The following is a 57,141-nucleotide window of genomic DNA, read 5'->3' as shown; positions in this document are numbered from 1 at the left end:
GCGCCTGCGGCGAGCGTCGCCGATCGGGGGGGTCGGCTCAACGTGTTGCGCGGGGCCGTCGCCCGGGTGACCACGCCGCTGCTGCCGGACGATTACCTGCACCTGGCCAACCCGCTGTGGTCGGCGCGCGAACTGCGCGGGCGGATCGTCGACGTGCGCAAGGAGACCGCGGATTCGGCGACCCTGGTGATCAAGCCGGGCTGGGGCTTCGACTTCAAGTTCCAGCCGGGCCAGTACATCGGCATCGGCCTGCTGGTGGACGGCCGCTGGCACTGGCGTTCGTACTCACTGACCTGCCCTCCGGATTGGAGCGCCCCCGAGCACGGCGGCAAGCGCGTCATCTCGATCGCCGTGAAGGCGATGCCCGAGGGATTCCTGTCCAGCCACATCGTCGGCGGCGTCAAGCCGGGCACGGTCGTCCGGTTGCAGGCGCCGCAGGGCGGTTTCGTGCTCCCCTACCCGCCGCCTGCCAAGGTGCTGTTCCTCACCGCCGGCAGCGGCATCACCCCGGTGATGTCGATGCTGCGGGCGATGGACCGGCGCGGCCTGGTGTCCGACGTGGTGCACCTGCATTCGGCGCGCACCGCCGAGGACGTGATGTTCGGCGAGGAACTGCGCGCGCTGCACGACCGGCACCCGAGCTTCGAGTCGCATCTGCACCTGACCGGGGAGCAGGGCAAGTTCGCGCTCACCGATCTGGACGTGAAGTTCCCGGACTGGCGCGAACGCGACACCTGGGCCTGCGGGCCCGCCGCCATGCTCGACGAGATCGAACAGCACTGGCGCGGGGCGGGCATCGCCGACCGGCTGCACGTGGAGCGGTTCGAGATCGAGCGCTCGGCGATCGGCGAAGGCGGCATTGTCAACTTCGGCAAGTCCGGCCGCAGCGTCGAGGTCGACGGCGCGACCAGCCTGCTGGAGGCGGGTGAGTCGGCCGGGGTTCAGATGCCGTTCGGCTGCCGGATGGGCATCTGCCAGACCTGTGTGGTGACATTGAGTTCCGGACACGCCCGGGATCTGCGCAACGGCGAGGAGCGCCGCGAGGGCGACAAGGTGCAGACCTGTATCTCGGCCGCCGCGGGCGATTGCACGCTCGACGTCTGAGGCGGTCAGGCCCGGAGGAGGCAGCGCAGCGTGACCACGCGGGGCCCCGCCTCGGACACCTCCGACACCACTGAGGCGATCAGGCCCGTTGCAGACAGAATCCATACCTCCTGAGACGCAGGTACCCTCGACCGCATAAGTCGAGCAGAGAAGGGACTCCGGTGGCCATCACCGATATCCAGACGTTCTCCCACCTCACGGCCGCCGATATCGAGACCCTGGGGCAGGAACTCGACAGCATTCGCCGGTCCGTGGAACTCTCCCGTGGCGAACGCGACGCGAAATACATCCGCCGCACCATCGCGGCCCAGCGCGGCCTCGAGGTCGCCGGGCGCGCGGTGCTGTTCGGCAGCCGCAACCGCTGGGCCTGGCTCGCGGGCACCGCGTTGCTCTCGGTCGCCAAGATCATCGAGAACATGGAGCTCGGGCACAACGTCAGCCACGGGCAGTGGGACTGGATGAACGATCCGGAAATCCACTCGGGCACCTGGGAGTGGGACCAGGTCGGGCCGTCGTCGCAGTGGCGGCGGGCGCACAACTACTCCCACCACACCTACACCAATGTCCTCGGCAAGGACGAGGACCTCGGCTTCGGCATCCTGCGGATGACCCGCGACGAAGAGTGGCGCCCGATCCACTTGGTGCAGCCGCTGGCCAACCTGCTGCTGGCCGCCACCTTCGAGTGGGGCATCGCGCTGCACGACTGGAGCATCGAGAAGCAGCTGTCCGGCGTCCCGCGCCAGGAACTGCTGTCGGCGCCGAATCGGGAGTTCGCCCGCAAGATCGCGCGCCAGGCGGCCAAGGATTTCGTGCTGTACCCCGCCTTGACCGGGCCCGCGTGGAAGTCGACGCTGAAGGCCAACGCCACCGCCAACCTGGTGCGCAACCTGTGGGCCTACGCGGTGATCTTCTGCGGCCACTTCCCCGACGGCGCGGAGAAGTTCACCATCGAGCAGCTCGAGGACGAGACCGGCGCCGAGTGGTACCTGCGCCAGATGCTGGGCAGCGCCAACTTCAAGGCCGGGCCCGCGATGGCCTTCATGAGCGGCAACCTCTGCTACCAGATCGAGCACCACCTGTTCCCGGACCTGCCGAGCAACCGGTACCCGGAGATCGCCGCACGGGTGCGCGAGCTCTGCGACAAGTACGACCTGCCCTACACCACGGGCTCGCTGGCCAAGCAGTACCTGCTCGCCTTCCGCACCATTCACAAGCTGGCGCTGCCGGACCGGTTCCTCAAGCGCACCGCCGATGACGCCCCCGAGACCTCCTCGGAACGCAAGTTCGCGGGCATCACGCTGCCGAGCACCGAGCGCTGGGCCGACAACAACTGGCTGCTGACCGATCCCGAGACCGGGCAGCGGCGCGGGCTGCGCTCGGCGCTGCACGAGGCGAAGGTGGTGCTCGAGGAGAAGGCGCGGCACGAGAAAGAAGTGTTGCGCGAGGCCAAGCGGGCGCTGAAGGAGAAGGCCGAGCACGAGAAGGAGCTGCTGCGCGAGGCCAAAATCGCCCTGCAGGAGAAGGCGCGCACCGAGCGGTCGGCGCTGCGGAGGAAGGCCGTGCGAGAGAAGCGCTTCCGCGCGCGCTGGCGACGCGCCTGATATAACATTCGGCGGTCACGAACGCAATGCGGGATTTGCCACAGTTCCAGAAACTTACGGTGTCGTAACTTACGGTACTGTAACCGCCATGGCGATCTCGGATGTCAAGGAGTACGCGCACCTCACCGCCGCGGATGTGGAGGCGCTGGGCGCGGAATTCGACGCGATCCGGCGGGAAATCGAATCCTCGCGCGGTGAATCGGATGCGCGGTACATCCGCAATGTCATCAGGCTGCAGCGCGCGCTGGAGATCAGCGGACGCGCAGTGCTCTACGCCGGTTTCCTACCGCCCGCCTGGCTCGCGGGCGTCGCCCTGCTCAGCACCGCCAAGATCATCGAGAACATGGAGATCGGGCACAACGTCATGCACGGGCAGTGGGACTGGATGAACGATCCAGAGGTCCACTCCAGCTCATGGGAGTGGGACAACACCGGCCCGTCCAAGCACTGGAAGCACACCCACAACTACCTGCACCACAAGTACACCAACGTCCTCGGCATGGACGACGACATCGGCTACGGCCTGCTGCGGGTCACCCGCGACCAGCGCTGGAAGCCGTTCAATCTGGGCAACCCGGTCTACAACCTGCTCCTGCAGCTGTTCTTCGAGTACGGCGTCGCGATCCAGCACCTCGAGCTCGGCAAGCTGGCCGCGGGCCGGTACAAGGAGGGCACCCCCGAGCGCGCGGAGTTCGAGCGCAAGCGGGGCGAGGTGCTGACCAAGGTCGGCAAGCAGGTGCTCAAGGACTACGTGATCTTCCCGGCGCTCACCGGTCCGCTGTTCTTCTCCACGCTCACCGCGAACCTGGCCGCCAACATGATCCGCAACGTGTGGACGAACGCCGTGATCTTCTGCGGCCACTTCCCCGACGGTGCGGAGAAGTTCACCAAGGCCGACATCGACAGCGAGACCCACTCCGAGTGGTACTTGCGCCAGATGCTGGGCAGCGCCAACATTTCCGGCGGTCCGATCATGCACTTCATGACCGGCAACCTGAGCCACCAGATCGAACACCACCTGTTCCCAGATCTGCCGAGCAACCGCTACGCCGACATCGCGGGGCGGGTGCGCGCGCTGTGCGACAAGTACGACCTGCCCTACACCACGGGCTCGCTGCCGGTGCAGTACTTCAAGTCGTGGCGCACGATTCTCAAACTCGCGCTGCCGAACAAGTACCTGCGCCACACGGCCGACGACGCCCCGGAGACCTCCTCCGAGCGCAGGTTCGGCGGCAACACCCTCGCCACCATCGACCCGGCCACCGGCAAGCGGCGCGGCCTGCGCACCGCACTGGCCGAGGGCAAGCGGCGCATCACGCGCCGCGCCGCACGGCGGGAGCCCGCGCTCCCGCTGGCGCAGTGAGTGCACGAACCGGCAACGCGGTGAGCGCGCGAACGATCGACGCGGCGAATCAGCGAACCTTCGACAAAGCGGACCGGCGGGTGTGGACCCGCCGGTCCGCTTTGGTTGACTGGCCCGGTGAGTGCTGATCGCCTGAGCGTCTACGAGGCCATCCGGTTACGCCGCGACGTGCGCGCCGAATTCACCGGGGCGCCCGTCGACGAGGCCACGCTGTGGCGGATTCTCGATGCCGCGCACCGGGCGCCCAGCGTGGGCAATTCGCAGCCATGGGATTTCGTCGTGGTGCGCGATCCGGCGACGCTGCGCCGCTTCGCCGAACACGTGGCGGACAAGCGCGTCGAGTTCCGCGACGCGCTGCCGCCCGAGCGGGCCGCGACCTTCGAGCCGATCAAGATCGAGGGCATCGTCGAGAGCGGCACCGGCGTCGTCGTCAGCTACGACCACGACCGCGGCGGGCCGCAGGTGCTCGGCCGCGCCACCGTCCCCGAAACCGGTATCTACTCGGCGGTTCTCGCAATCCAGAACCTGTGGCTCGCCGCCACCGCCGAGAGCATCGGCGTGGGCTGGGTGTCCTTCTACGATGCGGCGTTCCTCGCCGAACTGGTCGGCCTGCCGCCGAACATCCGTCCCGTCGCGTGGCTTTGCGTCGGCCCGGTGCGCGAATTCCAAACGGTCCCAGACCTGGAACGCTTCGGCTGGCGCACCGGACGCCCGTTGTCGGAAGCCGTGCACCGAGAGACCTTCGGCGGGCGCCTCTCCGCCGAACCCCCGGCAGCGGGCCCGGCGATGGATTCCGCCACAACCTGACGAACCCCCACGCGACACGATGTGCGCGGGCACCCCAGCCACTTCCAGGGCAACCGCGCCAATCTCAGACCCGTTCGAGCACCGCCGACGCGCCGATGCCGCCCGCCGCGCAGATGCCGAGCAGGGCGGCGTTCTTTCCGGTGCGGGCGAGTTCGTTGGCCATGGTGGTGACCATGCGGGCGCCGGTCGCGCCGAAGGGGTGGCCGAGGGAGACCGACCCGCCGTGCACGTTGAGTTGGTCGATGTCGACCTCGCCGACCGCGGTGTCCCTGTCCAGTTTCTTCTTGGCCCATTCGTCGCTGGCGAGTGCGCTGAGCACCGAGAGGGTCTGGGCGGCGAAGGCCTCGTGGATGTCGACGAAGTCGATGTCCGACAGCGCCATTCCGGCCTTGTCGAGCGCGCGCGGCATCGAGATCGCGGGGCCGATGAGCACCTGGTCGGTGGGATCGACGCTGACGTAGCTCCAGGAGCGGAACGCGGCGAGCGGCCGGTAGCCGAGCTCGCGCGCCTTCTGCTCGCTCATCAGCAGGACCGCGGCGGCGCCGTCGGTGAGCGGGCTGGCGTTGCCCGCGGTGACGGTGCCGTCCTCGGCGAACACCGGCTTCAGCTTGGCCAGTTTCGCCACGCTGGTGTCGGCGCGGACCAGCCCGTCGCGCTCGATGTCGGCGCCGTCGGGCGTGCGCACCCGCAGCACCTCGTCGTCGAAGCGCCGGGACGCGATGGCCGCCGCGGCGCGCTGGTGCGAGCGGGCCGCGAACTCGTCCTGCTCGGCCCGGCCGATGCCGTGGATGCGGGCCATCTTCTCCGCCGACTCGCCCATCACCTCGCCGGTGGTGCGCTCGGCGATCTTCGGCCTGCTGGGCAGGATGTCGGTGAACGGCGCCAATTGCGCTGCCGCCGAAAGGTAGTCCTTCAGCTTCGGCTTGCCGAGCGCGAGCGGGGCGCCGGCGTGCACCAGTTTCTGCGGCAGCTTCACCTCGGCGTTGCTGGTGGAATCGCTGCCGCCCGCGATCATGATGTCGTATTCGCCGCGCTCGATCGCGGCCGCGGCGGCGGTCACCGCCTGCAGACCCGACGCGCACGCCCTGGTGACGGTGTAGCCCTCACAGCCCGGGTCGAGGCGCAGGTCGAGGGCGATCTCCCTGGCGATGTTGGGCGCGGCGCTCGGCAGGATCACCCCGCCCCAGACGATGGCCTGCACCTGCGCGCCGGGCAGCCCGGTGCGCTCGAGCAGACCGTGGACGGCGGCGTCGGCCAGCGCGATGGAGTCCATTCGGGTGAAGTCGGTGAACGCCCGCACGAACGGGGTGCGCGCACCGGACACGACTACGGCACGGCGAGCGGCGTCGGAAGCCATGCGAATTCCTTTCCAGAGACGTACACCACAAACTTACTCTGAAGTAAGTTCTCGGTCCACGTCACGGACGGGAAAACGCCTCCCCGCACCCCTCCGGGCGGGCAGGCTTTCCGCCCCCCTCGACCCCGATTCGGTCCCGCACCACGGCGGGCGAAGCCCCAGGCGGCTCAGCGATCCCCTCCAGATGCCGCTGAGCCGGCCTGCGGCGCGCCGTTGCGCCGCAGGCTGGGGCGCCGTCCCGTCGAACGCCCCTGCTCGTCCCGGAACCGCGTCGGTGCCGGCACCGCGCATCCGGCGCAGAAAGAACAGTAGCGTTCTTTCCACTGATTTTTCAAATCTTTTCTATGAAGTTGTCATCCGGTACTAGTTCGGCATACTATGGCGCCCACTATGAGAAGCCCTTCGGAGCTGTCGCGGCAGAAGCGCTTCGGCCGAATCATCAAGGAACGCCGAGACGAGCTCGGCCTCACGCAGCTGCAGATCGGCGATCTGGGTGGGCCCTCCGCGCCGACGATCCGAAAGATCGAGGACGGCGACGCGGCGATCAGCACCCACACGCTGAACAAGCTGGACGCGCCGCTGCGCTGGCTGCCCGGCAGTGCGGCGCGCGCCTACGCGGGCGGCGCGCCCGCGCCGAAGGAAGTAGGGGGCGAGCGCTCCGGCGACGAGTCGATCGTCGCGGGCCCGACCTCGATCCGGTTCGACATCTCCGACCTCACCGGCCTGCTCGCCGCCACCGGCCGCCTCACCGACGCCGTGGAACGCGGCCAGACCACCGAACCCGCCGTGGTGGAGGCGATCTCGGACCTGAACCGCGTGGTGTCCCGGCTCTCGGCCCGGTACGCCACCGTCATGCTGGAGCGCAACGGCGGACCAGGCCGCCAGCTGCACCCGCTGGTGGAGATGGCGTTCGCGCACCTGCTCGAGGTCCCCGCCGACGCCGACGACGCGACCGAACTCGAAGAACGCCGCTATCGACGCTGGCTGGCAGGCCGCAGCGAAAATGTGAGCGCCGGTACCGAAGCTCAGTTCCGGGCCAGATGGCTGGCGGCCAACAGCACAACCGCGCCGAATCGCAACGGCAAGCACTGAGGTGATCGAGATGACCGAGGCCACGCGGCTACCGCTGAGCCACAAGATCAACAGACTCTTCGCGGTGATGCACCCGCGCTCCGCGCCGGAACGCAGCACCGAATCCGTCGCCGAACAGGTCAGCGGCCAGCTGCAGCGAGCGGTGGCCGCCGGTTATCTCGAACAGCTGCGCGACGGCCGCTTCGACGACGAACACGACGGCGCGGCAGTCGAATTCGAGATCCTCGCGGCGATCGCCTCCTGCTTCGGCGTCGCGCCCCGGTATCTGACCACCACGGGGCAGGCCGCCGCGAGCATCGACAGGGAACTCGAACTGCTGGCCACCATGCGCGACGCCAATGTCGCCAGCATCGCGCTGCGCGGCTCCGATGTGGACCGGGCCATGCTCGCCCGGCTGATCCGCGACACCGAGGACGCCGCCGAATCGAGCGATCTGCCGCGCTGACCCGTCATCGGAAGGCAGGCGCCTACCGCGGGGTCGCCCACGGCGCACCATCCTGGGTACCATCTTCAGCTACACGGGGCGGGACCGCGGAACTGCTGTAGGAGATCGCATCGCATGGCCGGTATGGACACCCGGTTCCGGGAGCTTTCCCGCAACGTACCGATACCGCATCCATGGAATTTGAATACCTATCTCGATGCCGTCGCCGAGTTCCGTGACCGCCCGATCACGTTGCAGCCGGTGGACACCGCGGTGCTCGCGGGCGCGGGCTGCGGCACGGGCAGCGGATTGTGGATCGCCAAGCGGGACAGCGATGTCATCGTGTACGGCGCCGACACCACCGAGTGGCACGCCGAGCACATCATCGCTCACGAACTCGGGCACATGCTGCTCGGGCACGGCCCGGAATCGGAGCCGCCGCCGAGCGACCGGACCGCGCACACCCTCGCTGCCGTGGCCGAACTGCTGCCATCGATCTCGCCGGAATCCATTGCGCACGTGCTCGGTCGCACCGACTACGGCACCAGCAGGGAACGCGACGCCGAGACCTTCGCCGACATGGTGATGCTGCAGGCGATGCGCCCGCCGCGCCGCGATTCCCTGTTGCACCGCACGTTCTTCCGCGACCGACGCAGGTGAACTCGCCCATTCCCGGCGTCATCGCGGCTCCGCTGATCGGGTTCGTCGCCGTGGTGGCGCTCGGCCGATGGGCGCTGCTGCACCAGACCGTCACCGATCGGCTGCTCAACCGGGCGCTGGCGTGGGCGGGCGCCGGGATGCTGCTGCTGGAGCGCGGGATCGCGCCGCGGTTCGGCAGCTTGATGCACCAACTCTCCATGGGCTGCATGCTCTTCGCGGTCATGAGCGCCTACGGCGCGGCGACGCTGTGGGCAGGCGCCGACCCCAACGGCGCGTGGCGGCGCCAGCGCCGCTACAACCTGTTCGCCGCCGCCTGCGCCGCCGTCATCCTGATCGTCGGCACGCCGGCCAGGGAGCAGGGCACGCTGCTCGGCGGGACGCCTGACATGTGGTCGGCGGCCTCCGCGCTGGCGTTCTGCCTGCCCGCGATCGCGTGCGGCCGCCGGATGGGCCAGGTTCTGTACCGCGAACTGGTCAGAGCGGACACCACCCGCCGGGAGCGGCTCGTCTTCGGCGCGCTGCTCACGGCGTTGGCCGTCGGCGCGTGCGGACTGCCGTTCGCGGCGCTGTTGTTCGGCGACTGGGTGCCGATCGAGGATCCGGATCTGATCCGCTGGGCGTGGCCGAACAGCACCGTCATCGTGCTCACCGCCGCGTTGCTCGCCGTGCCGCTGTTCGATGTGCTGGCAACACGCGCGGGCTGGGATCGGGCCCGGCGCTGTTGCCGTCGGCTCGGCCCGCTCTGGACGGACGTGACCGGCGCGGTGCCGGAGATCGTGCTCGATCCCGCGTCCACCGGACACGACGAGCCCGAGGTCCGGCTGATCCGGATGACCGTCGAGATCCGTGACGCGCTGCTGCACCTGAACAGGTATGCGCCACACGACCTTCCGATACCCGCGGCGGCCGGACCGGTGCACCGCTACGCGGTGCGGATCGCGTACGCGATCCAAGCCAAGGCCGAGGGCCGTGGTCCCGTGCACGCCGCGCCCCGTACCGGCGTGCCCGAGTCCCGCGACCTCGATTCCGAGCTGCGACAGCTGCTGGAGCTGGCCCGCGCGTGGCCTGCCGCGCGCGCCGCGGTCGACGCGGAGACGAAACGGCCGACGCCCTCCTGGGCGTCGGCCGGACGGTTTCGGCGCTTGGCTATGCGAGCCTGATCAGGCCGTAGTCGAAAGCGTGACGACGATAGACGACCGACGGTCGATCGGTCTCTTTGTCTTGGAACAGGAAGAAGTCGTGACCGACGAGCTCCATCTGGTACAGGGCGTCGTCGACGGTCATCGGAGTCGCGGTATGCACTTTGGTCCGCACGATGTGGCCTGGACCGGCCTCGTACTCGGGTTCCTGTTCGGCGCGCTCACCGGGGTGCTCGTGCACCGCGGAAACGCTGTTCGCCAACGTGAACAGCGAATCGTCGACCAAGTCGGCGGTGGCCTCGGCGACCGAGACAGGGGTCTTCTCCCCGTAGTGGACCCGGCGCCGATCCTTGGTGCGACGCAGTCGGCTCTCCAGCTTGGCGGTCACCGACTCGAAGGCGGCGTAGAAGCTGTCCGCGCAGGCCTCCGCCCGGACGACCGGGCCCTTGCCGCGTGCGGTGATCTCGACGCGCTGGCAGGCCTTGCGCTGACGACGGTTGCGTTCGTGGAACAGCTCGACGTCGAAGAGGAAGATCGACGGATCGAAGCGTTCGAGACGGGAGAGTTTGTCCGCGACATAGATTCGGTAATGATCGGGAACCTCGACGTTGCGGCCTTTCACCACGATGTCGGCGCGATTGGCCCGTGGTTGGTCCGCTGCGGGTTGCTCTGTCGCATCCAAGGCGCCGGTATCCAGCACCGAAGGATCTGCGTCTTTCACTGAAGGACGTGAAGAAGTCGTCACGCGTACCTCCCGGATCTGGCCGCACGGACCGATTTCCCGTGCGGCGGGATTGAGCCGTGCCGTGCGAAATCCGGGTTTCATAGGTGCGCGAGAGCCCGTTCGTTGTCAGACAGTCTGACGCCTTCGGGCTTGGCTCACACCGGGGAATCGCGCGACACGAAGTTGTCCGAGGCGCCACCTCCAAACTCTCGGTTCGGGTGTGTGATCGCGACGGTAGTACGCCAACGGGCGGTCCGCCAGTGTTCACGCAAATTTCCCGGAGTCAAGCCGAACACGTCACCAGGACGGCACTTGTTTCGACTCCCGCCCGCCCTAGCGCACACACCGATTCGCGGGCCGTCGCACCGGTCGTCAGCACGTCGTCGACCACGACGACCTCGGCGTTCCCGGTATCGCCGAGCCTTGCGAGTGGCCCGTGCCGCATCGATATCCGGCCTCGCAGATTGTGTTGGCGCTCACCGGGTGTCAAGCCCACCGAATCGCGCACACCCCACCACACCCGCAACATCGGCACCATCCGGCAATCGGGTAGCCATCCCGCGGCGGCGCGCGCGGTCCGCAGCACCGGGTCCCCGCCGCGCCGCCGCGCGGAGCCGCCGCGACTGGGCGCCGGAACCAGCATCAGGGGTCGATCGGGCGCCCGCAACTGGGCCAGCCCGCGCGCCATCGCCAGCCCGAGCGGCCCGGTCAGATCGCGCCTGCCGCGTTCCTTGACGGCGAGCACCGCTCGGCGCGCGGGCCCGGCGTACGGGGCGAGCGCCCAGCACGGCACACCCGGATCGGCACGCGGACGCACCCGCGTCGGACCGTTGGTCAGCGCCGCCGCGCAGTCGGGGCACCATCCGACGCCCGCCGCGCCGCAGCCCGCGCACGCGGCGGGCAGCACCAAGTCCAGCAGTGTTCGCATCGCCAGAGTGTGCCCGCGTCCACCGACAGATCCGAGCGGCCGGAACGCGACGGCCGGAACCCTACAGCGGTCTGCTAGCAGACATGACCTGTGGCACAAGGGCTTCCGCCATCGGCCACTGCGTAGCCGTCCAGCTACCGCAACGAGTGCGAATGCGAGCGCCAGCGGATTCGCGAGGGCTACCTCGTGGAGTGCGAATTCATTCGGAACCCCGACGGCGGCCGCGGGGGCTGGGTTCGCAAGGACCGATCAGCCTCATCCGGGCAGCACCGGGACCGCGCTGGCGCCCAGGCCGGGCACCTCGCGCCAGTACGGCTCCCCGCCGTCCGGATTGGCCGCGAGCTCGAGCACCGCGCGCGAGTCGGCGACATATTGCGTCTCCGGCGATGCGGTGACCATGCGCAGCGTCGGGGTCAGGTTGCGGCTGGTCTCCGGCAACAGATCCGATCCGTCGATCGACACCGTGCTGACCGGGTCGACGTTCCCCTCACGGGCGAGGATGATCTTGTCGTCGGTGAGCCAGCTCAGCGAGATCACCCGGGTGCTGAGGCCCACGGCAATCGGCAGCGGCGAGGACAGCGCGAAGCGACCGTCGGGCCGCCGCTCGATCACCGCCATGTAGACCCGGCCGTCGGCGATCAGCGCTGCCCGCGTCGCGGTGTGCGAAATCCTGATCTCGGTGATCGGCAGCCGCAGCGAAACGCCGTTCGCACCGTCCAGCAATGCGGAGGTGTCGACCTCCTGAACCGAGACGGTGCCCGTGGCGAGGTCGTTGGCCACACGGATCACCCGCTCGCCGTCGACCACCGCCCAGGCGGCGGCGCCATCGGTCGTCCACGACGGCCTGCTGATGGTCGTTCCTTCGGCCACCGGGAATTGCGTACCGCCGTAGGTGCCGACCATCAGCGTGCGCGGCAGCTGCGGCGCAGGCCGCCCGGCGTCGGCGACCGCGGCGACGAACTGGCCGTCGGGGGTGAGAGCCGCCGACTGCAGATTGTTCACCGCGCCGAAGTACCCGGGCGCCGGGGCGATTCCTCCCGCGGCCACCTCGACGAGCGCGCCCTCGCGCAGGGCGTGCAGCCCCGCCTTGTAGCGCGCCTGCGCCGACGGGGTGAACTGCTGGACGTCGGCCACCGACCAGCCGTTCGCGGCGAACCGGTCGTCCAGCGGTTTGCCATCCGCGAGCAGCACGTACGGTCCGAGGATGTCCGCGGCGGAGAGGGTGAGCACCACCTGAGCGGCGAGCAGTTCCCGATCGCGCGGGCTCAACACCGAGGCGCCGGAGAAGTCGACGCGCACACCGCCGAGACCCAAGCCGACTTCGTCAGGATCGCCGTTGGCCTTGGTGATCGGGCCGCGCAACGTCACCGGCGCCGCGAGCAGGTTGCGCACCACCGGGGCCAGCGCGGGTTGGCTCCCCTCGACGAGCAGAGTCAGCAGCCGCTGGGGAAGCTGATCCTTGGGGATCGAAACCCACCGCAGATCGGGTACCACCGACGTGCCTGCCTGGTTCACGAAGTACAGCACGTTGCGCCGATACGACTTGCCGAAGGCGGACTTGTCGATGACGAGGCCGTCGGGCAGCTCGTCGATGCGCCACTCGCCGTCGATCTTGGTCATCTCGATCTTGTTCTCGAGGCTGTCGTCCACGGCTCGATAGGCCCCGTCCGCGCTGACCTCAGCGATCTTGCGCGCCCGGATGACGTACGTGGCTTGATCGATGGATCGAGATTCCCGCAGCGTGTCCGGCTTCTCGACGATCGCGGCGGCGGCAGCGTCGTCCCACTGTGCCGAAGCAGCCGGGGTCAAGTACTGCCGCGCCGCAAGGTGGCGGTCGGTCGGATCCGCGGTGGCCTGCAGAAAATCCTGCAGCAGCAGATCCGGATCACGGCCCTGGATGGGCGGCGGCGGACCTTCGGAGGTGGGCTCCCTGTTGAGCGTGCCGAGCGCCTGCGGGGCCGACGACTCCGGCAGGCTCGCGCATCCGCTGATCGCCAGCAGTGCCGCGACCAGCGTCGCGACCACCGCGGCGAGTCGAGAGGATCTCACAGCCGGCATTCTCATGACTGTACGTCTCCGCGTTCGGTGAGTACCTTGCCGGAACCGGAGCCGTCCGCATCGCCCGCGTTCGACCCCTTCTCTGCCTCGCTGACGCCGTTGCGCGCCACGGTCGACTCTCCCGTACCGTCCGTCGACCCGGCGCGTTCAGCGGGGCCGTCCGCAGCTTCCGCGCCCTCGGTCACGTTCGCCACCGGATCGTTCGCCACTGCGCCGCTGGCCGTCGTGCTCGACGACACCGTTCCGCTCGCCGCCGCGCCGATCGGCTCGCCGAACGCGCTCGGATCGGCGTGCGAGAAGGGAATCGTCGGCGAATCGTCGGCCTCGGGCGAACGCGGCGGTGTCCTGCGCAACGCGGGTTCCAGCGGCAGCGGGCTCGGGCCCATCTTGCGACCGCGCACCAGCGGCAGGGTCAAGCGGAAGCTGGCGCCGACGCCGACCTCGCCCCACGCGTCCAGCCTGCCCTCGTGCAGATTGGCGTCCTCGACACTGATCGACAGGCCGAGGCCGGTGCCGCCGGAACGGCGCATGCGCGACGGGTCCGACCGCCAGAAGCGATTGAAGACCAGCTTCTCCTCGCCGGGCCGCAGGCCGACGCCCTGGTCGCGCACCACGACGGCGACGGCGTTGGCCTCGGCGTCGCCGCGCATGCGGATCAGCACCGGCTTGCCCTCGCTGTGGTCGATGGCGTTCGCGAGCAGGTTGCGCAGCACCCGCTCCACGCGACGCGGATCGACCTCGGCGACCAGCGGGTCCTCCGGCAGGTCGATGACGACCTCGACGCCGGCGTCCTTGGCCAGATGGCGCACGGTCGAGATGGCGGCCCGCGCGCACATCCGCACGTCGAGGGATTCCACCTGGAGTTCGGCGACACCCGCGTCGTGGCGGCTGATCTCCAGCAGGTCGTTGAGCAGACCCTCGAACCGGTCCAGCTCGGTGACCAGCAGCTCGGCGCTACGCGCCAGCGCGGGATCCAGGTCCTCGCTGCTGCCGTGGATCAGGTCGGCGGCCATGCGCACGGTGGTGAGCGGCGTGCGCAGCTCGTGGCTCACATCCGAGGTGAAGCGCCGCTGCAGATTGCCGAACTCCTCGAGCTGGGTGATCTGGTTGGACAGGCTCTCGGCCATCTCGTTGAACGCCTGCGCCAGCCGCGCCATGTCGTCCTCGCCGCGCACCAGCATGCGCTCCTTGAGGCGACCGTCGGCGAAGCGGCTCGCGATCCGCGCCGCGGACCTGATCGGCAGCACCACCTGCCTGGTGACCAGCGCGGTGATCGCCGCGAGCAGGACCAGCAGCACCAGACCGCCGATCATCATGGTGCCGCGCATCAGCGCCAGGCTGCGCTCCTCGTTGGCCAACGGGAAGATCAGGTAGATCTCCAGGGTCGGCACCTCGGCGCTCGGGCTGCCGATGATCAGCGCCCGCCCCTGGTAGCCGTCCGGGTCCTCGACCGTGGCGAACTGGTAGCTGACCTGGTTGCGTTGCACGAACCGGCGCAGTTCCTCCGGCACCTCGGTGATCGGCCCGGTCGCGATCTGCCGCTGCGGTATGCCGCCGACGATGCTCAGCGCGGAGTCGAAACTGCCTGCGGCGCCGGTGGATTGGCCGGTGCCGCCGCGGTTGGAGAGGGCGTTGCGCGCGTCGGTGAGACGCTGCTCCTGGGTGCCCACGTCCTGCACGCCCACCAACTGGCTCTCCACCGTGTTGCGGGCGCGATCCATCTCCTCGACCGCGGCGTTGATCTTCGCGTCCAGCAGCCGGTCGGTGATCTGACTGGTCAGCACCACACCGAGGATCGTGATCACGATGAGCGAGAGCGTCAGCGTGGAGACGATGACGCGCAGCTGCAGCGACCGCCGCCAGACATGACCGAGCGCGGTGCCCGCCTCCTTGAACCAGGCGACCACCGGGGCGAGCGTGTGTTCCAGACGTGGCAACACTCCGCCCGGCGCGCCCGCGCGGTCACCCGCGGCAGGCGCATCGTCGCGCGGGCGCTGGGCACCCGCGGACTGGGCATCGCCTTCGGTCACGGCGGTCCGGCCTTGTAGCCCACGCCTCGGACGGTGAGCACGATCTCGGGATTCTCCGGATCCTTCTCGACCTTGGCGCGCAGCCGCTGCACGTGCACGTTCACCAGGCGGGTGTCGGCCGCGTGGCGGTAGCCCCATACCTGCTCGAGCAGCACCTCTCGGGTGAACACCTGGCGCGGCTTGCGGGCCAGCGCCACCAGCAGGTCGAACTCGAGCGGGGTCAGCGAGATCTGCTGACCGCCCCTGCTCACCTTGTGCGCGGGCACGTCGATGACGATGTCCGCGATCGACAGCAGCTCCGCGGGTTCTTCTTCGGTGCGACGCAGGCGGGCGCGCACCCGAGCGACCAACTCCTTCGGCTTGAACGGCTTGACGATGTAATCGTCGGCACCGGACTCCAGACCGAGCACGACGTCGACCGTGTCGGTCTTCGCCGTGAGCATGACGATCGGGACTCCGGAATCGGCCCGCAGCACACGGCACACATCGATGCCGTTCATGCCGGGCAGCATCAGGTCCAGCAACACCAAATCGGGACGGATCTCGCGAACCGCCGCCAGTGCCTGCGTACCGTCGCCGACCACATGCGGGTCGAACCCTTCCCCGCGCAGGACGATCGTGAGCATCTCAGCGAGTGCCATATCGTCGTCGACGACCAGAATCTTCGGCTTCATAATTACTATGTTGTCATCTCCCAGGCCAGGATCGGGCCGCCACGCCAACACTGGTGCGAACCCGCCGCACATCCAACCCTATCCGGCAACAATTTCTGCGATGCGCGCGGCCAGCGATGCCGGATCGTCACCGGATCGGTACGTCCACCACCGGCCGTGCCAGTTCCGTTCGGCCAGCTCACGGTACACCTCGAGGGTGCGGCGCTGGAGCTCGCCGTCGCGTTCGTATGCGTCGAGCGCGCGGGACTCGTCGAGTTCGCCGCGCAGGCGCGCACGTTCGGCGGCGACCTCCGTGGAGACGTCCAGCAACACCTGCACGTCCGGCTTCGGCAGACCGAACCGGCCGAACTCCAAATCGGCTGTCCAACGCGCGATCTCGCCCTCCGCCGACTGGTGCAGGCGGGCGGCGTTGTAGGCGGCGTTGGAGGCAACGTAGCGGTCGAGAATGAGGATGTCGTTGTCCGCCAAGAGCTTCGCCAGCTCCGCGCGCGCGTCGGCGCGATCCAGCGCGAACAGCAAGGCCATCGCGTACACGGAGTCGGCGAGGTCCCCGTGCGCGCCGCGCAGCGCCTCGGCGGCGAGATCGGCGTGCACCGATCGCCCGTAGCGCGGGAACGCCAGTGTGACCGCGCGCAGCCCGCGCTCGGCGAGCGCGGCGATCACGGCGTCGGTCAGCGTGCGCTTCCCGGCGCCGTCCAGACCTTCCACCGCGATCAGGGCACCCATGGCAGGTCACAGTACCGATCGCGGGCTGGGCCCCACCCACCGACACCGGTAGCGCGCACGCGCGGCTCACGCGCGCCGAGGACGACGGACTCGATCGCCGGTTCCGCCGCCGATCGCCCGAGCCCGAGGTGCGCGTCGGCGTAGTTGCGCGGCAAGGGCTTACACGGCGAGCGGCCCGGCAACCGCACGGGTTGCCGGGCCGCTCGGGACGAGCGAAGACTCAGTACCGGTAGTGGTCCGGTTTGTAGGGGCCTTCGACGTCGACGCCGATGTACTCGGCCTGGTCCTTGGTGAGCTTGGTCAGCGTGCCGCCGAGCGCCTCGACGTGGATGCGGGCGACCTTCTCGTCCAGGTGCTTGGGCAGGCGGTAGACCTCGTTGTCGTACTCGTCCGGCTTGGTCCACAGCTCGATCTGCGCGATCACCTGGTTGGAGAAGCTGTTCGACATCACGAACGACGGATGTCCGGTCGCGTTACCCAGATTCAGCAGACGACCCTCCGAGAGCACCAGGATCGACTTGCCGGTCGCACCGAAGGTCCACTGATCGACCTGCGGCTTGATGTTCAACTTCGTTGCGCCGGAACGCTCCAGCGCCGCCATGTCGATCTCGTTGTCGAAGTGGCCGATGTTGCCGAGGATGGCCTGGTCCTTCATCGCCTTCATGTGCTCGAGGGTGATGATGTCCTTGTTGCCGGTCGAGGTGATCACGATGTCCGCGTTGCCGATCGCCTGCTCGACGGTCACCACGTCGTAGCCGTCCATCAGCGCCTGCAGCGCGTTGATCGGGTCGATCTCGGTGACCTGCACCCGAGCGCCCTGTCCGGCAAGCGATTCCGCGCAGCCCTTGCCGACATCGCCGTAGCCGCAGATCAACACCTTCTTGCCGCCGATGAGCACATCGGTGCCGCGGTTGATGCCGTCGATGAGCGAGTGCCTGGTGCCGTACTTGTTGTCGAACTTCGACTTGGTCACCGAGTCGTTGACGTTGATCGCCGGGAAGACCAGCTCACCGGCGGCGGCGAACTGGTACAGGCGCAGCACGCCGGTGGTGGTCTCCTCGGTGACACCCTGCACGCTCTCGGCGATCGCGCTCCACTTGCCCTTGTCGGTCTCGAAGCGCTCGCGCAGCAGGTTCAGGAAGACCGTGTACTCCGCGGAGTGGTCCTCGTCGGCGGGCGGCACCACGCCTGCCTTCTCGAACTGCGCGCCGCGCAGCACCAGCATGGTGGCGTCGCCGCCGTCGTCGAGGATCATGTTGGCGGGCTCGCCCGGCCAGGTCAGCATCTGCTCGGCCGCCCACCAGTACTCCTCCAGGGTCTCGCCCTTCCAGGCGAAGACCGGGGTGCCCTTGGGCTCGTCGATCGTGCCGTGCGGGCCGACGACGACCGCGGCCGCGGCGTGGTCCTGGGTGGAGAAGATGTTGCAGGAGGCCCAGCGCACCTGCGCGCCGAGCGCGACCAGGGTCTCGATCAGCACCGCGGTCTGCACCGTCATGTGCAGCGAGCCGGAGATGCGCGCGCCCTTCAGCGGCAGCACGTCGGCGTACTCGCGGCGCAGCGCCATCAGACCCGGCATCTCGTGCTCGGCCAGACGGATCTCCTTGCGGCCGAACTCGGCCAGCGACAGGTCCGCCACCTTGTAGTCGATGCCGTTGCGGACATCGGGAGTCAGGGACGTGCGTGCGGGAAGTTCTGAGGTCGTCATGTGCCTCTCCATGGTCGGCTGTACCGATGCAAGGCTAGTCGCTGAGCGCATGGGAACACACCACGCGCCTGTCCCGGCCTCGCCCCGCCCGTGATCCCGCCCGTCTCAGGCGGTCGCCCGGTAGATCGCGAGGATCCGCGTGCGCTTGCGCGGCTGGATGTTCGCGCGGGTGATGTCGCCGTCGTAGTGGGCGAGCACCCGGTGGTCCATGATCGAGCGCCACAGCGGCGGGATGGCCGCGAAGACGATCATGCTGGCGTAGCCGGCGGGCAGCTGCGGGGCGTCCTCCGAGCTGCGCAGGGTCTGGTACCGGCGTCCCGGATTCGCGTGGTGATCGCTGTGCCGCTGCAGGTGGAAAAGGAAGATGTTGGTGACGAGCCGGTCGCTGTTCCAGCTGTCGCGCGGCGAGCAGCGGGCCCAGCTGCCGTTCGGCCTGCGCTCGCGCAGCAGGCCGTAGTGCTCGACATAGTTGACCGTCTCCAGCAGGCCCGCGCCGATCGCGGCCTGCAACAGCAGCCAGGGCAGCACCGCGAAGCCGAAGGCGGCGATCAGCGCGCCGAACAGCACCAGCGTCATCGCCCATGCCTGCAGCACGTTGTTGCGCACGGTCCACCAGGGCAGGCCCTTGCGCGCCAGCCGTTCCTTCTCCAGCACCAGGGCGGAACGGAAGCCGCCCGCGACGCTGCGCGGCAGGAACTCCCACAGCGACTCACCGAGCCGCGCGCTCGCCGGGTCGTCCGGTGTCGCGACGCGCACGTGGTGGCCGCGGTTGTGTTCGACGAAGAAGTGCCCGTACCCGGACTGTGCGAGCGCGATCTTGGCCAGCCAGCGCTCCATGTGCTCGACGCGGTGGCCGAGTTCGTGCGCGGCGTTGATGCCGATGCCGCTGACCAAGCCGAGAGTGGCGGCCAGGCCGAGCTTGTCGAGCACGCTGAGTTCGTCGCCCGCCCACATGTAGGCGGCGATGATCAAGCCGATCAGCTGGATCGGCAGGAACAGATAGGTGCACCACCGGTAGTAGCGATCGTTGGACAGCCGCTCGTAGTCCTCGTCGCGCGGATTGCTGCCGTCCTCGCCGACCACCCAGTCGAGGACCGGGATGATCACCAGCACGATGATCGGTCCGATCCACCAGAACACCGCGGCGCCCGTGTGCAACACGAGTTGTGAGGGCAGCAACGCGGAGGCCGGCGCGATCAGGCCCAGAACCCACAGATGGCGTTTGGGATCGGTCGATCCCGACGGTTTGCCAACCGATTGCACGTTTGCCCCGCTAATCAAAATTCTCAACTCCGATGCATGAGAATACTTACAGGCATGACCTCCGTTACACCGGAGTTCTCGATCCAAACGTGTCGACCGTTACAAGCGTGGCGGTCGGTTTTTCAGCGACTTCACATGTGATAGCAGTCACCGCACACCTCCCGCAAATCGGGGATGGGCCCCTAAGGATCCCCTAACCAGGACGGCCGGAGCCCCCATTTCCCGGGGTGCGATCCCCTATCGGAGCGAATTCGAGGCAGCCGTTCAGCCCACTTCGCGGGTGGCCAGGATCGCCTCGACGTAGGGACCGAGGAGTTGGGCGAGATCGGCGGGCGCATTGCGGCCCGGCGCGGGCGGTGTCGGGATGTAGCTGAGCGCGATGCGGACCAGCGCGCCCGCCAGCACCACCGACTCCTCCTCCGTGGCGTCCACCCAGCTGTGCTGGAACACCGAGGCGAGCCGCTCGGTGGCGTGTTCGACGAGCGGCGCGGCGTCCAGGGTGATCAGGCGCAGCAGATCCAGCTTCACCTCGCCCGCGAGCAGCGACTGCACCAGCGGATCGGCGGCCGCGTCCAGGAAGAAGCCGGACAGCGCCTCCCGGAACGCGGCGCGGACGTCGCCCTCGTTGCCCGCGATGGCGCTGCGGACGTGGTCGACCAGGTCGTCGGCCAGGCGCAGCGCGTAGGCCTGCGCCAACCCCGCGCGCGATCCGAACTCGTTGTAGAGCGTCTGCCTGCTCACCCCGGCCCTGCCAGCGACGTCGCCGAGCGTGATCTTGGACCAGTCCCGCTCGGTCAGCAGTTCGCGCATGGCGTCGAGGACGGAGGTGCGCAGGAGTTCCCGCGCCGCCTCCTGATACGGAACCCTCGGTCCAGTGCGCGGCATACCCGCGAGGTTGTCACGGGCGTCCGCCGCAGTCAAAATCTCACGACCGCTCGATCTCGACCATGAAGAAGTCGGCCTTGGCCGCGCCGCAGTCCGGACAAGTCCAGTAGTCGGGGATGTCGTCCCACCGGGTGCCAGGCGCGATGCCGTCCTCCGGCCACCCTTTGGCCTCGTCGTACTCGAAGCCACACTGGATGCACTGGTACAGCTTGTATTCGGTCACTTGGTCACCTCTGCAGGTTCGAAGTCGATCTTTTCGCGCACGCCGCAGTCCGGGCAACACCAGTCGTCGGGCACATCGGTCCACGGGGTGCCAGCCGGAAAGCCTTCGTGCGGAGCGCCTTTGGCCTCATCGAAGATGTAATCACAGACCGGGCAGCGATATCTCACGACTCGACCTCCGCCCCGTACCGCGCGAGCACCCGGTCCCGCTTGCCCGGGTGGATGTTGGCGCGCGTGATGTCGCCGCCGTAGTGCGCGAGCACCCGCTTGTCCATCACCTTGCGCCACAGCGGCGGGAAGTAGGCGAGCAGGACCATGCTCGCGTAACCGCTCGGCAAGTTCGGCGCGCCGTCCCAGCTGCGCAGTGTCTGGTAGCGGCGGGTCGGATACGCGTGATGATCGCTGTGCCGCTGCAAGTGGTACAGGAAGATGTTGGTGACGATGTGGTCGCTGTTCCAGCTGTGCACCGGCGCGGGCCGTTCGTAGCGACCGGTGGCGGTGCGCTGCCTGACCAGTCCGTAGTGCTCGAGGTAGTTGACCGCCTCCAGCAGGCTGAAGCCGATCACGGCCTGCAGCGCCAGGTACGGCAGCACGCCAAGACCGAACATCGCGACCAGCGCCGCGTACAGCGCCACCGACATCAGCCAGGCCGAGAGCACCTCGTTGCGCAGCGACCACGGCTTCTTGCCGAGCCGCTCCAGCCGCACCTTCTCCAGCCGCCACGAGGACTTCAGGCTGCCCCACACGGTGCGCGGCCAGAAGCCCCAGAACGTCTCGCCCACACGGGAACTCGCCGGGTCCTCCGGGGTGGCGACGCGGACGTGATGGCCGCGGTTGTGCTCGATGTAGAAGTGACCGTAGAACGACTGGGCCAGCGCGATGCGGGAGAGCCAGCGCTCCAGATCGACCTTCTTGTGACCGAGTTCGTGCGCGGTGTTGATACCGATGCCGCCGATGATGCCGACCGTGATGGCCAAGCCGATCTCGTCGACGACGTGCAATCCGCCGTCGATGCCGAGCCAGCTCAGGTCGTCGGCGCCGATCAGGTAGCAGGCCATGATCAGCGTGGTGTACTGGAACGGCAGGTACAGGTAGGTCAGGTACCGGTAGTACCTGTCGTTCTCCAGGTACTCCATCACCTCGTCGGGCGGGTTCTCACCGTCGGGCCCGAAGAAGACGTCGGCCAGCGGGATCACCAGGTAGATCAGGATCGGGCCGAGCCAGAACGGCACCTGCGCGAGGCGATGCCAGCCGAGCTCGTTGAATGCCCAGATCAGCGGAAGCGCGATCGTGAACAAGCCGGTCGGCGCGAACAGCCCCCAGAGCCAGAGATAACGCTTGCGATCCCGCCAGGCCGGAGCCTCGACCGGACGCTGCGGCGCGTCGGCATCAGTAGACATCGATGTCTCCCATCAGCGCGGCGCACACCGAGGTGTGACGCACAATACTTCTGATGTGGACACTAGAACGACAACTGTCTTGTGTCTATACAAAATTGGCGATTTGTAAAGATGTTATGACATAACGAAAGGGCGTCCGGCCGGAGCTGAGCACCAACCGGACGCCTATCGGTCAGAAACCACTTTTCGTGCGATGCCTCAGGCGTGAAAAGGCCTCAGTACAGCAGGACCTCGGCATCCTCCGGCAGCGCGTCCACCGGCCACCACCGCAGGTCCGTCGACTCCGCGCTGCGCACCGGGACCGCGCCCGCGGGCGCGGTGATACGGAACAGCAGATCCAGATGCCGGGTCGGGACGCCGAGCGAACAGGTGATCGGATGCGCCTGCGCACCGTAGAGGCCGGGCTCGATCCGGAGCCCCGGGATGCCCGATTCCTCGGTCGCCTCGCGGAGCGCGGCATCGGCGACCGTCTCGTCGCCCTCCTCGCAGTGCCCGCCGAGCTGAATCCAGCGCCCCACCTTCGGATGCAGGGTCAGCAGCACCTCGGCCGCGTCGTGCGAGAACACCACCGCCGAGGCGGTGATGTGCCCCGCGGCGTGCTCGCGCAGACAGCCACGTGGCGCCGAACCCAGAAACGCGAGCATGGCCTCGCGCAGCGACCGATCGTGATCAGCGGCGGGAGACCAGGCCTGGAGCAGCTCGGTGGCCGACGCGTGCAGCGAATCAGCGCTCATGCCTGCGCCTCGCTGACGCTCGGCTCCGGCATGCGCGAAGCGCGCTGACACACGATTCGCTCACTCCGTTCGCTCATAGTTCGACCAGGCCCGCCCCGGGACCGGCCACTTGGCGCGGGGTCGGCTCTTCCAGCGGATGACCGATGGCGATGGCGCCCAACGGGTTCCAGTCCGCCTCCAGGCCGAGCACATCCCTGGTGATCTCCGGAGCGAAGATGGTCGAGCCGATCCAGCAGCTGCCGATCCCCTCGGTGGCCAGCGCGACGAGCAGGCCCTGTACCGCCGCACCCACCGCCACGGTGAACATGGTCCGTTCGGCGGCGCGTCGGCGCTCGTCCGGATAGTCGTGCGCGCCGTCGGGCACACAGAACGGGATGATCACCTCGGGCGCGTCGAACAGGATCCGGCCACGCGCCACCCGCCGCTCCACCCGCTCGGGGTCGAGACCGTCGGCCGTGAGGTCGGCCCGCCACTTGTCGGCCATCGCCGCGAGCAGCTGGTCCCGCAGGCCCCGCTTGCGCACCCAGACGAACCGGACCGGCCGGGTGTGGTGCGGCGCGGGCGCGGTCAGCGCGACGGCGACGGCCGCGCGGATTCGCTCCGGATCGACCGGGGTGTCGGCGAATCGGCGCACCGAACGACGCAGCGGCACGGCCTCACGCCGACCGAGCTCGATGGCTTCCGCGGTGCCGAGCCAGAACAGGTCGTCGGTGCCGCGGCGCAGCAGATCCGTTGCGCCGGAACCGTCGTCGACGACCGGCAGCCCGCGCACCACCGCGACAGGGACGCCGCCGAGCTTGCCCTTCACCAGATCCGCCGCTGCGGCCAGTTCGTCGGCGACGGCCACCTGGGTGACGTGCAGCTCGTTGCCCTGCCCGTCCACCGAACCCGCGTAGTCGTGCAGCACCCGGAGCCCCGCCGCGCCGATCGCGGCGTCGGTCTGGCCGTTGCGCCAGGCCCGGCCCATGGTGTCGGTGATGACGACGGCGACGGTCACACCGAGCCGTTCGGCCAGCGCGGACCGCAGCGCCTTGGCGCTGCCGTCGGGATCGGCGGGCAGCAGCACCAGTTCACCCTGCTCGACATTGGAGCCGTCCACGCCGGAGGCGGCCTGGACGATGCCCAGCTTGTTCTCGGTGATCAATGTGCGGCCTTTGCGGGCCAGCACCCGCACGGCCTCCTGGTCGACCAGCGCCCGGCGCGCGGTGTCGCGCTCCTCGGGATCCAGTGGCGCGGCGACGATGCGCCCCTCGGCCTTGGCGATGATCTTGCTCGTCACCACGAGAATGTCGCCGTCCGCCAGCCAGGGCGCGCGGGCGGCGATGCTCTCGGCGACGTCGTCGCCGGGACGGAATTCCGGCAGGCCGGTGATGGGCAGGATGCTCAACTCGCCCGCGGCGTGGTCGATCGAGGTCACGGCTTCACTCCCGCGAGATCCAGTGCCTCGCGCACGATTTCGGCGGTCGTCGGCGGGTCGGTCATGAGCAGCGGCACACTGCGCACCTCGACGCCGGGGACGTCGGCGGTGTCGGTGGTGTGGATCAGCCAGCCGTCGAGGATGCCGGTGGCCGAGCGCGCCCCGTAGTAGCGGCCGACCGCCTCGGCCGTGGTCTCCACGCCGATCACCGAGAGGCACTCGTCGGCCATGCCGCGCAACGGCTTTCCGTCGATGACACCGGACACGCCGATCACCTTCGCCTCGGTCGTGCGCAGCGCGCCGCGGATGCCGGGCACCGCGAGGATGGCGCCGATGCTCACCACCGGGTTGGAGGGGGCCAGCAGCACCGCGTCGGCGGACGCTATGATATCGGTCACATTTGGGGCCGGTTTGGCTTCATCCGCACCGATTGTGGCGAATCCATGGGTGTCGATGTCTGCGCGGTATCGAACCCACCACTCTTGGAAATGGATCGCGCGGCGTTCGCCAGGGTTCTCGGGGTCACTGACAACCACATGTGTTTCACACCGATCGTCGGTTGCCGGGATGAGTTTCACGCCCGGTTGCCACCTGTTGCAGAGCGCTTCGGTGACAGCGGAGAGCGGATACCCGGCACGCAACATTTCGGTTCGAATCAAGTGCGTGGCGATATCGCGATCCCCCAAGCCGAACCAGTCCGGCTGCGCGTGATATTTCGCGAGCTCTTCCTTGGCGTGCCAGGTCTCGCCGACCCGGCCCCAGCCGCGTTCGGTGTCGATCCCCCCGCCGAGGGTGTACATGCAGGTATCGAGGTCGGGGCAGATCCGGAGGCCGTGCATCCAGACGTCGTCGCCGACGTTCACGATCGCGGAAACATCGGCTTCCGGCAGCAGTTCCCGCACGCCCTGCAGGAAGCGCGCGCCGCCGACTCCGCCGACAAGGACGGCGATCTTGGGTCCCTTCGCGGGCGCGATGTCCGCTTGTTGTCCAGTCACATCCGCACAGCCTATGCGCTGCCGAAGAGAGCGGTGCCGGGGCGTTATTTGCTATTCATTTGCTATGCCGTACACCAAGATCAGCACGGAAACCCGTCGCGGATAGTAACGGAATAGCGACGACGGCTTGACCATCGACGCGTTCGGCGTGTCTAATCACAGTCGTGTCATTCCGGGTTCGCGCGAGAGTGCAAGGCGCGGACAACTTTTCGAACAGGCGTTCGAGCCGGGGTGGCGAGCTCGGGGATGTCCGCGGGACTACGTCGCGGGGTACGGCCGTCGGTGTGCGTGTTGGTCCGACGGAAAGAATCATTCTGCGCTAACACACAGTGAGGAGGCGGAGCGATGGCCAACGATATGGTCTCGCAACCCGATTCCACAGCAGGCGCAGCACGTGGCGTCTGCGCAGACATCGGCCGGAGCGAGCAAGACGGCGGTGACGCGGTGTCGACACCCCGGCTCAGCCTGGTCGTGACGGGCTTCGACGAGATGTTCGAATCCATCGAAGAGCAGTGGCAAGAGCGTGCCCTGTGCGCGCAGACCGATCCGGAGGCGTTCTTCCCCGAGAAGGGCGGCTCGACCCGCGAGGCGAAACGGATCTGCATGGGCTGCGAGGTGCGCGACGAGTGCCTGGAGTACGCACTCGCACACGATGAGCGCTTCGGCATCTGGGGCGGTCTCTCCGAGCGGGAGCGCCGGCGCCTCAAGCGCGGTATCGGCTGACATGTAGGCGGCGCACCGACCTCGATGCGCGAGGTCGGTGCGAGTTCACCTAGATTTTGAGTATGTCCCGTTCACGCCATCGACGCCCGCCCACTGCCAGGTCGGTGATCCGCCGCGGCCGCGGGGTGCGCGGGCCGATGCTGCCGCCGACGGTGCCCGCGTGGCGCACCAGAGGCCAGCAGTTCGACCGGCTCGTGCTGGAGGCGTTCGCCCCGCTCGACAGCCGCTGGCACGACCGGCTCACCAAACTCGACATCGCGGTCGACGACGTACCGAAAATCCGTCCGCTGCACCCCGATTCGGTCACCTGGCCGGACGAGGTGGTGGCCGACGGACCGGTCCCGCTCTCCCGGCTGATCCCCGCGGGCGTCGACCGGCACGGGCAGGCGACCCGCGCGCGGGTCGTCCTGTTCCGCAAACCGCTCGAACTCCGCGCGAGCGATCCGGACGATCTCGTCGATCTGCTCCGCGAGGTGCTCGTGCAGCAGATCGCCACCTACCTCGGCGTCGATCCCGACGTGATCGACCCCGAGGAGGAGGAAGAAGAGTAGGCGATCCGCCCGGCAGACGCAGCCGGGCGACGTCCGCCCGAAGTCCACGCACGGCCGGGGTACGCACAGCGGACGGGTCGGACGCAGTCCGCCCCAAGTCCACGCACGGCCGGACCGAAGGCGGAGGAGGTACGCGAAGAGCGCACGGCCGGAGCGAAGGCGAAGGTACGCACATGTGAGCCGTGACTCTTAGCGCGTGTCTATCCACATCCGGAGGCCAGGGGGGTTACTCTCATCGACGTGATCCCCATGCGTCGTTGCTGCCGACCCGGCTGCAAGAATCCGGCCGTCGCGACGCTCACGTATGTCTACTCCGACTCCACCGCGGTGGTGGGTCCGCTCGCGACGGTGGCCGAGCCCCACTCGTGGGACCTCTGTGAAACGCATGGATCCCGGATCACCGCGCCGAAGGGGTGGGAGCTGGTCCGCCACGAAGGCGGCTTCTCCACCACGCCGGACGACGACGACCTCACCGCACTGGCCGAAGCCGTCCGCGAGGCCGGTCTGCGGCGGCGTCCCCCCGAGCCCGATCAGCGCGGCTACCGCGAGTACGCGCCCGCGCCGCAGCGCACCACCCGCACCGGCAGGCGCGGGCACCTGCGCGTGCTACCCGATCCGCCGAACTGAACCGGTCGACGCGAAACACGACCCGGCGCTGCCGAGTCGATCGCAACGCCGAGCCTCACCCGACGACCGTCCGGAGACGTCGCACCCGCAGCAGGCATCGGTGACGGACGCCAGGCCACGTTTCCTTCTCCCTTCACGCTCGCCCCACCTGCTCACCGCGGGACCGGACGCTCACCCGCGACCGCGCGCACCTCGGCCGCGCCGCCGCACGCGGGCGGCGAAACCGATTGCCCACGGCGCGGATCCGACCGCGATCGTCCACCTCGCACACCGCGCCGTACCTGCCGCATGCGCGGAAATCGGGCCCGAGGGTAGGGAGCGGTCCCGCGGCCGCGCCGGGGCACACTAGGGTAGGGGCCATGACAGTCGCCCGCTCTGCCGAATTCGTGAACGCGGTGATCAAGGCCTACGACGTTCGCGGTGTGGTCGGTGAACAGATCGACGCGCAATTCGTCAGGGACGTGGGCGCTTCCTTCGCGCGGCTGATGCGCGGCGAGGGCGCGAGCCGCGTGGTCATCGGTCACGACATGCGCGAGTCCTCCCCCGAGCTCGCCGCGGCCTTCGCCGACGGCGTGCAGGCGCAGGGCCTCGACGTGACGCACATCGGCTTGGCCTCCACCGATCAGCTGTACTTCGCCTCCGGCCACCTCGGCTGTCCCGGCGCCATGTTCACCGCGAGCCACAACCCCGCCCGCTACAACGGCATCAAGCTGTGCCGCGCCAACGCGCTGCCGGTCGGCCAGGACACCGGACTCACCGCCATCAAGGACGAACTCGTCACCGGCGTGCCGGAATTCGACGGGCCGCGCGGCAGCGCCACCGAGGTGGACCTGCTCGCCGACTACGCGAAGTTCCTGCGCGGGCTGGTCGACCTGGAGAGCATCCGCCCGCTCACGATCGCCGTGGACGCGGGCAACGGCATGGGCGGCCACACGGTGCCCGAGGTGCTCGGCACGCTGTCCTCGGTGACCATCGTCCCGCTCTACTTCGAGCTGGACGGCTCGTTCCCCAACCACGAGGCCAACCCGCTGGACCCGAAGAACCTGGTCGATCTGCAGCAGCTGGTCCGCAGTTGCGGCGCCGACATCGGACTGGCCTTCGACGGCGACGCCGACCGCTGCTTCGTGGTGGACGAGAACGGCGAGCCGGTCTCCCCCTCGGCCATCACCGCACTGGTCGCCGAGCGCGAACTCGCCAAGGAGCCGGGCGCGACGATCATTCACAACCTGATCACCTCGCGGGCGGTGCCCGAGCTGGTGCACGAGCTCGGCGGCACCCCGGTGCGCACCAGGGTCGGCCACTCGTTCATCAAGCAGCAGATGGCCGCGACCGGCGCGGTGTTCGGCGGTGAGCACTCGGCGCACTACTACTTCCGCGATTTCTGGGGCGCCGACTCCGGCATGCTCGCGGCGCTGCACGTGCTGGCCGCGCTCGGCGAGAAGGACCGGCCGATCTCCGAGCTGATGTCGTCGTACGAGACGTATGCCGCCTCGGGCGAGATCAATTCGACGGTGGCCGACGCCAAGGAACGGACGCTGGCGGTGGTCGAGGCGTTCGAGGATCGCGCCAAGTCGGTGGACCGGCTCGACGGGGTGACGGTTCAGCTGGCCGACAACGCCTGGTTCAACCTGCGTGCCTCGAACACCGAGCCGTTGCTGCGGCTGAACGTCGAGGCCCGATCGCCGGAGGAAGTAGACGCACTCGTAACCGAGATTCTGAGCATCGTCCGGTCCTGACTGGGATAGTGGAGATACGACGGAATGGAATCACACGCTCAGGATTCGACCGGGGAAGCAGACGATTCTGCTCGACGCGAGATCCCGAGCATCGTCCACTCCCGACTGGAATAGTGGAAGCACAGTGGACGATCCGGACGCAGCGCGATGAGGGGAGGTGGGACGCCCGATGATCGCTGGAACACCGGTGCTCGACCTCGACGATGCCGCTTCGCTCGAGGCGGCAGATAGCGGCGGCGCCCTGCGCTCCGCCGCCTCGGGTGGCGCCCAGGTGCGCGCCACCGCGGCGGCCATCGCCGAACACGCGCTGGCCCGTCTCGCCGACCTACGCCCGCGCAGCGTGGTGCTGGTCTCCGGTTCCGGTCGCGCCGCCCGCGCCGCGGGTCTGCTCGTCGCCGCGCTCGGCGACCGCGCAGGCCTGCCCGTGGTGCTCGCGTCCGCACTGCCGCCCTGGGTCGGTCCGCTGGACGTGGTGCTCGTCGCGGGCGACGACGCCGGCGATCCTCGCCTGATCGAAGCGGTGGACCGCGCACTGCGCCGCGGCGCCGAGGTGGTCGTCGCCGCACCGCACGAGGGACCGCTGCGCGCCGCGGCCGCGGGCCGGGCCGCGCTGCTCGAGCCGCGTGTTCCGGTGCTCGACCACAACCGCCTGCTGCGCTTCCTCGCGGCCGGGATCGCCGTGCTGCGCATCGTCGACCCCACGCGCGCCGGTACGGCCGTGCCCGACCTGACCGAGCTGGCCGACGTGCTCGACGCCGAGGCGCTGCGCGACGGCCCGCACAACGAGGTCTTCCACAATCCGGCCAAGACGCTGGCCGCGCGCATGCAGCAGCGCGGCATCGTGCTGGCGGGCGACTCCCCCGCCGCGGCGGAACTCGCCGAGCACGGCGCCGAGGTGCTGCTCCAGGCCGCGGGCCGGGTGGCCACCGCGGCCGATCTCGCCGAGGCGGTGGCCGCCAATCCGCGCATGGTCGAGGCGGCGGGCGAATCCGCGCCCGGCTTCGATCCGCTCTTCCACGACGAGGAGTTCGACGGTCCCGCGCCGGTCGAGCGGATCCGGGTGTTCGTGCTGAGCGCCGATTCCGACCAAGCCGCCGCGCGGCGCCGGGTCGCGGTGTTCGGCGGCGGCGGTTCCGGTCTCGTCGACGCGGATCTGGTGAGCGCCGACGTCGACCTGCTGCAGAACAGCATGACCGATCCGGCCGCTCCGGCATCCGCGCGGACCGAGGCGTCCGGCGCGTCCGGGCGCGGCACCGAACTCGAACAGCTCGCGGTGCTCGCACTGCGCCTGGAGATGGCCGCGGCCTACCTACGGCTGATCGGCTCGCGCGGCGCGGCCGCCGAGACCCCCGGCGGCTTCGGCGGCGAACAGTACGACGGGGGACGCTACTAGTGCACGAACTCGTTGGTGCACTGCGTTCCTACGCATGGGGTTCGCGCACCGCGCTCGCTAGGCTGTGCGGCCGACCGGTCCCCTCGGCACACCCGGAGGCCGAACTCTGGTTCGGCGCGCATCCCGCCGATCCCGCGCACGTCAAGACGGCGATCGGCACGACGTCGCTGCTGGAGTTCGTCGCGGCGAATCCGCATCGCGAACTGGGCTCCGCCGCGCCGGAATTCGGCGGCAAACTGCCGTTCCTGCTGAAGATCCTGGCGGCCGAGGAGCCGCTGTCGCTACAGGCGCACCCGTCGGCGACGCAGGCGCGCGCCGGGTTCGAGCGGGAGAATCGCGCGCGGGTGCCGCTGGACTCGCCGATGCGCAACTACCGCGACGAGAACCACAAGCCGGAACTGGTGGTGGCGCTGGATCGCTTCGAGGCGCTGGCCGGGTTCCGCGAGCCGCACCGCACCGTCGAGCTGTTCCGCGCGCTCGAGGTGCCCCAACTCGTGTCCTACACGGAGATGCTTGCCTCCCAACCCGATTCGGCGGGTCTGCGCACGCTGTTCACCACCTGGATCACGCTGCCTCAGCCGGTGCTCGCCACGCTGCTGCCCGCGGTGCTGGACGGCTGCGTGCGCTATCTGTCCGGAAAGGGCAAGCGCGCCTTCACCCTCGAGGCGCGCACGGCGCTCGAACTCGCGGAGGCCTACCCCGGCGACGCGGGTGTGCTCGCCGCGCTGCTGCTGAACCGGGTGACGCTGGAGCCGGGCCAGGGACTGTTCCTCGACGCCGGGAACCTGCACGCCTACCTGCGCGGGCTCGGCGTGGAGATCATGGCCAACTCCGACAACGTGCTGCGCGGCGGGCTCACGCCCAAGCACGTCGACGTGCCGGAACTGTTGCGGGTGCTGGATTTCGAGCCGATCGACCTGCCCGTCGTGCTGCCGGAACCGGCGGGCGACGGCTCGGTGCGGTATCGCACGCCCGCGCCCGAATTCGCGCTGCGCCGCTTCGATCTCACCGAAGGCTCCGGACAGGTGCCGCTCACCTCGGCGGGGCCCGGCATCGTGCTGTGCACGGCGGGTACGGTGCGGCTGCTCCAGGACGGCACCGAGCTGCTGGTCGGGCGCGGCGCGGCGGCCTGGATCTCGGCCGCCGACAGCGATGTTCGCGCCCAAGCGGTGGACGGACCCGCCCAGGTGTTCTGTGCCTGCCTCGGCGCGGGCAACTGAGCGACGCGGCAGGCGCTCGGCCGAAGATCGGCGAACACGCTAAGTTAGCCGGGATCGGCGAAACGAGAGAGGACCTTCACGACATGTCTGCTGGCGGTGGCAAGAAGGCGATTCTGGCCGCGTTGACGGCGAACGCCGGGATCGCGGTGGCGAAGTTCGTCGGCGCGGCGATCACCGGTTCGGCCTCGATGCTGGCCGAGGCGGTGCACTCGGTGGCCGACACCTCCAACCAGGGCCTGCTGCTGTTCGGCCAGCGTCGCGCCGAACAGGAGGCCGACGAACTGCATCCGTTCGGATACGGGCGCAACCGCTATTTCTACTCGTTCATCGTGGCGCTCGTGCTCTTCACGCTCGGCTCGGTCTACGCCATCTACGAGGGCATCCACAAGATCCAGCATCCCGAGGAGCTGAGCTCGCCGATCGTCGCGATCGTCATCCTGCTGATCGCCATCGGCCTGGAGACCTTCAGCTTCGTCACCGCCATGCGCGAGTCCCGCCCGCTCAAGGGCGGCGCCAGCTGGTGGCGGTTCATCCGCAACTCGCGCAGCCCCGAACTGCCCGTGGTGCTGCTGGAGGACACCGGCGCGCTGGTCGGTCTGGTCCTCGCCTTCCTGGGCGTCGGCCTCACCATGCTCACCGACAACGCGATCTGGGACGGCATCGGCACGCTGTGCATCGGCGCGCTGCTCGGTGTCATCGCGATCATCCTGATCATCGAGATGCAGAGTCTGCTGATCGGCGAGGGCGCGACGCCCGAGGAGGACAGGGCGATTCGAGAGAGCCTGGTCGACGGCGAGCGCATCGACCGCGTCATCCACCTCAAGACCCAGTACCTCGGTCCGGAGGAGATTCTGGTGGCGGCCAAGGTGGCGATCACGCCGGGGCTGGACATCGCGACCATCGCCGCGGCCATCGACGCCGCCGAGGCGCGGGTGCGCAGGGCCGTGCCCGCCGCACGCATCATCTACGTGGAGCCCGACCTGTACCGCACACAACCGGTGTCGTAATCGTTCTTCCGTGAGCACCGTTGCCCACAGTGCGTGAGCACCATTGGGCACGGGGCGGCGGTCAGCGGTGTTGCGGCTGACGCTCGCGCAGCAGATCGAGCGGGTCGGTGCGGATGTCGAATTCGTGGCGCAGCACGTGGCGGGCGGCGTGCACGCCGTTCATACCGTGCACGCCGGGGCCGGGCGGGGTGGCCGAGGAACACAGGTAGACGCCGGGCAGCGGGGTGGCGTACGGGTTCCAGCGCGGGGCGGGGCGAAACGCGGTCTGGCGCAAGGTCATCGCGCCCGCCGAGATGTCGCCGCCCACGTAGTTGGCGTTGTGCGCGGGCATTTCCGCGGCGGTGCACACGTTCGTGGCGAGGATCAGATCGCGGAAGCCGGGCGCGAAGCGCTCCACCTGGGCGATGACCGCGTCGCTGATGTCGCGATCGGAGCCGTTCGGCACATGGGCGTAGGTGTAGAAGGTCTGCGCGTCACCGGGCGCGCGGCTGGGATCGACCACGCCCGGCTGAATGGCGAGCACATACGGACGCTCGGCGTGCCGGCCCGCGGCGACCGCGCCTTCGGCGGCCATCGCCTCGGCGCGGCTGCCGATCAGATGCAGGGTGCCCGCGCGCTCGCATCCCTCGGCCCGCCACGGCACCGGACCGGAGAGCGCGAAATCGACCTTGCACGCCGCGCCGCCGTAGCGGAATCGCCGCAGCCGCTTGGCATATCGGGTGGGCAGCCGGTCGGCGGCCAGGCGAAGCAGACCCTCCGGCGCGAGATCGAGCAGGACGGCGCGCGCACCGGCGAACTCGTCCAGCGAGTCCACCCGGTGGCCGACGTGCACCCGGCCGCCGAGCTCTTCGAGTCGGTCGACGAGCGCGTCCGGGATGGCCTGGCTGCCGCCGCGCGGAACGACCCAGCCGCCCGCATGACCGAGCGTGGCAAGCAGCAGCCCTGCGCCTGCCGCGGGCAGGGCGCGCGGCGAGGTGATCGCGTGGGTCGCCACGCCCGTCAGCAGTGCGGGCGCGATGTCCTCGTGGAACCGCGCGTTCCACAGCGGCGAGCCCTGTTCGACGAGCCGCAGACCGAAGCGCACCGCGGTGGGCAGATCGTGGGGCAGGCGACGCAGGTCGGCCATGGTCAGGTCGACCACGCTCCGCCAGTTCCCGACCAGCGGTTCGAACAGCCGCCGCCAGGCGTCGCCGTCGCGGCCCAGGTCCGCGACGGTGCGATCGAGATCCCGCCAAGCCAGACCGGCCCGGCCGCCGTCGAGCGGATGCGCGTAGGACACCTCGGGGGCGAGTAGGTCGACCCCGTGGGCGCCGAGGTCGAAGGCGCGAAAGAACGGCGAAGCCAAGGCCATCGGGTGCGCGCCGGAGCACACGTCGTGGTGGAACCCGGGAAGCGTCAGCTCCGCGGTACGCGCGCCCCCGCCCGCTGTGGTCTCGGCCTCGTACACCTCGACGGACAGTCCCGCAGAGGCGAGGACCACCGCCGCGGCCAAGCCGTTGGGTCCCGAGCCGACCACCACCACATCAGCCATGGCCCCACGCTACCTGCGCTCGACGGCCCCCACGCCGGCCAGCCATTCGTCGACCAGGATCCGCAGTCGCGCCTCCCGCAACTGCGGCAGCAGCCTGCCGCCGCGGCCGAGGGTGGCCATGCCGTGGATCGAACTCCAGGCCACTTCGGTGCGCGCCCCGAGATCGGGTTCGCCGACGAACGGGCGGAACAGGCGTTCCAGCTCGCCCCAGCCGTCGCGCAGCGCCTGTGGCGCCTCCGGTCCGAAGGCCAGGTCGGTCTTCATCAGGAACATCGCGTCGTAGAGGGCGGGATTGGCGTCCGCGAAGTCGAGGTACGCCCTGGCCACGGATTCCAGCGCCGCGGCCGGGGTCTCGGCGCCGGCGTGCGCCGCGCGCAAGGCGTCGGCGAGTTCGGCGAAGCCCTGTTCGGCGACCGCCGTGACAATCGCGGTCTTGCCCGCGAAGTGGCTGTAGAGCACGGGCTGGCTGTACTCGATGCGGTCGGCCAGCCTGCGCACCGTCACCGATTCCCAGCCTTGGGACTCGGCGAGTTCGCGTGCGGTGTCGATGATGCGCCGATGGCGTTCGGCCCGTTCGCGTTCCTTGCGAGTCTGGGTGCTCATGCCAAAATTCTAGCACCGCTAGACAATCTATCGAGGCTCGTCTACCGTTGCTCTCAGATCTAGCGACGCTAGAATTCAGAGCACCACCGAGGAGCACCCCGTGACCATCTCCCGCATCGCCACCGTCCTGTCCCTGATCGGCGCGGCGTTCATCCTCTACGTCGGCCTCAGCTACGTGATCGCGCCCGACAGCGTCGCCCCCGGCTTCGGCCTGCCCGCCTGGCCGGACGGCGAGGCCGCGGCCTTCATGAACCTCAAGGGCGTGCGCGACATCGCGTCCGGTCTGGTCATCCTGGCCCTGCTCGCCGCGAAGCAGCGGTATGCGCTCGGCATCGCCACCGTGGTGATCGCGCTGATTCCGTTCGGCGACATGCTCACCGTGCTGCGCTGGGACGGCTCGGCGGGCGCGGCCTTCGGTATCCACGGACTCACCGCCGCGCTCGTGGCGCTCACCGGCGCGCTGCTGATCCGGGAACGGGCGGTCACGAAGGACGATCGCGTCGCCGCCGCGGTGTGATCCGCGACATAGACCCGGTTCCCGCGATGAGTTGCGCGACCCAGCGCCGTCCATTTCTCTGAAGACACCGCGAGCACAGGAGAACGAACCATGGCGACCAAGCCGCACGGCCCCGCGTCCTACTTCCCCACCATCGAGACCAAGTACGGCCGCGGCATCGACGAATGGTTCACCCTGCTGCGCGACTGCGGTCTGGAGGGGCACAAGCCGCAGGTCGAGTGGCTGAAGACCGAGCACGGGATGGGCCACGGCCACGCCACCGCGCTCGTCCAGTACCACCTCAACCCCGGCAAGTGGGCGGTCTGAACCACACCGGAACGAGCACCGGCGCGGAAACGAACGAAGGGCCCGCGGGATATGCGGGCCCTTCGTCGATCGCCAAGGCGGCACCGGCCCGCGGAGGCAGTGGGTGGTGCGATGCCGCCCGCGGCCCCGACGTTGGCCGGGGACGTCGGGTGTCAGGCCGAGACCAGGTTCTGCTCAGCCGGTTCCGCGGCCTCCGGCGCGGCGTGCTCGTCGATCATGGTGCGTTCGTCGAAGGGCAGCTTGCGGTCGAGCACCAGCCGGACCTGGTCCACGTCGATGGTCTTGGTCCAGGTGCCGATCAGCACGGTCGCGACCGCGTTGCCGGAGAAGTTCGTCAGCGCGCGGGCCTCGGACATGAAGCGGTCGATGCCGACGATCAGGCCGACGCCGTCGAGCAGCTCCGGACGGTGGCTCTGCAGACCGCCTGCGAGGGTCGCGAGGCCCGCGCCGGTGACGCCCGCCGCGCCCTTGGAGGCGACGATCATGAACAGCAGCAGGCCCAGCTGTTCGGGCAGGCTGAGCGGCTTGCCCATCGCGTCGGCGATGAAGATCGAGGCCATGGTCAGGTAGATGGCGGTGCCGTCCAGGTTGAACGAGTATCCGGTCGGCACGACGACGCCGACCGTGGTGCGCTCGACGCCGAGGTGCTCCATCTTCGCGATCAACCGCGGCAGCGCCGATTCCGAGGACGACGTGCCGACGATGAGCAGGTACTCCCGCGCCAGGTACCGGACCAGCTTCAGGATCGACACACCGGACACCACGCGCACCAGCACTCCGAGCACGCCGAAGACGAACACCAGGCAGGTCAGGTAGAAGGCGATCATCAGGGTGGCGAGCTGCACCACCGCGTCGAGGCCGGTCTTGCCGACCACGTTCGCGATCGCGCCGAACGCGCCGATCGGGGCCAGCCACAGGATCATCGACAGGACACGGAACACCAGCTTCTGCGCCAGCGTCACCGCGCGCAGGATCGGCTCACCCGCGCTGCCCATGGCCTGCACCGCGAAGCCGACGAGCAGCGCGACGAACAGCGCCTGCAGCACGCTGCCCTCGGTGAGCGAGGAAACCAGCGTGGTCGGGATGATGTTGTTGATGAAATCCCAGGTGCCGCCCGCGCTGTGCGCCTGGTCGGCGTACTTCGCGCCCGCGCCCGCGGTCTTGGCGATGTTCATCCCACTGCCCGGCTCGAGCAGGTTGCCGACGACAAGGCCGATGCCGAGCGCGACCGTCGACATGATCAGGAAGTAGCCGAGCGCCATCCCGCCGACCTTGCCGACGGTGGCCGCGGCGCGCACCGAACCGATACCGAGCACGATGGTGCAGAAGATGACCGGCGCGATCATCATCTTGATCAGATCGACGAACATGGTGCCGAGCGGGGCCAGCGAGACGCCGACGTCAGGCGCGAGCCAGCCGACCAGGATGCCTGCGCCGACAGCGGCGATGACCGCCAGATACAGCCAGTGGGTGCGGTCGCGCCGCGACGCGCGGGGTGTGTCGCTCATGGCGAATCATGTCCTCCGAGTGGTACCGGAATGCGGGCCTTACCGGCCGCGTGTGCAAAATGATGACGACGCGCGTGACGCGGGTCACTGTTTGGTGCATAACGTTCAGTGGAGGTCAGCTCGTGCGACGTCGTCGCTTCACAGACGCCGCCGGGTCCGGCCCGCGCGCTCGCGGCGAGAGACGGCCGCGCGGCCCGCGGCTCTCCCTCGCCGGCCAGGCTTTCGTCCTGCAACTCGTGGTGCTCGCGCTGATGATCGCCATCGCGGTGGTGCTCGCGGTGATCGACGCACGGCACACCAGCGACGTGACCACCGAACAGGAGGTCACCGACGTGGCGGTGAGCGTGGCGCACGCTCCGTCCACCCGCGCGGCGGTGCTCTCCGCCAACCCCACCGAGCAGCTGCAACCGGTGACCGAGCGAATTCGGGTGCAGACCGGAATGGACTTCATCGTGGTGATGGCGCCGGACCGGACGCGGTTCACCCACACCAACCCCGAACGCATCGGCCAGCCGTTCAGCGGCACCATCGACAAGGCGCTGGCCGGGGAGACGTTCACCGAGACGTTCACGGGCACGCTCGGACCGTCCATCCGCGCCGTGACTCCGGTGTATGACAACGACGATCGGATCGTGGCGCTGGTATCCGCGGGCGTCACGCGAGCGCGCATCGGCGATCAGGTCGCCACGCAGCTACCGAAGATCCTCGGCGTCGCGGGCGCGGGCCTTGCGGTCGCCGCGCTCGGTTCGTTCCTGTTCAGCCGCCGGTTGCGCCGCCAGACCCACGGCCTCGCGCCCGACGAACTGCGCGTCATGTACGAACACCACGACGCGGTGCTGCATTCGATCCACGAGGGCCTCGTCGTCTTCGGCGCGGGCGAGCAGGCCGAGGTCGTCAACGACGAGGCGCGGCGGCTGCTCGACCTGCCTGACGGCATCGTGCTGCGCGGCGACCTGCCGGTCTCGATGCACCACATGAGCTGGGGCGCGGTGCGCGACGAGATGCACGTGACCAACGACCGGATCCTGCTGGTCAACCAGGACGTCGTCACCTCGCAGGGCCACTCGCTCGGCACCGTCATGACCATCCGCGATCACACCGAATTGCGCCATGTGCTCGGCGAACTCGACTCGGTGCGCAGTTTCGCCGAATCGCTGCGCGCCCAAGCGCACGAGTCCGCCAACCGATTGCATACGGTGATCACCATGGTGGAGCTCGGCCGGTGTCGCGAGGCGGTCGAATTCGCGACCGCCGAACTGCGGCTCTCCCAATCGCTGATCGACCGGATGATGGGCGCAGTCGGCGATCCGGCGCTGGCCGCGCTGCTGCTCGGCAAGGTGAATCAGGCCGCCGAACGCGGTGTGGAGCTGACGATCTCGGCGGACACCGCCCTCGACGCCACCGCGCCGCTCTCCGCCCGCGAGGCGGTCACACTGGTCGGCAACCTGATCGACAACGCCATCGACGCCGCCGCGGACAGCGCGGGCGCGTGGGTGGAAGTCACAGTGCGCCAAGCAGATTCGGATCTTTTCCTGCGCGTCTCCGACAGCGGGCCCGGAATGTCGGCGCAGACGTTCGCGCGGGCGGCCGAGCGGGGGTACACCACCAAGGACGACCATCACGGGCTCGGCCTCGCGCTGGTGCACCGGGTCGTCACCAGGCACGGCGGGACGATCGACGCCCGCGAGCCGGAAAGCGCGGTGACGGTGACCATTCCGCGCGGGTCAGGAAAGGACGCATCGTGATCCGAGTGTTGATCGTGGAGGACGAGCCGCTGATCGCCGAGGCGCATCGCGCCTACGTCGAACGCATCCCGGGCTTCACCCCGATCGGTGTCGCGCACACCGGACGCGAGGCCATGCGGGCGACCGCCGCGGCCGCGGCCGAGGGCGCACCCGTCGACCTGGTGCTGATGGACATCGGCCTGCCCGACACCAGCGGCCTGGACGTCGCCGCCGCGCTCAGCGGCCTGGCGCCGAGTCCGGACGTCATCGCCATCACCTCGGCTCGCGACTTGGCCATGGTGCGTACCGCCGTCGCCAGCGGCGTGGTCCTCTACCTGTTGAAGCCGTTCACGTTCGCCGCGTTCGCCGACAAGCTGGAGCGCTACCGGGAGTTCCGCACCGCGCTGCCCGCGGGCGAGTCCGCGCTGACCCAGCTCGACATCGACCGTGCCCTCAGCGCCCTGCGCACCCCCGACCAGCGCGCCAACACCCCGAAAGGCGTTGCCCCGCAGACACTCGAGGAGATCTCCCGGATCGTGCGCGGCGCCGAGGACGGCATCACCGCCGCCGACACCGCGACCAGCATCGGCGTCTCCCGCATCACCGCATGGCGCTACCTGGAGAAGCTCGCCGACGACGGCCTCGTCGTCCGCCGCTCCGACTACGGCCGCGCGGGCCGCCCCAAAACCCGCTACGTCTGGAAACGCTCCGACTGAACGCTGCGCCGTCCAGACACACCGCAGCCTCGGTGGCCCCGCAGTCCGCGCACAGACTGGTCTGCGCTGCGCTGCGTGCACAAGGTCCAGGCGATGTGGCCAGTACCCTCGGCGGCCTCACACAGCGTGCATACGCCTCACAACGGAGGTGCCGCTGTGAGGCGCTTGGCTGGTCTGTGCGAACGGATTGCCGTCAGACGTCGGTGGAGAAGCGGATGCCGCCGTCCGGAATCTCGACGCCGGGCCAGACGCGGGCGCCGCGCAGGAGTTCGCAGCGGGCGCCGACGTTCGCGCCGTCGCCGATGACGCCGTCGCGGACCAGGGCACGGGGACCGATACGGGCGCCGAAGCCGATGATGGAGCGTTCGACGGTCGCGCCCGCTTCGACGATGGCGCCGTCGAAGATCACCGCGCCGTCGAGGCGAGCGCCCGCGCCGATCTCCGCGCCGCGGCCGACGACGGTGCCGCCGATGAGGAGCGCGCCGGGTGCGACGCCCGCGCCGGGGTGGACCAGCGATTCGCCGCGCTGGCCCGGCAGCGCGGGCGAGGGGGCGATGCCGCGGACCAGATCGGCCGAGCCGCGCACGAAGTCCTCGGGGGTGCCCATGTCACGCCAGTACGACGAGTCGACGTGGCCCTGCACCCGCGCGCCCTCGGCGAGCAGCGCGGGGAAAACCTCGCGCTCCACCGACACCGGACGCCCGGAGGGGATCTTCTCGATGTATTCGCGGCGGAAGACGTAACAGCCCGCGTTGATCTGATCGGTCGGCGGATCCTGGGTCTTCTCCAGGAACGCGGTGACCCGGCCGTTCTCGTCGGTGGGTACGCAGCCGAACGCGCGCGGATCGGAGACGCGTACCAGGTGCAGCGTCACGTCGGCGTTGGTCGCCTCGTGGGTGTCCAGGATCGCGCCGAGATCGGTGCCGCCGAGCACGTCACCGTTGAACACCATGACGTTGTCGGCGCGCAGCTTGGGCAGCACGTTGCGGATGCCGCCGCCGGTGCCGAGCGGCTCGGTCTCGGTGACGTACTCGAGCTCCAGGCCGAGCTCGGCGCCGTCGCCGAAGTGCTCCTCGAACACCTCCGCCTTGAAGGAGGTGCCGAGCACGACGTGGGAGATCCCGGCCTCGGCGATGCGCGCGAGCAGGTGGGTGAGAAACGGCAGGCCCGCTGTCGGCAGCATCGGCTTGGGTGCCGAGAGGGTCAGCGGGCGCAACCGCGTGCCCTGGCCGCCGACCAGAATCACGGCGTCGGTGCCTGGATGTCCTGCCATCAAAGTTCCCCTGTTCACAGTGGATCGTTCCGAGCCGGGCACCGGTCCGAGGCGACCGCTTTCCCGCGGCCGTCACCGTGGCAGCTACGCCCGGTGGCCGCGGTCCGCGCTCGTCGGCCGTGCTCCTACGCCTGTCGGCCGCGCTCCCGGGCCAACTCACGCAGCGCAGATCGAACCGCAATCCGGGAGCGAATCGCAAGTCCGGCGCGCAACGCGAGCCGCAGCGGGGCCTGCCACCAGTGCGGATGCCGGTCGGCTTGGAAGCGGTACGCGCTGGCGTGATGCGCGGGCAGCATCACCTCGGGGTGGCGCCCCGCGGCGTGGCCCTTGGCGTGGGTGACCTCGGCCGTGGGCACGAACACATTGTGCCAGCCTGCCTTGCCCATGCGGTCGCCGAAGTCGACGTCCTCCATGTACATGAAGTAGCGGGAGTCGAAGCCCTCGATCGAGTCGAAGGCGGCGCGGCGCACCAGCAGGCACGAGCCGGACAGCCAGCCGACGTTGCGCTCGGAGATCTCCTCGTTCTCCTGCCGGTAGCGGCGGGTCCACGGGTTGCCCGGCCAGACGGTGCCGAGGATGGCGTGGCCCGCCCCGTCCAGCAGGCCGGGCACCGACCGCGCCGACGGGTACACGCTGCCGTCCGGCTCGAGCACCATGGGCCCGAGCGCGCCCGCCCTCGGCCAGCGCTCGGCGGCCTCGAGCAGCTTGTCGATGGAGTCGGAGCCCCAGCGGACGTCGGGATTCGCGATGACGACGAATTCGATGCTCGGGTCGATCTCGGCCACGGCGCGATTGATCGCGCCGCCGTATCCGATGTTGCCGCCGGTGCGCAGCAGCCGCACGTGCGAGTTGGCCTCGGCCACCAGCTCGGGCACGCCGTCGACCGACCCGTTGTCGGCCAGGATCACCTGCGGTTTCTCGCTGGTGGCGTGGGCGAGGGTTGTGATGAAGTGCTCGAGGTGCTCGCCGGGTGAATAAGTCACCGTGACGACGGCAAGGCCACCCGGGGCCGTGGAATCGGAAGCGCTCACGACTCCGCCTCGCTGACGCTCGGCTGCGTCGTGCGCGCAGGCGCGCTGTGTCGATGGTTCACTCGCTTACGCTCACTCACGACCCGAAAGCCTAGTCGGAACGACGTGACCGCGCGTCCTCCGGTGCGAACCCGGCCCCAGACCGATCGGTCTTCCACCGCTCGCGGGGACGCCGCGACGCGGTGATCGAAAAGGCCACGGGCCAACCGTTTCTCACCGGATTCAGGCCCGTACCGCGCGCAGCGCGTCGTGCAGCGCGCTGCGCCAGTCCCGCAGCGGCGCAAGACCGGCCGTCACCCAGGACCGGTCCGACAGCACCGAATAGGACGGGCGCCGAGCCGGTCTCGGGAACGCCGTGGAATCGCATCGGCGCACGCGCTCCGGATCGGCGCCGATCTCCTCGAACACCGCCCTCGCCAGGTCGAACCAGCTCGCCACGCCGGCGTTGGTCGCGTGCAGCAGCCGCGGTGCGCCGGGCCGCGCGACGAGCTCGAGCAGGCCCGCGGCGAGATCGGCGGCGTAGGTCGGCGACCCGATCTGGTCGTCCACCACGTCGACGGTCTCGCGCTCGCGTTCCAGGCGCAGCATGGTCGCCACGAAATCGTTGTCGCGCCCGGTATACACCCAGGCCGTTCGCACGACGTGCGCGTGCGGAGCCGAATCCAGCACGGCCCGTTCCCCCGCGAGCTTGGATCGCCCGTACACGGTGGCCGGACCGGTGGGGTCGTCCGTGTCGTACGGCGCGCGCTGGGTACCCGGGAAGACATAGTCGGTGGAGAGATGGATGAGCCGGGCATCGGCGCGCGCGCAGGCGGCGGCGAGCACGGCCGGGCCGGTCTCGTTGCCCGCGAACGCGGCATCGGGTTCCGACTCGGCCTTGTCCACCGCGGTGTAGGCGGCGCAGTTGAGCACCACGTCACCGGGGGCGATCACGGCGCGCACGGCGTCGGCGTCGGTGATGTCGAGGTCGGCGCGGCGGTAACCGCGGGCGTTCGGGGCCAGGCGCAACAACTCCCTGCCGACTTGGCCCGCGGCCCCGATGACGACGAGACGTGCGGTGGCGGCGGGCGGTACGGCGGCGGTCACGGGCGCAAGTCTGGCACGCCGTGACACCTGCGGGTACGGCCGCGCGGGGTAACCGTTGGTTAGCCTTGAGCGGCGTCTTCCGGGGGCGGGCGGACGCGGGGGCGGTCGGGGTGCATACAGGGGCTTGTCGAGAGGATGCGCAGTTGCAGCGGAGGAGGACACCGGTGCGGTCGCGACTCGCCGGCGCGGACACCGGCGCCGATTCGTGGGGCCTGCTGCACGCCTTCGTCGCCGCCGTGGCGGCCGTGGTGCTGGTCATCACCGGCTTCGCCTGGCACAGCGTCGATTCGCTGATCGCCAACATCGAGCGCATCGGCGACCTCGGTCTCGGCGGCGGCCGCGACGGCGCGGTCGACATCCTGCTGGTCGGGGTGGACAGTCGCACCGACGCGCACGGCAATCCGCTCACCAACGCCGAACGGGCCATGCTGCACGCGGGCGACGAGGTGGGCACCAACACCGACACCATCGTGCTGGTCCGGGTGCCCAACGACGGCCGGTCCGCGACCGCCATCTCGCTGCCCCGCGACTCCTACGTCGACATTCCCGGCATCGGCACGGGCAAGATCAATTCGGCGTACGGCGTAACCAAGGAGGCAGAGCGAGAGAAGCTGATCGAGCAGGGCGTCCCGGAGGCCGAGGCCGAACGGCAGTCCACCAAGGCGGGGCGGCAGGCGCTGATCAAGACCGTCGCCACTCTCACCGGCATCACCGTCGACCACTACGCCGAGGTCAGCCTGCTCGGTTTCGTGCTGCTCACCGACGCGGTCGGCGGCGTCGAGGTGTGCCTGAACAACCCGGTCGACGAGTGGATGTCGGGCGCGGAATTCCCGGCGGGCCGCCAGCGGCTGGACGGGCCCCGGGCGCTGAGCTTCGTGCGTCAGCGCCACGACCTGCAGCGCGGCGACCTGGACCGGATCGTGCGCCAGCAGGTGTTCATGGCCCAGCTGGTCGGTCAGATGCTCAGCGCGAAGATGCTCGCCAATCCGGCGCGCCTGAGCCACCTCAGCGAGGCGGTGGGACGCACCGTGGTGCTCGACGAGGACTGGGACGTGGTGGCCTTCCTCCAGCAGCTCCAGGATCTCTCCGGCGGTCAGGTGCAGTTCGAGACCATCCCGGTGACCGATCTCAACGGCACGACCAGCGACGGCGAGTCGGTGGTGCGGGTGGATCCCAAGGCGGTCAAGTCCTATGTGGCCTCGCTGGTCGGCGAGCAGGCCGAGGCCGAGGAGGTCTCGGCGCCCGCGGCGGACCCGGCGACGGTCACCGTGAACGTGCTCAACGCGGGCGGCGTCGGCGGGCTGGCGGCTCAAGTGTCGCAAGCCTTGGCGGCCAAGGGTTTCCAGGCGGGCCGGGTGGGCAACTATTCCGGTGGGAGTGTCACCGGCAGCCGGGTGCTCGCGGCGGACACCGCGGATCCGAAGGCCAAGGCTGTCGCCGAAGCCCTCGGCAAGCTCACGGTGGTCGCGGACCCGTCGATGTCGCCGGACTCGGTGAGCGTCGTGCTGGCGAGCGACTATTCTGGGCCGGGCTCGGCCGCGAGCACCATGTTCGACCTCTCCGGAACGTCGACATCCGCGACGCCGGTTCCGCCCGCCCCACCGATCGACGCAGGCCAGAATGGACCGAAATGCGTGAACTGAATCGTGAAGCCACTGATGCGTGACAAGAACCAGGCACTGACTCTCACCGAGGCGGTGCTCGACCCGATCCTCGCCCGCGAACCCGCGGGCCCGCGTGTCACCTACTACGACGACGCCACCGGCGCCCGGATCGAGCTGTCCGGGCTGACGGTGGCGAACTGGGCCGCCAAGACGGCCAACCTGCTCCGGGACGAATTCGGCCTGAGCCCCGGCGCGCGAGTCGCGGTGCTGCTCCCCGCGCACTGGCAGACCGCCGCCGTGCTGCTGGGCTGCTGGTGGGCGGGCACCGAGGTGGTGCTGAGTCCCGATCCCGACGCCGACCTGGCGCTGGTGACGGCCGACCGCATCGATGACGCCGACGGCGTCGCCGAGGTCGCCGCGCTGTCGCTGGATCCGCTCGGCGCTCCGATCAGGGACCTGCCGGTCGGCATCACCGATTTCGCCACCGCGGTGCGCGTGCACGGCGACCAGTTCTTCCCGCGCGGCGCGGGCGTCGCGCTGGACGGCATGCCGGTCGCCGAGGTGCTCGCCGCCGCGCGGAAGTCGGCCATGCGCCAAGGTTTCGCGGAGGGCGACCGGGTGCTGTCGAGCGCACCGTGGGAGACCCCCGACGAACTGATCAACGGTTTCGTCGCCGTCCTCGCCGCGGGCGCCTCCCTCGTCCAGGTCGTCAACCCCGACCCCGACCAGCGCCAGCGCCGCATCGAATCCGAACGCGTCACCGCACAGGTCGGCTGACGTCGCGGTCGTCGCCGTCGGGCGGCGCGGGAGCGTTCTCCTACTCCGGTAGGAGAACGCATCCGACCGGAGGACGTTCCAGAACTGGGGCGAAGTCCGTACGGTGGAGGTATCGCACAACGATGGGGTTGGTGGGATATGAAGCCGCAGTATTGGGTTCGTTGGTTGTCGCAGCAAGGCTTGCCGAGGCTGGTCTTGCGTACCCGGGCGCGCCGTGGTGATCCGTTCGCGCGGCTGATGGGCGGGCCGGACGGGATCGCCGATCCGTATCCGCTGATCGAGGAGATGCGCGGGCGCGGCAGGATCATGCGCACCTCGCTGTCCTGGGCCACCTTCGACCACGAGCTGTGCCGAACCATTCTGCGGGACACCCGCTTCGGTGTGCGCAACACCGAGAGCTTCGACATCCCCAAACCCATGCAACTGCTCGCGGACCGCTCGCCGATGCCGCCCAACCCGGTCGAGCCGCCCTCCATGCTGGTGATCGATCCGCCCGACCACACGGCCATGCGCAAGCCCGTGGCCTCGGCGTTCACCCCGCGCGCCATCGCCAAACTGCGTGAGCGGGTCGAGACGGTCACCGAGGAGCTGCTCGACGCGCTGCCGTCCGGCGGATCCGCGGACCTGGTCGCCTCGTTCGCCTCCCAGGTGCCGATCGCGATCATCTCCGAAATGCTCGGCTTCCCCGATGCGGATCGCGCCCGCTTCCTCGCCTGGGGCGACCAGCTGACCCCGCTGCTCGATGTCGGCATCCCATGGCGCGCGCACCTCCGCGCCATGAAGGCGATGGAGGTGATGAACGACTACTTCGACGGTCACATCGCCCGGCTGCGCCGCGAACCCGGCGACGACATCATGAGCACCCTGGTCACCGCGGGCGACCTGGACGACTACGCGCTGAAGGCCACCGCGAGCCTGCTGATGGGCGCGGGTTTCGAGACCACGGTCAACCTCATCGGCAACGGCGTCGTGCAGCTGCTCACCCACCCCGACCAGCTGGACCGGCTGCGCGCCGAACCGGAGCTGTGGCCGAACGCGATCGAGGAAGTGCTGCGCATCGACTCCCCGGTGCAGACCACCGCGCGCACGGCGCTGACCGACATCGAGCTCGACGGCCAGCAGCTGCGCAAGGGCCACACCGTGGTGTTGTCGCTGGCGGGCGCCAACCGCGACCCGAAGACTTTCTCCGAACCGGACCGCTTCGACGTGGCCCGCCCGAACGCCAAGGATCACCTCTCCTTCAGCAACGGCATCCACGCGTGCCTCGGCGCGAGCCTGGCCCGCATGGAAGGCGTCTACGCGCTGCGCGCGCTGTTCGAGCGGTTCCCCGATCTGCGCCTGGACGGCCCGCCGCAGCGCAGGGAGCTGTTCACGCTGCACGGCTACGAGCGCATGCCCGTGCGCCTCGGCCGTCGCGCGGAGGCCGAGGCGCCCGAACCCAGCTCGGTCTGAACCCGGCTCAGCTGAAGCCGACGGCTTGGTCGCCCCACGCGGTGTGCTGGTCGCGGTCGGGATTGTCGACGACGCGGTCGGCGGCGTCGATGAGCAACGTGGTGCGCGTCGACGACCGGTAGGGCGGCCAGTGCTTGGAACCGTCCAGCGCGGCGGGCACGCCGTGCCTGGCGAAGGCCAGCCAGCGGCGCATCATCCGCCCGGACACCTCCGTCGCCTGCTTGCGACCGCCGAGCCAGAACGTGGGGTCGTGGTTGAAGGTGCCGAAATTGCCGAAAACATACGGCAATTCGGTGGCGTGCCCGGCGCCGACGCGGGCCGCGCGCAGCATCGGGGTGGCGTGGTCGAAGCGGTAGGCCCAGGTCATCGAATGGGCCGCGTGCGCGTCGGCCACCCAGTGCGCGGGCATCCGGAACGCCGCGTCGGTGGACATGGCCAGCGCGCCGCGGGTCTTGGCCAGATCGGGGTAGGCCGAGGTGATCTCGGCGATCCGCTCGGCCGACAGACCCGGATGGTTGGCCGCCGCGTCGCGCAGCATGATGTTCACTGCGTCCGGCGTGACCGGCATGATCGGCGAGCGGAACAGCCGGAACAGCGAGGCCTCGTCCTTGTTCGTGCCGACGATGAGCGGCACCTGATGGGAACGGCCCCGTTGGAACAGGTCGATCGGATAACCCGGTAGCAGGTCACCGTCCACCACCGGCGCCGCGGCCAGACGCCCCGGCTCCTTGAGCGGAATCTCGTCGAACAGCACCCCGGCCACCTGCACCACCCGTTCGATGGGCAAGTCGATCAGGTCGAGGGCCTGCGTCGGGGACATCTCCAGCAGCTCCAGGTAGCGCCGCGCCACGATCGCGGCGCGCTCCTGGCCGAAGACAGTTGTGGCGGGCGGGCTCTGGGCGATGGCGCGGTGGAACAGCCCCGCCGCCCGCGGCGCGGTGAGCAGGGCCGTCACGCATCCGGCGCCGGAGGACTCGCCGAACAAGGTGACGTTGTCCGGATCGCCGCCGAACCGCGCGATGTTGTCGCGCACCCACTCGAGCGCCGCGAGTTGATCGTGCAGTCCGAGATTCGGCGTGAACCCGCGGAACAGCGAGGACAGGTCGAGGAATCCCAGCGCGCCGAGCCGGTAGTTGACGCCGACCACGACGACGTCGCCGGTCTCGGCGAGCTTGCGACCGTCGTAGATGCGCTGGGCCGCGGTGCCGAGGCAGTAGGCGCCGCCGTGCAGCCAGACCATGACCGGACGCGGCTCCTGCTCGTGACTGCTGGGCGCCCAGACGTTCAGCCAGAGACAGTCCTCGCCCATCCGCAGTTCCGAATCGACCGGCACCATGGCGCCCATCGTCTGCGGGGCGATCGCGCCGAACGTCAGGCAGTCACGCACGCCGTCCCACGGCTCCGGCGGGGTCGGCGGCCGGAAACGCCGCGTCCCGGTGACCGGCGCGCCATAGGGAATGCCGCGCCATGCGGCGATCGGTCCGTCCAGGAATCCGCGCACCCGGCCGGAAGTGGTCTGGACTATGGGCCCGGCGCCGTCCGCATCCCAGTCCCGTTCGATCTCGAACCGAGTGCTCATCGTCCCGCACCTCCTGCCCGCGACCCATCGGTGCGCTGAGGGTTTGCCACACCCCGGGTCCGCACGTCGTGATCTCTTTTCGAGAGTACGTGCGATTTCGCGGGCGCCACCGGTAGGACGCATCAACCGTGATCAGGGCGCTACCCTTGGCCGGTGCCGAACTACAGCTTCCGCTGCCGCAGCTGCGGTGACACCTTCGAGGTGAACCGCCCCATGGCCCAGTCGTCGGACCCGGCCGCCTGCCCGCAGGGCCACGACGACACGGTGAAATTGCTGACCACGTTCGCCACCGTCGGCCGTGGTGGCGGCGGCGCACCGCAGGCTCCGACGCCCCCGCCGAGCGGTGGCGGCTGCTGCGGCGGCGGTTGCTGCGGCTGACCCGCCCGCGGCTCAGTCGGTGCGCTCGCCCTCGCGCCGGTCGGCGTGGCCGAGGTCACGGTCCGGCGCGACCCGGTCGCGCACCCGCTGCTTGAGCACGGCGATGTCGGGAAACCCGCCGTCGGCCTTGCGCTCCCACACCTGATCGCCGTCGACGGTGATCCGGAACACCCCGCCCGTGCCCGGGATCAGCGCGACCTCGCCCAGTTCGGTGGCGAAGGTGCTCAGCAGTTCCTGCGCCATCCAGCTCGCCCGCAGCAGCCAGCGGCATTGGGTGCAGTACTCGATCGCGACACGTGGCATAGCAGTCGACGCTACCGAAGCACGGCCACGAGCGCGCTCCGTGCTCACGGCTCGACGACACCGTCGAGGTAGACCCACGCGCCGTTCTCCCGCACGAACCGGCTGACCTCGTGCATCGAGCCGCGTCCGCCCTCGGCGCGGTAGTGCGCGACGAACTCCACGGTCCCCGTGTCGTCGAACGGCCCGCCACGCTCGGTGCGCACGATCTCGAGGAACATCCACCGCTGGTCGGAATCCAGCTCGAGCCGCCGCGGTCTGGTCCGCGAATGCCAGGACCGCCGCAAATAATCGACGTCGCCGACGGCGAACGCGGTGTAGCGCGACCGCATCAACGCCTCCGCCGTCGCCGCGGGCCGCACGCCCGACAGCGCCGGACCGCAACACTCCCCGAACGACTCCCCGCGACGACACGGACACGGCTGCGACTCATCCATGCCCGGATTCTCCCCCGCCCGGTCACTCCGGGACGATCTCGGTGCGCACCCACACCGAATCCCCGCGGCCGACCCTGGCCAGCACGCCCGCGACGGCGGCGGTCTGCTCGCGCCAGCGCCGCAGTTCGGTGACGCTCGGCGCGAGTTCGTAATCGTGATGGTGAGCGGCCCGGGAGAGCGCCGCCCACACCGCGGCCACCTGCGCGCCGGTCTCCGGTCCGGCGTAGACGCGCAGCGCGAGCAGTTGGGCGCGCATCGGGCAACGCACCAGCTCCGGCGCGAGGCGCACCCACAATTCGTCCACCGCCTGTTCGAGGGCCAGCCGCAGAATCCAGGCCGTCGCCCGCGACCACACCCCGCCCGCCGCGGTCACCTCGCCGTCCAGCAGCCGGTCCACCGCGTCGAGCCGCTCGGCGACCGTCGGGCGCGGCGCATTCTGCTTGGCTCCGCGCGGCCGGCCGGGCGGACGACGCCGCGGTCCGCGCGACCCGGTCACCGGCCCATCCAGGCGATGAACCGCTCGGTGTTCGCGATCAGCTCCCGCATGCCGCGATCGATGGGCACGTGCGCGCCCGCCGTCACGTCGCGCAACGCGCCGACCAGCCATCTGCCTTCTCGCGCAAGGTGTTTGTTGAGGTTGTCGACGTTGTACTGCACGCCCATCACCGCAAGCGCCACCATCGCCCTCGTGGTCTGCGCGCCCTCGATGTGCCGCTCCACCTCGCGATGGTTCATGCCGCGCGCCAGCAGCTCGCGCCGCGCCCTGGCCAGGCTGGCCGCCTCCACCGCCGACCGGCAGCAGGTCGCGACGAGCTCGTCCGCGATCGCCTCCGGTAGCTGCGGGGTACGCACCAGCGACCGCGCGTCGTCCAGGTAGCGCCGCACCGGATCGCTCGACGTGCGCACCTCGATCACGGACCGTTCGCGCCGCTGCACCTCCAGCACGCAGGCATCCAGCTGCATCCGGCGCACCGCCTCGGCCAACCGCTCGTCGTGGGTGAACACCACGACCTGCCGCGTCCACGCGACGAACGCGAGCACCCTGGCCAGCCCGTCCACCTTCGCCGGGTCCATGGCCTGCACCGGGTCGTCGATCATCACGAAGCGAAACGGGCTCTCCTCCACCGTCGCCCGCGGCAGGAACAGCGAGAGGCCGAGCGCGTGCAGCTCGCCCTGGCTCATCACGCCGAGCGCCGCGCCGTCCACCTCGTCGACGGTGACGTCGAGCAGCACCCGGCGCGCGGTGCCCGCGTTGCCCTGCAAGCGAATCGCGCCGAGTTCCACATTGCTCTGCTGGCGCAGGGTGCGCCAGACCCAGCGCGCGGTGGTCTCCAACGGGGCCATGCGCTCGTCGCGCAGACCCGCCGTCGCCGATTTCAGCCAATCCTCGGCGCGTTTCAGTGTGCGCAGCTCGCCCGCCCGCAGGGCCGCTTCGCGCGCACCCTCCAGCCAGGCGGCGATCCGCGGCACCAGCGGGGCCCACACCTCGTCGAGCCGGTCGAGCTCCTTGCGGGTGCCCTGCTGGACCAGCTCGAGCTCGTCGACGAGCCGAGTGTGCGCCCAGCGCAACCGATCCGGCAGTTCCTGGGAGTACTCCGCGTGGCTCAGCGCGGCCCACTCCATCCAGGCCGCGCGCACCGCGGTGGTGTCGACGGTGGGCGGATTGCGCGGATCGAAGTCCAGTTCGGGCGGTACGTGGTCGGGCAGCGCCCGCGCGGCGCGCACCGCGTTGCGTAGCTCGTCACGGGCGGTGGTGAGCGCGTCGACCCGGGCGCTCAGCCGCGCGATCGAGGCGTCCGCGCCGCGGGCCCACTCCGCGTCCAGCCTGCCCCGCCCACAGACCGGACAGGCGCAATCCCCGTTCGCCGCAGCGTGTTCGCGGGCGCGGCGCAGCAGTTCCAGTACCCGCAGGTCGGCCTCGGCGTCGGCGGTGGAATCCCGCGCCAGTGCGGCCGCGCAGGACTCCAGCCGGGTGGCGACCGCGTCCACTTGGGCCTCGGTGGGCAGCGCGAGCCGCACGATGGCGCGCAGGCCCGCCGGGCCGTCGCCGCCGTCGGCGCCGCCCAGCATGTCGCGGCCGACCGCGGTGAGGTCGGGTTGCGCGGGGCGCAGCAGGGTGGCCATTCGTACCGCGCGGTCGTCGGCCAGCGTCTCCATGGCCGCGAGCAGGTCGAGCCGCTCCTGCCGGGAATCCCGTGCGGCGCGCTCCAATTCGAGCCTGCGCGCGCGAATCCGTTCCTGCGCCAGGGTGAGTTCGTCGAGGCCGAGCAGCTGGTGCAGCGCGTCGAACAGGTCGCTCGGCTTGCCGTCGACCAGGGTGCCCAGCTCGCTGTAGGACAGGAACGGGCGGTACAGCTCGAGCACCGATGCCCACCGTCCCGCGTCGAAATCCGCCGGTGCGCCGTCCTTGCGCCGCTCGGTCCAGCGCGCCTCGGTGAGTTCGTCCTTCGGCGACCACTCCTTGGCGATGGTCAGCTCCGGATCGGCTCCGCCGGTGAGCAACTCCAGTTCGATGCGGGCGATATCGCCGTCGTGCAGGTTGCGCCAGCCCTCGCGCCACGCGGCCGAGCGGCCCTCCCAGCGGCGGTTGCCGCCGGTCAGCGCCAGTTCGGCGGCCTCGGCGAAGCTGGACTTGCCGCTGCCGTTGCGCCCGACCACCAGGGTCAGGCCAGGGCCGGGCGGCACGCGCAACGTCACCTCGGGGCCGATGCCGCGGAAGCCGCGCACTCGGATCGCGCGCAGGAAGATGCCGGAGTCGTCGAATTCGGTTGCCCGGAGGCGGGAATCGATGGCGCCCAGCGCGCGCAGAACGGCATGCGCCACGTCGGGAGTGACCGCCGGGTCCTCGTTCAACCGTCGCGCGACCACGTCGGTCAGGCGCGGTACGGTCTCCGCCGTCATGTCGACCGCGGGCTCCGGGCACACGTTGAAACCCCCTACACACCGCACCGCGGCGCGCCCCTCCCGACATTCGCGCGCGGTGTCACCGTCGAAAGCTGAGCGAAACGCTACCCGATCGAGCCGCATCCGCCCACCGGCGGTGGACGAGAGGAAGGAGATGCGAACCTGCCCGCGGGGATGGATATGGCCATCGAGCCGGCTGGGCCGCGACTCGATGTCCACCCCTCGGCCCAACCCCGGCGGGCAGCTCGATGGTGTCTCACCCGGTGTGGGTGGCCCGGTCGGAGCCGAACAGAACAGGATGCCAGACAACAGAATTCGGCGCAAGACGAAGCGGTGCGCGAATCCGTCGCCCGCACAGCGTTTTCGGGCTGAAAGCCGTGGGTACCTGCGGAGCTGTCGGTGGGCTGGGGTAGAAATCCGAACAAGAGGATCAGGGGAGACGAGAATGACGCACGGACGTTCGGACGCCACCCGATGAACGCACCGTGGCCCGAGGAACGGGTCGGCGCGCTCGCGCCGGACGCGAGCTCGCTCGCGGCGGCGCGTGGCCTCGCGGACCGCTGGCGCGAGACCGGGTACCGCGACGAGGCCGTGTGGGGCCGGTGCCGGGGCAGCGGTCCCGAGCCGTACGCGACGATCGTCGATCTCTCCGGCCCCGCGTATACGTGCACCTGCCCGAGCCGCAAGTCGCCGTGCAAACACGCGCTCTCGCTGCTGCTGCACTGGTCCCAGGGCGCTGTCGCGCCGTCGGCCGAGGTCGCGGAGTTCGCGGCGGAATGGCTGGCCGCCCGCGCGGCCCGCCCCGCGACGCCAGCGACGGCGCGCACGGCCAACCCCGCCACCGCGGAGCAGCGGCGAGTGCGCGTCACCGCCGGACTGGAGGAACTCGACATCTGGCTCGGCGACCAGGTGCGCACCGGCCTCGCCCAGGCCGATCGCTCCTACCACGCGTTCGAGGCGATCGCCGCGCGCATGGTGGACGCGCAGGCCCCCGGCGTCGCGGGCGCACTACGCAGGCTGCCGCTGATCATGGCGACCCGCGCCGACTGGCCAGAACCGGTGCTGCGCGAATACGCCAGGCTGCACCTGTTGGTGGCGGCGCACCGCCGCATCGACGACCTGCCGCCCGCGCTGCGCGCCAGCGTCCGCACCCACGTCGGCTATCCCAGCCCGGCCGAATCGGTGCGCGCCGAACCGGCCGTCCGCGATCAGTGGATGACCCTCGGCGTGCGCAGCACCGAGGACGAGCGGCTCTACACCCGCCGCACCTGGCTCTACGGCCGCCGGACGCACCGTTGGGCGCTGCTCGTCGACCACGCCTTCGGCGCACCCGCCTTTCCGGCCACCGCGCCCGTCCTCGGGAGCATGGCCGAAGCGGACCTGCACTACTACCCAGGCGCGGCGCCCCTGCGCGCGCTCTGGGGCGAGCGCCACGGAATCGACGAACCCTTCACCACCCTGCCCGCGGCCCCGACGGCCGCCGCCCCCACAGCGAAAGAGGTGGCCACATCCCTGGCCCCGACTGTCGCGGCGAAAGAGGCGGCCGCATCCCTCGACACCGCTCGCATCGGCGAACGAGACTCCCGTGCGCGTGCCGCAGCGATCGGGACGAAAGGCAGCCGTTCCGGAGCGGCAGGCGGCGCCGTCCGCGAGGCGCTCGAGGCGCACGCTACGGCGCTTGGCGCCGACCCGTGGGTGCGGTCGTGGCCGGTGCTGCTGCGCGACGTGGTTCCGGTGATCACGGACGCGGGCTGGCGGGTGGTCGACGCGCAGGGCGCGGCGCTGCCGCTGGCCCCTGCGGAACAACCGTGGACGGTCTCTGCGGTCTCCGGCGGGCATCCCGTCACGGTGCTGGGCGAGTGGACGGCGGATGGACTCGTCCCACTCTCGGCGTTCGCGGTGGGCGAGATGATCGACGTGGAGAGCGAGCCCGCGCCGCACCGGGACTCCCCCGCGCCGAGCGCCGAGACCGACGACCTGATCTCGACGGCGCTGCTCGGCACCGCCCGCCGAGCCTTCGACCCCGCCCTGCTGCCCGCGCCCGCCGCAGCCGTCGCCGCTCGCCTGCGCACCGACCCGGCCTTTCTACTTCTCGAATCCGCCGCGCTACGAGACACTTTCGCGCGCGGCGGGGTCGCACCGCGGGATGCCGCCGCGCCACCGCCCGCGCCCGACGACGATCGCGCGCTGCTGCCCCGCGCCGCCGCGCGGCGACTGGCCGACCTGCTGCGCGACCGGTCCCGTTTCCTGCCCGAATGGTTCGCGGCCGCCGAACCGCACGATTTCCGCGCGCCCGATGCGCTGGCCGCAGAGCTGTTGGACGCGGCGAGCGCGCAGTCCGCACTGCGCGAACCGCTGCTTCGGCTGGCGGGCGCACGCGGCCGATGGCTCGCGCAGTGGCATCCGGAATGGCGGGAACTGCTGTCGGAGTTCGTCTTCGACACCGAAGCCGACGAGATCTGGCGCTACGGCGCCGCACCGCAACGACGCGCCTGGCTCGCCCGGCTGCGCGCCCGCGACGCCGACGCCGCGCGGGCCGCCCTGGCCGCCACCTGGGGCACGGAAACCGGCCAGGCCAGGGCCGAGCTGCTCGCGGTCCTCGGCGACGGCATCGCGGCGGCCGACGAGCCGCTGCTGGAGACGGCGTTGGACGACCGCCGCGCCGAGGTGCGCCGGACCGCCGCCGGACTGCTCGCGCTGCTTCCCGATTCGTCCTTCGCACACCGCATGCTGCGCCGCGCGGCCGACTGGATCGTCGTCGAGGCCGACGGGGCGGCGCTGCGGATCGCGTTGCCCGACCCGCTCGACGCCGACGTGCGCCGCGACGGCATCACCGATCGCGCCGTCGAATTCAGCTACCGCTGGAACGGAGTCCCCGACGTCACCGCGGGCCGCCTGCGCCAGCTGGTCGCCGCGACGCCGCTGCGGCACTGGACGGCCGTGCTCGGCGCACCCGAGCGAGCGGTGCGCGTCACGGTGGACGAGCGGTTCCGCCAGCCGCTGTTCGACGGCTGGGTGGATGCCGCACTGGCGCAACGGGATCCGTCTTGGGCCGCGGCGCTGTTCGCCAACGGCGTGCCCTCCGACACCGCGCTGCTGCGCCGCCGCGAGCTGTTCGCCTTACTGCCGGTGGACGAGCGCGTCCGGCACCTGCTTCGCCTCGACGGCGCCTGGCTCTCCGAGCTGGAGGCGCTGCTGCCCGCCGTGCCGCACCCGTGGCCGCAGCCCATGGCGCAACACGTGATCCTGCTGCTGTTCGAACGCGCCAGGATCGCCGCCCAGCGCGCGGGCGGGCACGGAACGGGCCCCGCCGCGCACCGATCCCTGCTCACCGCGGCATCGGTGCACCTGCCCGTCGACGCGGCGGCCGCCGTCGCCACGATCGCCCAGCGCTGCGACGATGTGGCCTGGGCCCGCGCCTTCGACCAGCTCGCCACCGACCTCACCCACCGCTCGGACATGCTCGAGGAGTTGCCGTGACCAGCACCGACGCCAGCGCCCTGCTGCGCCCGCACGCCGAACAGGCCTACGCCGAGGAATTGCGCGCGCTGGCCGCCGCCGACGACCGCCCGCGCCCGCCCTCCTGGCGGCTCTCGCCCTGGGCGGTGGTCACCTATCTGCTCGGCGGCACGCTCGATGACGGCACCGTGATCACCCCGAAGTACGTCGGCCCGCGCCGCCTCATCGAGGTCGCGGTCGCCACCCTGGCCACCGATCGCGCGCTGCTGTTGCTCGGCGTGCCCGGCACCGCCAAAACCTGGGTTTCCGAACATCTCTCGGCCGCCATCTCCGGTTCGTCCACGCTGCTGGTGCAGGGCACCTCGGGCACCGCGGAAGAGGCCATCCGCTACGGCTGGAACTACGCCAGGCTGCTCGCGGAGGGCCCGAGCGAGGCCGCCCTTGTGCCCTCGCCGGTGCTGACCGCGATGCGCACCGGCGCGCTGGCCAGGATCGAGGAACTCACCCGCATCCCGTCCGATGTGCAGGACGCGCTGATCACCGTGCTGTCCGAGAAGACCCTGCCGATACCGGAACTCGGCCGCGAGGTGCAGGCGGCCAAGGGCTTCAACGTGATCGCCACCGCCAACGACCGCGACCGCGGCGTGCACGAGCTGTCCTCCGCGCTGCGCCGCCGCTTCAACACGGTGGTGCTGCCGCTGCCCGCCGACGAGGAGGACGAGGTGGCCATCGTGACCCGCCGGGTCGCTCAGCTCGGCGCGGCGCTGGAACTGCCCGAGGTGCCCGCGGCCGCGGCGGAGGTGCGCCGCGTGGTGCGGGTCTTCCGCGAATTGCGTTCCGGCATGACGGCCGACAACCGCACCAAGCTCAAGTCGCCGTCCGGAACGCTGTCCACCGCGGAGGCGATCTCGGTGCTGACCAACGGGATCGCGCTGTCCGCGCACTTCGGCGACGGGGTGCTGCGCGCCGGCGACATCGCGGGCGCGCTGCTCGGCGCGGTGGTCAAGGACCCGGTGGCCGATGCCGCGGTGTGGACGGAGTACCTGGAAGCCGTTGTCCGCGAACGTCCCGACTGGGCCGACTTCTACCGGGCGTGCCGCGAGGTCACCGGCTAGGGATTGCGATGCACGTACCGGAGAACGATCGCACAGCGGGCGAGAGCGGCACACCTGGTGCCGGAATCCGTCCGCCCGACACGGTGACGCGCGTGTTCGGCATCCGGCACCACGGCCCCGGCTCGGCCCGCTCGCTCCGCTTGGCGCTGGAAGACTTCCAGCCCGACACCATCCTCATCGAGGGCCCCGCCGACGCCGATCCCCTGGTCGGGTTCGTCACCGCCGAGGGCATGGCCCCGCCGGTGGCGCTGCTCGCCTATGTACCCGATCAGCCCG

53 protein-coding genes (2 of these 53 running past the window's edge) are annotated in these 57,141 nt (G+C 70.0%); 26 read left to right on the top strand and 27 right to left on the bottom strand.

Annotated features, from left to right (window positions below; genetic code table 11):
• The 4 genes from ACRWNM_RS15190 to bluB form a co-directional block, all read left to right on the top strand.
• Positions 1-1,104 carry the 3' portion of a ferredoxin reductase gene (locus ACRWNM_RS15190; RefSeq protein WP_431967823.1) on the top strand. It extends 33 nt beyond the left edge of the window, so 1,104 of the gene's 1,137 nt are visible here — the last part of the coding sequence; its start codon lies beyond the left edge, outside the window; its stop codon occupies positions 1,102-1,104.
• Positions 1,105-1,265: 161 nt separating this feature from the next.
• Complete coding sequence (locus ACRWNM_RS15185; protein ID WP_431967821.1) at positions 1,266-2,705, top strand: fatty acid desaturase; 1,440 nt, start codon at positions 1,266-1,268, stop codon at positions 2,703-2,705.
• Between the two features lie 88 nt (positions 2,706-2,793).
• Positions 2,794-4,068: a fatty acid desaturase family protein gene (locus ACRWNM_RS15180; RefSeq protein ID WP_431967819.1), complete on the top strand. Its 1,275-nt coding sequence runs from the start codon at positions 2,794-2,796 to the stop codon at positions 4,066-4,068.
• Between the two features lie 132 nt (positions 4,069-4,200).
• The gene (gene bluB, locus ACRWNM_RS15175) at positions 4,201-4,875 is read left to right on the top strand and encodes a 5,6-dimethylbenzimidazole synthase (protein ID WP_431967992.1); all 675 of its coding nucleotides are present in this window, start codon (positions 4,201-4,203) and stop codon (positions 4,873-4,875) included.
• A 64-nt stretch (positions 4,876-4,939) separates the two neighbouring features.
• On the opposite strand, the gene ACRWNM_RS15170 is transcribed toward bluB, so the two are convergent.
• Positions 4,940-6,232 carry an acetyl-CoA C-acyltransferase gene (locus ACRWNM_RS15170; protein ID WP_431967817.1) on the bottom strand — a complete coding sequence of 431 codons (1,293 nt, stop codon included), beginning with the start codon at positions 6,230-6,232 and terminating at the stop codon, positions 4,940-4,942.
• Between the two features lie 390 nt (positions 6,233-6,622).
• On the opposite strand from ACRWNM_RS15170, the gene ACRWNM_RS15165 reads away from it, so the two are divergent.
• From ACRWNM_RS15165 to ACRWNM_RS15150, 4 genes are all read left to right on the top strand, one after another.
• Positions 6,623-7,324 (top strand): helix-turn-helix domain-containing protein, encoded by a 702-nt coding sequence (locus ACRWNM_RS15165; protein ID WP_431967815.1) that lies wholly within the window; start codon positions 6,623-6,625, stop codon positions 7,322-7,324.
• A 10-nt stretch (positions 7,325-7,334) separates the two neighbouring features.
• A complete protein-coding gene (locus ACRWNM_RS15160) occupies positions 7,335-7,769 on the top strand; it encodes a hypothetical protein (protein WP_431967813.1) in 435 nt (144 codons plus the stop codon).
• A gap of 114 nt (positions 7,770-7,883) precedes the next feature.
• Positions 7,884-8,408, top strand: a complete 525-nt coding sequence (locus tag ACRWNM_RS15155; RefSeq protein ID WP_431967811.1) for a hypothetical protein — start codon at positions 7,884-7,886, stop codon at positions 8,406-8,408.
• Positions 8,405-9,568 carry an MAB_1171c family putative transporter gene (locus ACRWNM_RS15150; protein WP_431967809.1) on the top strand — a complete coding sequence of 388 codons (1,164 nt, stop codon included), beginning with the start codon at positions 8,405-8,407 and terminating at the stop codon, positions 9,566-9,568. The genes ACRWNM_RS15155 and ACRWNM_RS15150 overlap by 4 nt, the downstream gene beginning before the upstream one ends.
• Here the strand turns inward: ACRWNM_RS15150 and hpf are convergent.
• The 15 genes from hpf to cofD form a co-directional block, all read right to left on the bottom strand.
• Positions 9,555-10,244, bottom strand: coding sequence for a ribosome hibernation-promoting factor, HPF/YfiA family (gene hpf / locus ACRWNM_RS15145; RefSeq protein WP_431967989.1), 690 nt, complete (start codon positions 10,242-10,244; stop codon positions 9,555-9,557). The two genes, ACRWNM_RS15150 and hpf, sit on opposite strands and share 14 nt — an antisense overlap.
• Before the next feature lie 310 nt (positions 10,245-10,554).
• Positions 10,555-11,199 (bottom strand): ComF family protein, encoded by a 645-nt coding sequence (locus ACRWNM_RS15140; RefSeq protein WP_431967807.1) that lies wholly within the window; start codon positions 11,197-11,199, stop codon positions 10,555-10,557.
• 255 nt (positions 11,200-11,454) lie between these two features.
• Positions 11,455-13,257, bottom strand: coding sequence for an MtrAB system accessory lipoprotein LpqB (lpqB, locus tag ACRWNM_RS15135; RefSeq protein WP_431967805.1), 1,803 nt, complete (start codon positions 13,255-13,257; stop codon positions 11,455-11,457).
• Between the two features lie 2 nt (positions 13,258-13,259).
• A complete protein-coding gene (gene mtrB, locus ACRWNM_RS15130; RefSeq protein ID WP_431967987.1) occupies positions 13,260-15,185 on the bottom strand; it encodes an MtrAB system histidine kinase MtrB in 1,926 nt (641 codons plus the stop codon).
• Positions 15,186-15,283: 98 nt separating this feature from the next.
• Positions 15,284-15,961, bottom strand: a complete 678-nt coding sequence (gene mtrA, locus ACRWNM_RS15125) for an MtrAB system response regulator MtrA (protein WP_040781845.1) — start codon at positions 15,959-15,961, stop codon at positions 15,284-15,286.
• 78 nt (positions 15,962-16,039) lie between these two features.
• Complete coding sequence (locus ACRWNM_RS15120; RefSeq protein WP_431967803.1) at positions 16,040-16,687, bottom strand: dTMP kinase; 648 nt, start codon at positions 16,685-16,687, stop codon at positions 16,040-16,042.
• 220 nt (positions 16,688-16,907) lie between these two features.
• Positions 16,908-18,392, bottom strand: a complete 1,485-nt coding sequence (gene ahcY / locus ACRWNM_RS15115; RefSeq protein WP_431967801.1) for an adenosylhomocysteinase — start codon at positions 18,390-18,392, stop codon at positions 16,908-16,910.
• A gap of 105 nt (positions 18,393-18,497) precedes the next feature.
• Positions 18,498-19,655, bottom strand: a complete 1,158-nt coding sequence (locus ACRWNM_RS15110; protein ID WP_431967799.1) for an alkane 1-monooxygenase — start codon at positions 19,653-19,655, stop codon at positions 18,498-18,500.
• A gap of 264 nt (positions 19,656-19,919) precedes the next feature.
• Positions 19,920-20,540: a TetR/AcrR family transcriptional regulator gene (locus ACRWNM_RS15105; RefSeq protein ID WP_431967797.1), complete on the bottom strand. Its 621-nt coding sequence runs from the start codon at positions 20,538-20,540 to the stop codon at positions 19,920-19,922.
• A gap of 40 nt (positions 20,541-20,580) precedes the next feature.
• Complete coding sequence (locus ACRWNM_RS15100) at positions 20,581-20,763, bottom strand: rubredoxin (protein ID WP_431967795.1); 183 nt, start codon at positions 20,761-20,763, stop codon at positions 20,581-20,583.
• The gene (locus ACRWNM_RS15095) at positions 20,760-20,930 is read right to left on the bottom strand and encodes a rubredoxin (RefSeq protein ID WP_431967793.1); all 171 of its coding nucleotides are present in this window, start codon (positions 20,928-20,930) and stop codon (positions 20,760-20,762) included. Before ACRWNM_RS15095 ends, ACRWNM_RS15100 begins: the two co-directional genes overlap by 4 nt.
• Complete coding sequence (locus ACRWNM_RS15090; protein ID WP_431967791.1) at positions 20,927-22,162, bottom strand: alkane 1-monooxygenase; 1,236 nt, start codon at positions 22,160-22,162, stop codon at positions 20,927-20,929. Before ACRWNM_RS15090 ends, ACRWNM_RS15095 begins: the two co-directional genes overlap by 4 nt.
• A gap of 215 nt (positions 22,163-22,377) precedes the next feature.
• Positions 22,378-22,896: an NUDIX hydrolase gene (locus tag ACRWNM_RS15085; RefSeq protein WP_431967789.1), complete on the bottom strand. Its 519-nt coding sequence runs from the start codon at positions 22,894-22,896 to the stop codon at positions 22,378-22,380.
• A 73-nt stretch (positions 22,897-22,969) separates the two neighbouring features.
• Entirely contained in the window at positions 22,970-24,313 is a 1,344-nt protein-coding gene (locus ACRWNM_RS15080) for a coenzyme F420-0:L-glutamate ligase (RefSeq protein ID WP_431967787.1), read from the bottom strand.
• Positions 24,310-25,308 carry a 2-phospho-L-lactate transferase gene (gene cofD, locus ACRWNM_RS15075; protein WP_431967785.1) on the bottom strand — a complete coding sequence of 333 codons (999 nt, stop codon included), beginning with the start codon at positions 25,306-25,308 and terminating at the stop codon, positions 24,310-24,312. The genes ACRWNM_RS15080 and cofD overlap by 4 nt, the downstream gene beginning before the upstream one ends.
• Before the next feature lie 489 nt (positions 25,309-25,797).
• On the opposite strand from cofD, the gene ACRWNM_RS15070 reads away from it, so the two are divergent.
• The 7 genes from ACRWNM_RS15070 (at position 25,798) to ACRWNM_RS15040 (ending at position 32,565) form a co-directional block, all read left to right on the top strand.
• A complete protein-coding gene (locus ACRWNM_RS15070) occupies positions 25,798-26,031 on the top strand; it encodes a WhiB family transcriptional regulator (RefSeq protein ID WP_029901515.1) in 234 nt (77 codons plus the stop codon).
• Between the two features lie 62 nt (positions 26,032-26,093).
• Entirely contained in the window at positions 26,094-26,582 is a 489-nt protein-coding gene (locus ACRWNM_RS15065) for a metallopeptidase family protein (protein WP_431967783.1), read from the top strand.
• A 249-nt stretch (positions 26,583-26,831) separates the two neighbouring features.
• Positions 26,832-27,209 (top strand): DUF3499 domain-containing protein, encoded by a 378-nt coding sequence (locus ACRWNM_RS15060; RefSeq protein WP_431967985.1) that lies wholly within the window; start codon positions 26,832-26,834, stop codon positions 27,207-27,209.
• A gap of 359 nt (positions 27,210-27,568) precedes the next feature.
• Entirely contained in the window at positions 27,569-28,945 is a 1,377-nt protein-coding gene (locus ACRWNM_RS15055) for a phosphomannomutase/phosphoglucomutase (RefSeq protein ID WP_431967781.1), read from the top strand.
• Between the two features lie 169 nt (positions 28,946-29,114).
• Positions 29,115-30,338 carry a tobH protein gene (locus ACRWNM_RS15050; RefSeq protein ID WP_431967779.1) on the top strand — a complete coding sequence of 408 codons (1,224 nt, stop codon included), beginning with the start codon at positions 29,115-29,117 and terminating at the stop codon, positions 30,336-30,338.
• Entirely contained in the window at positions 30,338-31,558 is a 1,221-nt protein-coding gene (manA, locus tag ACRWNM_RS15045) for a mannose-6-phosphate isomerase, class I (RefSeq protein WP_431967777.1), read from the top strand. The genes ACRWNM_RS15050 and manA overlap by 1 nt, the downstream gene beginning before the upstream one ends.
• 83 nt (positions 31,559-31,641) lie before the next feature.
• Positions 31,642-32,565 carry a cation diffusion facilitator family transporter gene (locus ACRWNM_RS15040; protein ID WP_431967775.1) on the top strand — a complete coding sequence of 308 codons (924 nt, stop codon included), beginning with the start codon at positions 31,642-31,644 and terminating at the stop codon, positions 32,563-32,565.
• A gap of 61 nt (positions 32,566-32,626) precedes the next feature.
• On the opposite strand, the gene ACRWNM_RS15035 is transcribed toward ACRWNM_RS15040, so the two are convergent.
• Both ACRWNM_RS15035 and ACRWNM_RS15030 read right to left on the bottom strand, forming a co-directional pair.
• Entirely contained in the window at positions 32,627-34,096 is a 1,470-nt protein-coding gene (locus ACRWNM_RS15035; protein WP_431967773.1) for a phytoene desaturase family protein, read from the bottom strand.
• Positions 34,097-34,105: 9 nt separating this feature from the next.
• Complete coding sequence (locus ACRWNM_RS15030; protein ID WP_431967771.1) at positions 34,106-34,699, bottom strand: TetR/AcrR family transcriptional regulator; 594 nt, start codon at positions 34,697-34,699, stop codon at positions 34,106-34,108.
• Between the two features lie 100 nt (positions 34,700-34,799).
• Here ACRWNM_RS15030 and ACRWNM_RS15025 point away from each other — a divergent pair, with 100 nt between their 5' ends.
• Both ACRWNM_RS15025 and ACRWNM_RS15020 read left to right on the top strand, forming a co-directional pair.
• On the top strand, positions 34,800-35,216 hold the full coding sequence (locus tag ACRWNM_RS15025; protein WP_431967769.1) for a DUF4267 domain-containing protein: 417 nt from the start codon (positions 34,800-34,802) through the stop codon (positions 35,214-35,216).
• A 90-nt stretch (positions 35,217-35,306) separates the two neighbouring features.
• Positions 35,307-35,522, top strand: coding sequence for a DUF4287 domain-containing protein (locus ACRWNM_RS15020; protein ID WP_431967767.1), 216 nt, complete (start codon positions 35,307-35,309; stop codon positions 35,520-35,522).
• Between the two features lie 152 nt (positions 35,523-35,674).
• On the opposite strand, the gene ACRWNM_RS15015 is transcribed toward ACRWNM_RS15020, so the two are convergent.
• Complete coding sequence (locus tag ACRWNM_RS15015; RefSeq protein ID WP_431967765.1) at positions 35,675-37,030, bottom strand: cation:dicarboxylate symporter family transporter; 1,356 nt, start codon at positions 37,028-37,030, stop codon at positions 35,675-35,677.
• 251 nt (positions 37,031-37,281) lie between these two features.
• Between ACRWNM_RS15015 and ACRWNM_RS15010 the strand changes: the two genes are divergently transcribed.
• On the top strand, positions 37,282-38,775 hold the full coding sequence (locus ACRWNM_RS15010; protein ID WP_431967983.1) for an ATP-binding protein: 1,494 nt from the start codon (positions 37,282-37,284) through the stop codon (positions 38,773-38,775).
• The gene (locus ACRWNM_RS15005; RefSeq protein WP_431967763.1) at positions 38,772-39,470 is read left to right on the top strand and encodes a response regulator; all 699 of its coding nucleotides are present in this window, start codon (positions 38,772-38,774) and stop codon (positions 39,468-39,470) included. The genes ACRWNM_RS15010 and ACRWNM_RS15005 overlap by 4 nt, the downstream gene beginning before the upstream one ends.
• A 193-nt stretch (positions 39,471-39,663) precedes the next feature.
• Here the strand turns inward: ACRWNM_RS15005 and ACRWNM_RS15000 are convergent, their stop codons facing one another.
• From ACRWNM_RS15000 to rfbD, 3 genes are all read right to left on the bottom strand, one after another.
• The gene (locus ACRWNM_RS15000; protein WP_431967761.1) at positions 39,664-40,743 is read right to left on the bottom strand and encodes a sugar phosphate nucleotidyltransferase; all 1,080 of its coding nucleotides are present in this window, start codon (positions 40,741-40,743) and stop codon (positions 39,664-39,666) included.
• Between the two features lie 125 nt (positions 40,744-40,868).
• Positions 40,869-41,774, bottom strand: a complete 906-nt coding sequence (locus ACRWNM_RS14995; RefSeq protein WP_431967759.1) for a glycosyltransferase family 2 protein — start codon at positions 41,772-41,774, stop codon at positions 40,869-40,871.
• 222 nt (positions 41,775-41,996) lie between these two features.
• Positions 41,997-42,860, bottom strand: a complete 864-nt coding sequence (gene rfbD / locus ACRWNM_RS14990) for a dTDP-4-dehydrorhamnose reductase (RefSeq protein WP_431967757.1) — start codon at positions 42,858-42,860, stop codon at positions 41,997-41,999.
• Between the two features lie 212 nt (positions 42,861-43,072).
• On the opposite strand from rfbD, the gene ACRWNM_RS14985 reads away from it, so the two are divergent.
• The 3 genes from ACRWNM_RS14985 (at position 43,073) to ACRWNM_RS14975 (ending at position 46,693) form a co-directional block, all read left to right on the top strand.
• On the top strand, positions 43,073-44,503 hold the full coding sequence (locus ACRWNM_RS14985) for an LCP family protein (protein ID WP_431967981.1): 1,431 nt from the start codon (positions 43,073-43,075) through the stop codon (positions 44,501-44,503).
• Positions 44,504-44,518: 15 nt separating this feature from the next.
• Positions 44,519-45,241, top strand: a complete 723-nt coding sequence (locus tag ACRWNM_RS14980) for a TIGR03089 family protein (protein WP_431967756.1) — start codon at positions 44,519-44,521, stop codon at positions 45,239-45,241.
• Positions 45,242-45,379: 138 nt separating this feature from the next.
• A complete protein-coding gene (locus ACRWNM_RS14975; RefSeq protein ID WP_431967754.1) occupies positions 45,380-46,693 on the top strand; it encodes a cytochrome P450 in 1,314 nt (437 codons plus the stop codon).
• Between the two features lie 7 nt (positions 46,694-46,700).
• Here ACRWNM_RS14975 and ACRWNM_RS14970 read toward each other — a convergent pair whose 3' ends face one another.
• Positions 46,701-48,272, bottom strand: coding sequence for a carboxylesterase/lipase family protein (locus tag ACRWNM_RS14970; protein ID WP_431967752.1), 1,572 nt, complete (start codon positions 48,270-48,272; stop codon positions 46,701-46,703).
• 153 nt (positions 48,273-48,425) lie between these two features.
• Here ACRWNM_RS14970 and ACRWNM_RS14965 point away from each other — a divergent pair, with 153 nt between their 5' ends.
• A complete protein-coding gene (locus ACRWNM_RS14965; protein ID WP_357453088.1) occupies positions 48,426-48,650 on the top strand; it encodes an FmdB family zinc ribbon protein in 225 nt (74 codons plus the stop codon).
• A gap of 12 nt (positions 48,651-48,662) precedes the next feature.
• Here the strand turns inward: ACRWNM_RS14965 and ACRWNM_RS14960 are convergent, their stop codons facing one another.
• The 4 genes from ACRWNM_RS14960 to ACRWNM_RS14945 are packed head-to-tail and all read right to left on the bottom strand — an operon-like array spanning position 48,663 to position 52,288.
• Complete coding sequence (locus tag ACRWNM_RS14960; protein ID WP_431967749.1) at positions 48,663-48,953, bottom strand: SelT/SelW/SelH family protein; 291 nt, start codon at positions 48,951-48,953, stop codon at positions 48,663-48,665.
• A 44-nt stretch (positions 48,954-48,997) separates the two neighbouring features.
• Positions 48,998-49,387, bottom strand: coding sequence for a YchJ family protein (locus tag ACRWNM_RS14955; protein ID WP_431967747.1), 390 nt, complete (start codon positions 49,385-49,387; stop codon positions 48,998-49,000).
• A 22-nt stretch (positions 49,388-49,409) separates the two neighbouring features.
• A complete protein-coding gene (locus ACRWNM_RS14950; RefSeq protein WP_431967745.1) occupies positions 49,410-49,883 on the bottom strand; it encodes a hypothetical protein in 474 nt (157 codons plus the stop codon).
• A complete protein-coding gene (locus ACRWNM_RS14945; RefSeq protein ID WP_431967743.1) occupies positions 49,880-52,288 on the bottom strand; it encodes an AAA family ATPase in 2,409 nt (802 codons plus the stop codon). The genes ACRWNM_RS14950 and ACRWNM_RS14945 overlap by 4 nt, the downstream gene beginning before the upstream one ends.
• A gap of 477 nt (positions 52,289-52,765) precedes the next feature.
• Here ACRWNM_RS14945 and ACRWNM_RS14940 point away from each other — a divergent pair, with 477 nt between their 5' ends.
• The 3 genes in view from ACRWNM_RS14940 to ACRWNM_RS14930 are tightly spaced (at most 8 nt apart) and all read left to right on the top strand, a layout consistent with a single transcriptional unit that may run on beyond the window.
• Positions 52,766-55,771, top strand: coding sequence for a DUF5691 domain-containing protein (locus tag ACRWNM_RS14940; RefSeq protein ID WP_431967741.1), 3,006 nt, complete (start codon positions 52,766-52,768; stop codon positions 55,769-55,771).
• A complete protein-coding gene (locus tag ACRWNM_RS14935) occupies positions 55,768-56,865 on the top strand; it encodes an ATP-binding protein (RefSeq protein ID WP_431967739.1) in 1,098 nt (365 codons plus the stop codon). The genes ACRWNM_RS14940 and ACRWNM_RS14935 overlap by 4 nt, the downstream gene beginning before the upstream one ends.
• An 8-nt stretch (positions 56,866-56,873) precedes the next feature.
• A protein-coding gene (locus ACRWNM_RS14930) for a DUF5682 family protein (RefSeq protein WP_431967737.1) crosses the window boundary here: on the top strand, positions 56,874-57,141 show its beginning. 2,117 nt of this gene lie beyond the right edge of the window; only the first 268 of its 2,385 coding nucleotides appear in the window; the start codon lies at positions 56,874-56,876; the stop codon falls past the right edge of the window.

Source organism: Nocardia sp. bgisy134, from assembly GCF_965341865.1.
GTDB lineage: Bacteria > Actinomycetota > Actinomycetes > Mycobacteriales > Mycobacteriaceae > Nocardia.
This window is presented reverse-complemented; position numbering and strand designations above follow the sequence as displayed.

What these genes read in the sequence shown, in the direction of transcription:
- ACRWNM_RS15140 (WP_431967807.1), bottom strand. Translation starts at nt 11,199, where the DNA reads ATGCGAACACTGCTGGACTTGGTGCTGCCCGCCGCGTGCGCGGGCTGC.
- ACRWNM_RS14980 (WP_431967756.1), top strand. Translation starts at nt 44,519, where the DNA reads ATGCGTGACAAGAACCAGGCACTGACTCTCACCGAGGCGGTGCTCGAC.
- ahcY (WP_431967801.1), bottom strand. Translation starts at nt 18,392, where the DNA reads ATGACGACCTCAGAACTTCCCGCACGCACGTCCCTGACTCCCGATGTC.
- ACRWNM_RS15035 (WP_431967773.1), bottom strand. Translation starts at nt 34,096, where the DNA reads ATGGCTGATGTGGTGGTGGTCGGCTCGGGACCCAACGGCTTGGCCGCG.
- ACRWNM_RS15180 (WP_431967819.1), top strand. Translation starts at nt 2,794, where the DNA reads ATGGCGATCTCGGATGTCAAGGAGTACGCGCACCTCACCGCCGCGGAT.
- ACRWNM_RS15055 (WP_431967781.1), top strand. Translation starts at nt 27,569, where the DNA reads ATGACAGTCGCCCGCTCTGCCGAATTCGTGAACGCGGTGATCAAGGCC.
- ACRWNM_RS15040 (WP_431967775.1), top strand. Translation starts at nt 31,642, where the DNA reads ATGTCTGCTGGCGGTGGCAAGAAGGCGATTCTGGCCGCGTTGACGGCG.
- ACRWNM_RS15170 (WP_431967817.1), bottom strand. Translation starts at nt 6,232, where the DNA reads ATGGCTTCCGACGCCGCTCGCCGTGCCGTAGTCGTGTCCGGTGCGCGC.
- ACRWNM_RS15060 (WP_431967985.1), top strand. Translation starts at nt 26,832, where the DNA reads ATGCGTCGTTGCTGCCGACCCGGCTGCAAGAATCCGGCCGTCGCGACG.
- ACRWNM_RS14945 (WP_431967743.1), bottom strand. Translation starts at nt 52,288, where the DNA reads ATGACGGCGGAGACCGTACCGCGCCTGACCGACGTGGTCGCGCGACGG.
- ACRWNM_RS15065 (WP_431967783.1), top strand. Translation starts at nt 26,094, where the DNA reads ATGTCCCGTTCACGCCATCGACGCCCGCCCACTGCCAGGTCGGTGATC.
- lpqB (WP_431967805.1), bottom strand. Translation starts at nt 13,257, where the DNA reads ATGCCGGCTGTGAGATCCTCTCGACTCGCCGCGGTGGTCGCGACGCTG.
- ACRWNM_RS15090 (WP_431967791.1), bottom strand. Translation starts at nt 22,162, where the DNA reads ATGTCTACTGATGCCGACGCGCCGCAGCGTCCGGTCGAGGCTCCGGCC.
- ACRWNM_RS15160 (WP_431967813.1), top strand. Translation starts at nt 7,335, where the DNA reads ATGACCGAGGCCACGCGGCTACCGCTGAGCCACAAGATCAACAGACTC.
- ACRWNM_RS14975 (WP_431967754.1), top strand. Translation starts at nt 45,380, where the DNA reads ATGAAGCCGCAGTATTGGGTTCGTTGGTTGTCGCAGCAAGGCTTGCCG.
- ACRWNM_RS15120 (WP_431967803.1), bottom strand. Translation starts at nt 16,687, where the DNA reads ATGGGTGCCCTGATCGCGGTGGAAGGTCTGGACGGCGCCGGGAAGCGC.
- ACRWNM_RS15030 (WP_431967771.1), bottom strand. Translation starts at nt 34,699, where the DNA reads ATGAGCACCCAGACTCGCAAGGAACGCGAACGGGCCGAACGCCATCGG.
- ACRWNM_RS15105 (WP_431967797.1), bottom strand. Translation starts at nt 20,540, where the DNA reads ATGCCGCGCACTGGACCGAGGGTTCCGTATCAGGAGGCGGCGCGGGAA.
- ACRWNM_RS14960 (WP_431967749.1), bottom strand. Translation starts at nt 48,953, where the DNA reads ATGCCACGTGTCGCGATCGAGTACTGCACCCAATGCCGCTGGCTGCTG.
- ACRWNM_RS15165 (WP_431967815.1), top strand. Translation starts at nt 6,623, where the DNA reads ATGAGAAGCCCTTCGGAGCTGTCGCGGCAGAAGCGCTTCGGCCGAATC.
- mtrA (WP_040781845.1), bottom strand. Translation starts at nt 15,961, where the DNA reads ATGAAGCCGAAGATTCTGGTCGTCGACGACGATATGGCACTCGCTGAG.
- ACRWNM_RS15050 (WP_431967779.1), top strand. Translation starts at nt 29,115, where the DNA reads ATGATCGCTGGAACACCGGTGCTCGACCTCGACGATGCCGCTTCGCTC.
- ACRWNM_RS15015 (WP_431967765.1), bottom strand. Translation starts at nt 37,030, where the DNA reads ATGAGCGACACACCCCGCGCGTCGCGGCGCGACCGCACCCACTGGCTG.
- ACRWNM_RS14940 (WP_431967741.1), top strand. Translation starts at nt 52,766, where the DNA reads ATGAACGCACCGTGGCCCGAGGAACGGGTCGGCGCGCTCGCGCCGGAC.
- ACRWNM_RS15000 (WP_431967761.1), bottom strand. Translation starts at nt 40,743, where the DNA reads ATGGCAGGACATCCAGGCACCGACGCCGTGATTCTGGTCGGCGGCCAG.
- ACRWNM_RS15010 (WP_431967983.1), top strand. Translation starts at nt 37,282, where the DNA reads ATGATCGCCATCGCGGTGGTGCTCGCGGTGATCGACGCACGGCACACC.
- ACRWNM_RS14955 (WP_431967747.1), bottom strand. Translation starts at nt 49,387, where the DNA reads ATGGATGAGTCGCAGCCGTGTCCGTGTCGTCGCGGGGAGTCGTTCGGG.
- ACRWNM_RS15020 (WP_431967767.1), top strand. Translation starts at nt 35,307, where the DNA reads ATGGCGACCAAGCCGCACGGCCCCGCGTCCTACTTCCCCACCATCGAG.
- ACRWNM_RS14970 (WP_431967752.1), bottom strand. Translation starts at nt 48,272, where the DNA reads ATGAGCACTCGGTTCGAGATCGAACGGGACTGGGATGCGGACGGCGCC.
- ACRWNM_RS15070 (WP_029901515.1), top strand. Translation starts at nt 25,798, where the DNA reads ATGTTCGAATCCATCGAAGAGCAGTGGCAAGAGCGTGCCCTGTGCGCG.
- ACRWNM_RS15155 (WP_431967811.1), top strand. Translation starts at nt 7,884, where the DNA reads ATGGCCGGTATGGACACCCGGTTCCGGGAGCTTTCCCGCAACGTACCG.
- ACRWNM_RS15085 (WP_431967789.1), bottom strand. Translation starts at nt 22,896, where the DNA reads ATGAGCGCTGATTCGCTGCACGCGTCGGCCACCGAGCTGCTCCAGGCC.